The organism is Curtobacterium sp. ME26 (genome assembly GCF_903970945.1).
GTDB lineage: Bacteria > Actinomycetota > Actinomycetes > Actinomycetales > Microbacteriaceae > Curtobacterium > Curtobacterium citri.
Window position 1 is genome coordinate 1 of sequence record NZ_CAJCKG010000022.1, and the last position, 55,718, is coordinate 55,718.

57 protein-coding genes, 4 tRNA genes and 1 pseudogene (1 of these 62 running past the window's edge) are annotated in these 55,718 nt (G+C 70.6%); 33 read left to right on the forward strand and 29 right to left on the reverse strand.

All coding sequences use genetic code 11. The features are described 5' to 3' along the window. The 4 genes and pseudogenes from H7A69_RS17660 to H7A69_RS10160 all read left to right on the forward strand — a co-directional run. A pseudogene (locus tag H7A69_RS17660) lies at positions 1-116 on the forward strand (IS30 family transposase); the annotation flags it as partial. 102 nt (positions 117-218) lie between these two features. Continuing rightward, complete coding sequence (locus H7A69_RS10150) at positions 219-428, forward strand: hypothetical protein (RefSeq protein WP_182046916.1); 210 nt, start codon at positions 219-221, stop codon at positions 426-428. A 70-nt stretch (positions 429-498) separates the two neighbouring features. Beyond that, complete coding sequence (locus H7A69_RS10155) at positions 499-891, forward strand: hypothetical protein (RefSeq protein WP_182046917.1); 393 nt, start codon at positions 499-501, stop codon at positions 889-891. A 79-nt stretch (positions 892-970) separates the two neighbouring features. Next, positions 971-1,621: a hypothetical protein gene (locus H7A69_RS10160; protein WP_182046918.1), complete on the forward strand. Its 651-nt coding sequence runs from the start codon at positions 971-973 to the stop codon at positions 1,619-1,621. Between the two features lie 245 nt (positions 1,622-1,866). Here the strand turns inward: H7A69_RS10160 and H7A69_RS10165 are convergent, their stop codons facing one another. Next, positions 1,867-2,958, reverse strand: coding sequence for a tyrosine-type recombinase/integrase (locus H7A69_RS10165; RefSeq protein WP_182046919.1), 1,092 nt, complete (start codon positions 2,956-2,958; stop codon positions 1,867-1,869). A 2,083-nt stretch (positions 2,959-5,041) separates the two neighbouring features. Here H7A69_RS10165 and H7A69_RS10170 point away from each other — a divergent pair. The 7 genes from H7A69_RS10170 (at position 5,042) to H7A69_RS10200 (ending at position 9,848) form a co-directional block, all read left to right on the forward strand. Beyond that, positions 5,042-5,293 carry a hypothetical protein gene (locus H7A69_RS10170; RefSeq protein ID WP_182046920.1) on the forward strand — a complete coding sequence of 84 codons (252 nt, stop codon included), beginning with the start codon at positions 5,042-5,044 and terminating at the stop codon, positions 5,291-5,293. A gap of 438 nt (positions 5,294-5,731) precedes the next feature. After that, positions 5,732-6,418, forward strand: coding sequence for a hypothetical protein (locus tag H7A69_RS10175; protein WP_182046921.1), 687 nt, complete (start codon positions 5,732-5,734; stop codon positions 6,416-6,418). Positions 6,419-6,902: 484 nt separating this feature from the next. Beyond that, positions 6,903-7,541, forward strand: coding sequence for a nuclease-related domain-containing protein (locus H7A69_RS10180; RefSeq protein WP_182046922.1), 639 nt, complete (start codon positions 6,903-6,905; stop codon positions 7,539-7,541). 115 nt (positions 7,542-7,656) lie between these two features. After that, positions 7,657-8,115, forward strand: coding sequence for a hypothetical protein (locus H7A69_RS10185; protein ID WP_182046923.1), 459 nt, complete (start codon positions 7,657-7,659; stop codon positions 8,113-8,115). Positions 8,116-8,400: 285 nt separating this feature from the next. After that, entirely contained in the window at positions 8,401-8,922 is a 522-nt protein-coding gene (locus tag H7A69_RS10190; RefSeq protein ID WP_182046924.1) for an HNH endonuclease, read from the forward strand. Next, positions 8,919-9,371 (forward strand): hypothetical protein, encoded by a 453-nt coding sequence (locus tag H7A69_RS10195; protein ID WP_182046925.1) that lies wholly within the window; start codon positions 8,919-8,921, stop codon positions 9,369-9,371. The genes H7A69_RS10190 and H7A69_RS10195 overlap by 4 nt, the downstream gene beginning before the upstream one ends. A gap of 33 nt (positions 9,372-9,404) precedes the next feature. Next, entirely contained in the window at positions 9,405-9,848 is a 444-nt protein-coding gene (locus H7A69_RS10200; RefSeq protein ID WP_182046926.1) for a hypothetical protein, read from the forward strand. A gap of 394 nt (positions 9,849-10,242) precedes the next feature. Here the strand turns inward: H7A69_RS10200 and H7A69_RS10205 are convergent. Then, positions 10,243-10,332 (reverse strand) — tRNA-Ser (locus tag H7A69_RS10205). A 141-nt stretch (positions 10,333-10,473) separates the two neighbouring features. On the opposite strand from H7A69_RS10205, the gene H7A69_RS10210 reads away from it, so the two are divergent. Continuing rightward, entirely contained in the window at positions 10,474-11,622 is a 1,149-nt protein-coding gene (locus H7A69_RS10210; protein ID WP_182046927.1) for an SGNH/GDSL hydrolase family protein, read from the forward strand. Between the two features lie 9 nt (positions 11,623-11,631). Further along, the gene (gene radA, locus H7A69_RS10215) at positions 11,632-12,993 is read left to right on the forward strand and encodes a DNA repair protein RadA (protein WP_182046928.1); all 1,362 of its coding nucleotides are present in this window, start codon (positions 11,632-11,634) and stop codon (positions 12,991-12,993) included. A 92-nt stretch (positions 12,994-13,085) separates the two neighbouring features. Here the strand turns inward: radA and H7A69_RS10220 are convergent, their stop codons facing one another. Next, positions 13,086-13,469, reverse strand: a complete 384-nt coding sequence (locus H7A69_RS10220) for an SseB family protein (protein ID WP_182046929.1) — start codon at positions 13,467-13,469, stop codon at positions 13,086-13,088. A gap of 393 nt (positions 13,470-13,862) precedes the next feature. Between H7A69_RS10220 and H7A69_RS10225 the strand changes: the two genes are divergently transcribed. Together H7A69_RS10225 and H7A69_RS10230 are read left to right on the forward strand one after the other, a co-directional pair. After that, complete coding sequence (locus H7A69_RS10225; RefSeq protein WP_022904520.1) at positions 13,863-14,069, forward strand: cold-shock protein; 207 nt, start codon at positions 13,863-13,865, stop codon at positions 14,067-14,069. A 306-nt stretch (positions 14,070-14,375) separates the two neighbouring features. Further along, positions 14,376-14,588: a hypothetical protein gene (locus H7A69_RS10230; RefSeq protein ID WP_182046930.1), complete on the forward strand. Its 213-nt coding sequence runs from the start codon at positions 14,376-14,378 to the stop codon at positions 14,586-14,588. Here H7A69_RS10230 and H7A69_RS10235 read toward each other — a convergent pair. Further along, complete coding sequence (locus H7A69_RS10235) at positions 14,575-15,273, reverse strand: hypothetical protein (RefSeq protein ID WP_182046931.1); 699 nt, start codon at positions 15,271-15,273, stop codon at positions 14,575-14,577. The genes H7A69_RS10230 and H7A69_RS10235 overlap by 14 nt on opposite strands. Before the next feature lie 64 nt (positions 15,274-15,337). Continuing rightward, the gene (locus H7A69_RS10240) at positions 15,338-15,880 is read right to left on the reverse strand and encodes an amino-acid N-acetyltransferase (RefSeq protein ID WP_069712045.1); all 543 of its coding nucleotides are present in this window, start codon (positions 15,878-15,880) and stop codon (positions 15,338-15,340) included. 161 nt (positions 15,881-16,041) lie between these two features. On the opposite strand from H7A69_RS10240, the gene H7A69_RS10245 reads away from it, so the two are divergent. Next, the gene (locus H7A69_RS10245) at positions 16,042-16,494 is read left to right on the forward strand and encodes an SRPBCC family protein (protein ID WP_069711842.1); all 453 of its coding nucleotides are present in this window, start codon (positions 16,042-16,044) and stop codon (positions 16,492-16,494) included. A 111-nt stretch (positions 16,495-16,605) separates the two neighbouring features. Continuing rightward, a complete protein-coding gene (locus H7A69_RS10250) occupies positions 16,606-17,412 on the forward strand; it encodes a hypothetical protein (RefSeq protein ID WP_182046932.1) in 807 nt (268 codons plus the stop codon). 253 nt (positions 17,413-17,665) lie between these two features. Here H7A69_RS10250 and H7A69_RS10255 read toward each other — a convergent pair whose 3' ends face one another. Next, positions 17,666-20,182 (reverse strand): ATP-dependent Clp protease ATP-binding subunit, encoded by a 2,517-nt coding sequence (locus H7A69_RS10255; RefSeq protein ID WP_069711840.1) that lies wholly within the window; start codon positions 20,180-20,182, stop codon positions 17,666-17,668. Between the two features lie 457 nt (positions 20,183-20,639). Between H7A69_RS10255 and H7A69_RS10260 the strand changes: the two genes are divergently transcribed. Continuing rightward, positions 20,640-21,572: an NAD(+)/NADH kinase gene (locus H7A69_RS10260; RefSeq protein ID WP_069711838.1), complete on the forward strand. Its 933-nt coding sequence runs from the start codon at positions 20,640-20,642 to the stop codon at positions 21,570-21,572. Positions 21,573-21,736: 164 nt separating this feature from the next. Here the strand turns inward: H7A69_RS10260 and H7A69_RS10265 are convergent, their stop codons facing one another. The 15 genes from H7A69_RS10265 to tilS form a co-directional block, all read right to left on the reverse strand. Further along, positions 21,737-22,810: a sigma-70 family RNA polymerase sigma factor gene (locus tag H7A69_RS10265; RefSeq protein WP_069711837.1), complete on the reverse strand. Its 1,074-nt coding sequence runs from the start codon at positions 22,808-22,810 to the stop codon at positions 21,737-21,739. A gap of 347 nt (positions 22,811-23,157) precedes the next feature. Then, on the reverse strand, positions 23,158-23,289 hold the full coding sequence (locus tag H7A69_RS17480) for a hypothetical protein (RefSeq protein ID WP_259346175.1): 132 nt from the start codon (positions 23,287-23,289) through the stop codon (positions 23,158-23,160). A 63-nt stretch (positions 23,290-23,352) separates the two neighbouring features. Beyond that, positions 23,353-23,490, reverse strand: a complete 138-nt coding sequence (locus tag H7A69_RS10270) for a hypothetical protein (protein WP_182046933.1) — start codon at positions 23,488-23,490, stop codon at positions 23,353-23,355. A gap of 66 nt (positions 23,491-23,556) precedes the next feature. After that, on the reverse strand, positions 23,557-23,760 hold the full coding sequence (locus tag H7A69_RS10275) for a hypothetical protein (RefSeq protein WP_069711836.1): 204 nt from the start codon (positions 23,758-23,760) through the stop codon (positions 23,557-23,559). Positions 23,761-23,800: 40 nt separating this feature from the next. Next, positions 23,801-25,336, reverse strand: coding sequence for a lysine--tRNA ligase (lysS, locus tag H7A69_RS10280; RefSeq protein ID WP_182046934.1), 1,536 nt, complete (start codon positions 25,334-25,336; stop codon positions 23,801-23,803). A 206-nt stretch (positions 25,337-25,542) separates the two neighbouring features. Next, entirely contained in the window at positions 25,543-26,235 is a 693-nt protein-coding gene (locus H7A69_RS10285) for a Rossmann-like and DUF2520 domain-containing protein (RefSeq protein ID WP_259346176.1), read from the reverse strand. Continuing rightward, complete coding sequence (locus tag H7A69_RS10290; RefSeq protein WP_182046936.1) at positions 26,232-27,995, reverse strand: PH domain-containing protein; 1,764 nt, start codon at positions 27,993-27,995, stop codon at positions 26,232-26,234. Before H7A69_RS10290 ends, H7A69_RS10285 begins: the two co-directional genes overlap by 4 nt. 9 nt (positions 27,996-28,004) lie before the next feature. Continuing rightward, on the reverse strand, positions 28,005-28,526 hold the full coding sequence (locus H7A69_RS10295) for a PH domain-containing protein (RefSeq protein WP_182046937.1): 522 nt from the start codon (positions 28,524-28,526) through the stop codon (positions 28,005-28,007). Between the two features lie 22 nt (positions 28,527-28,548). Continuing rightward, positions 28,549-29,037: a DUF3180 domain-containing protein gene (locus H7A69_RS10300; protein ID WP_069711831.1), complete on the reverse strand. Its 489-nt coding sequence runs from the start codon at positions 29,035-29,037 to the stop codon at positions 28,549-28,551. Next, positions 29,034-29,606 carry a 2-amino-4-hydroxy-6-hydroxymethyldihydropteridine diphosphokinase gene (folK, locus tag H7A69_RS10305; RefSeq protein ID WP_182046938.1) on the reverse strand — a complete coding sequence of 191 codons (573 nt, stop codon included), beginning with the start codon at positions 29,604-29,606 and terminating at the stop codon, positions 29,034-29,036. The genes H7A69_RS10300 and folK overlap by 4 nt, the downstream gene beginning before the upstream one ends. Then, positions 29,603-29,992, reverse strand: a complete 390-nt coding sequence (gene folB, locus H7A69_RS10310) for a dihydroneopterin aldolase (RefSeq protein WP_182046939.1) — start codon at positions 29,990-29,992, stop codon at positions 29,603-29,605. Before folB ends, folK begins: the two co-directional genes overlap by 4 nt. Further along, on the reverse strand, positions 29,989-30,864 hold the full coding sequence (gene folP / locus H7A69_RS10315; protein WP_182046940.1) for a dihydropteroate synthase: 876 nt from the start codon (positions 30,862-30,864) through the stop codon (positions 29,989-29,991). The genes folB and folP overlap by 4 nt, the downstream gene beginning before the upstream one ends. 6 nt (positions 30,865-30,870) lie before the next feature. Beyond that, entirely contained in the window at positions 30,871-32,859 is a 1,989-nt protein-coding gene (ftsH, locus tag H7A69_RS10320; RefSeq protein ID WP_069711828.1) for an ATP-dependent zinc metalloprotease FtsH, read from the reverse strand. Between the two features lie 122 nt (positions 32,860-32,981). Continuing rightward, positions 32,982-33,533: a hypoxanthine phosphoribosyltransferase gene (gene hpt, locus H7A69_RS10325; protein ID WP_069711827.1), complete on the reverse strand. Its 552-nt coding sequence runs from the start codon at positions 33,531-33,533 to the stop codon at positions 32,982-32,984. 16 nt (positions 33,534-33,549) lie between these two features. Then, entirely contained in the window at positions 33,550-34,572 is a 1,023-nt protein-coding gene (gene tilS, locus H7A69_RS10330; RefSeq protein WP_182046941.1) for a tRNA lysidine(34) synthetase TilS, read from the reverse strand. A 51-nt stretch (positions 34,573-34,623) separates the two neighbouring features. Between tilS and H7A69_RS10335 the strand changes: the two genes are divergently transcribed. Beyond that, positions 34,624-35,115 carry an inorganic diphosphatase gene (locus H7A69_RS10335; protein ID WP_182046942.1) on the forward strand — a complete coding sequence of 164 codons (492 nt, stop codon included), beginning with the start codon at positions 34,624-34,626 and terminating at the stop codon, positions 35,113-35,115. Between the two features lie 87 nt (positions 35,116-35,202). Here the strand turns inward: H7A69_RS10335 and H7A69_RS10340 are convergent, their stop codons facing one another. After that, positions 35,203-36,702, reverse strand: a complete 1,500-nt coding sequence (locus H7A69_RS10340) for an NlpC/P60 family protein (protein WP_182046943.1) — start codon at positions 36,700-36,702, stop codon at positions 35,203-35,205. Positions 36,703-36,735: 33 nt separating this feature from the next. Then, positions 36,736-38,019, reverse strand: a complete 1,284-nt coding sequence (locus tag H7A69_RS10345; RefSeq protein WP_182046944.1) for a M23 family metallopeptidase — start codon at positions 38,017-38,019, stop codon at positions 36,736-36,738. A 255-nt stretch (positions 38,020-38,274) separates the two neighbouring features. On the opposite strand from H7A69_RS10345, the gene H7A69_RS10350 reads away from it, so the two are divergent. The 3 genes from H7A69_RS10350 (at position 38,275) to H7A69_RS10360 (ending at position 38,556) form a co-directional block, all read left to right on the forward strand. Then, a tRNA-Glu gene (locus tag H7A69_RS10350) sits at positions 38,275-38,347 on the forward strand. A 58-nt stretch (positions 38,348-38,405) separates the two neighbouring features. After that, positions 38,406-38,482: transfer RNA gene (locus H7A69_RS10355), tRNA-Asp, on the forward strand. Between the two features lies 1 nt (position 38,483). Then, positions 38,484-38,556 (forward strand) — tRNA-Phe (locus H7A69_RS10360). Between the two features lie 72 nt (positions 38,557-38,628). On the opposite strand, the gene H7A69_RS10365 is transcribed toward H7A69_RS10360, so the two are convergent. Continuing rightward, positions 38,629-39,639, reverse strand: coding sequence for an aldo/keto reductase family protein (locus tag H7A69_RS10365; RefSeq protein ID WP_182046945.1), 1,011 nt, complete (start codon positions 39,637-39,639; stop codon positions 38,629-38,631). A 201-nt stretch (positions 39,640-39,840) separates the two neighbouring features. On the opposite strand from H7A69_RS10365, the gene H7A69_RS10370 reads away from it, so the two are divergent. Then, the gene (locus H7A69_RS10370; RefSeq protein ID WP_182046946.1) at positions 39,841-40,365 is read left to right on the forward strand and encodes a hypothetical protein; all 525 of its coding nucleotides are present in this window, start codon (positions 39,841-39,843) and stop codon (positions 40,363-40,365) included. Between the two features lie 58 nt (positions 40,366-40,423). Then, positions 40,424-41,419, forward strand: a complete 996-nt coding sequence (locus tag H7A69_RS10375; RefSeq protein ID WP_182046947.1) for an SDR family oxidoreductase — start codon at positions 40,424-40,426, stop codon at positions 41,417-41,419. Between the two features lie 70 nt (positions 41,420-41,489). Here the strand turns inward: H7A69_RS10375 and rocD are convergent, their stop codons facing one another. Next, a complete protein-coding gene (gene rocD / locus H7A69_RS10380; RefSeq protein WP_182046948.1) occupies positions 41,490-42,797 on the reverse strand; it encodes an ornithine--oxo-acid transaminase in 1,308 nt (435 codons plus the stop codon). 2 nt (positions 42,798-42,799) lie between these two features. Beyond that, on the reverse strand, positions 42,800-43,687 hold the full coding sequence (gene ddaH, locus H7A69_RS10385; protein ID WP_182046949.1) for a dimethylargininase: 888 nt from the start codon (positions 43,685-43,687) through the stop codon (positions 42,800-42,802). Between the two features lie 239 nt (positions 43,688-43,926). Here ddaH and H7A69_RS10390 point away from each other — a divergent pair, with 239 nt between their 5' ends. From H7A69_RS10390 to H7A69_RS10415, 6 genes are all read left to right on the forward strand, one after another. After that, positions 43,927-44,364, forward strand: a complete 438-nt coding sequence (locus H7A69_RS10390; RefSeq protein ID WP_058741615.1) for an Lrp/AsnC family transcriptional regulator — start codon at positions 43,927-43,929, stop codon at positions 44,362-44,364. Between the two features lie 24 nt (positions 44,365-44,388). Then, positions 44,389-44,772 carry a hypothetical protein gene (locus tag H7A69_RS10395; RefSeq protein ID WP_182046950.1) on the forward strand — a complete coding sequence of 128 codons (384 nt, stop codon included), beginning with the start codon at positions 44,389-44,391 and terminating at the stop codon, positions 44,770-44,772. A 3-nt stretch (positions 44,773-44,775) separates the two neighbouring features. After that, positions 44,776-45,606, forward strand: a complete 831-nt coding sequence (locus tag H7A69_RS10400; RefSeq protein WP_182046951.1) for a nitroreductase family protein — start codon at positions 44,776-44,778, stop codon at positions 45,604-45,606. A 2-nt stretch (positions 45,607-45,608) separates the two neighbouring features. Then, the gene (locus H7A69_RS10405; RefSeq protein ID WP_182046961.1) at positions 45,609-46,364 is read left to right on the forward strand and encodes a YqjF family protein; all 756 of its coding nucleotides are present in this window, start codon (positions 45,609-45,611) and stop codon (positions 46,362-46,364) included. 83 nt (positions 46,365-46,447) lie between these two features. Further along, positions 46,448-48,082 (forward strand): hypothetical protein, encoded by a 1,635-nt coding sequence (locus H7A69_RS10410; RefSeq protein ID WP_182046952.1) that lies wholly within the window; start codon positions 46,448-46,450, stop codon positions 48,080-48,082. 102 nt (positions 48,083-48,184) lie between these two features. Next, entirely contained in the window at positions 48,185-49,456 is a 1,272-nt protein-coding gene (locus tag H7A69_RS10415) for a phosphatidylserine decarboxylase family protein (RefSeq protein ID WP_182046953.1), read from the forward strand. Between the two features lie 18 nt (positions 49,457-49,474). Here H7A69_RS10415 and H7A69_RS10420 read toward each other — a convergent pair whose 3' ends face one another. Further along, on the reverse strand, positions 49,475-50,089 hold the full coding sequence (locus H7A69_RS10420) for a hypothetical protein (protein ID WP_182046954.1): 615 nt from the start codon (positions 50,087-50,089) through the stop codon (positions 49,475-49,477). An 83-nt stretch (positions 50,090-50,172) separates the two neighbouring features. Between H7A69_RS10420 and H7A69_RS10425 the strand changes: the two genes are divergently transcribed. Together H7A69_RS10425 and H7A69_RS10430 are read left to right on the forward strand one after the other, a co-directional pair. Then, positions 50,173-51,168, forward strand: coding sequence for an SDR family oxidoreductase (locus H7A69_RS10425; RefSeq protein WP_182046955.1), 996 nt, complete (start codon positions 50,173-50,175; stop codon positions 51,166-51,168). Next, positions 51,165-51,530 (forward strand): hypothetical protein, encoded by a 366-nt coding sequence (locus H7A69_RS10430; protein WP_182046956.1) that lies wholly within the window; start codon positions 51,165-51,167, stop codon positions 51,528-51,530. Before H7A69_RS10425 ends, H7A69_RS10430 begins: the two co-directional genes overlap by 4 nt. 45 nt (positions 51,531-51,575) lie before the next feature. On the opposite strand, the gene H7A69_RS10435 is transcribed toward H7A69_RS10430, so the two are convergent. Together H7A69_RS10435 and H7A69_RS10440 are read right to left on the reverse strand one after the other, a co-directional pair. Continuing rightward, positions 51,576-51,788, reverse strand: coding sequence for a hypothetical protein (locus H7A69_RS10435; RefSeq protein ID WP_069711812.1), 213 nt, complete (start codon positions 51,786-51,788; stop codon positions 51,576-51,578). A 35-nt stretch (positions 51,789-51,823) separates the two neighbouring features. Next, entirely contained in the window at positions 51,824-55,363 is a 3,540-nt protein-coding gene (locus tag H7A69_RS10440) for a proline dehydrogenase family protein (RefSeq protein ID WP_182046957.1), read from the reverse strand. A 119-nt stretch (positions 55,364-55,482) separates the two neighbouring features. Here H7A69_RS10440 and H7A69_RS10445 point away from each other — a divergent pair, with 119 nt between their 5' ends. Next, a protein-coding gene (locus H7A69_RS10445) for a MarR family winged helix-turn-helix transcriptional regulator (RefSeq protein ID WP_182046958.1) crosses the window boundary here: on the forward strand, positions 55,483-55,718 show its 5' portion. It continues 229 nt past the right edge of the window; the window shows 236 of its 465 coding nt (coding positions 1-236); its start codon is at positions 55,483-55,485; its stop codon lies off the right edge, out of view.

Genomic DNA, 55,718 nt, shown 5'->3' on the forward strand with positions numbered 1-55,718 from the left:
TCGCCGCCGAACTCAACGGACGGCCTCGCAAGACCCTCGACTACCGCACGCCAGCCGAGGCATTTGAACAGCTACTGTCGGACCCGACACAACCACCCGTTGCAACGACCCCTTGAAACCGCCATGGGGTCCCGGACACTTCTGCGGCGTCGCTGTCGGCTAGCCAGTCAGCACAGATCCAGCCCGCCAACGGGGGGGGTGATGTCTACAGTCGAGCCATGAACGGAGCTGACCTGTTCCTGCCGATCCTGATCGCGGGCATGGTGATCGGAACGGCCCTTCTCGTGGTTGCCGTGGTCAAGACCGTACGGCACCACGGGTGGGGGCAGCAGCGGTGGGCTCCCTCCGCCGTCCCGTGGTTCGTGGCTGGGTTTATCGTCCTGGTGGCGGGGCTCGTGGCCGCGTTCACCGTCGCGAACGGTGCGTGAGGCAGTGCGGACACGGCGAGACGTTCCGGTACCCGTCGCGACACGCGCCGCACTCGGAGCAGGCGCAGCCGTGCTCACGGTGCTCGCCGTCGTCGTCCTGGTTGAAGACGCCCGTGATTGGCCCTGCGCTCTCCTGTTCGTGGGCGTTGCTGCACTCATCGCTGTCCGCGGGGTCTCGGCCGGCATCGACCTCCAGGAGGACGAGCTGGTGCTCCGCGACTACCTGCTCACCACTCGGATCCGACGAGCGCAGGTCGTCAGTGTCGAGCGGTTCCCGGCGATCGACTGGCGCAGCGTCGGAGGAGTACCGCGAGAGACGCTGATGTGGGCGTTCGTCCGCCGCGCCGCCATGATCACCGCCCCCACAGACCGTGACCGAGCCCACGCCCGATCGATCATCGAGAACTGGCTCCACGGCGGTGAAGAGCACCAGCACCCATCGAGCGACGAAGCAACGTCGTAGAAGCGCAGCTTTGGTAAGCCGTCGAAGAAGCGTCCGATCGCCGATCCTCTGCCGGACGCCGTCGTACGCTGTCCTGGTGGTGAGCGTGATCATCCTCGTGATGGCTGAGTACATGGTCGACGATTCCCCGCTGTGGTACCGCGGATCGCGGTCGAGTGAACACTCCGGCGCCGCGGAAGCCACGAGCCTCGGACTGAGCACGTCCCTCCGGCGCGACCTGCAGGCGTGGAACGACGTCTTCGAGCAGGCGTGGGACGCCGTCTTTGACGACCGTGACGAGTCCCGCCCTGTCCCGTCGCCTTCGGTGTCCCCTGAGGTGTTGGCCGCCCACAGGGTCGAGGCATTCACCCTCGCGAGCCGCGTCCAGCTCGAGCTCGGTGACGACACGCACGTCTGGTGCGGCGCAGGCGAAGGCATCGACATGTTGACCGAGTCGGGGACGGCCGTGGTACTGCCGAGCAGACGACCAGGGACAGAGGTCGAGTTCTTGCATGACGGGAAGCGCGACGTCAGATCGGCGCGTGCTGCGGGCGCCCGTGAGGGAACAGCCAAAGCACTCGTTCACTGGCGTTCCCTCACCGAACGAGTCGGGACGCCGTTCGGCGACGCTGAGACCCGCGTCCTCGGACTTGAAACTGCCGGGCGCTTGCAGAGCGATGTCGGGCCGCACGCCCAGGTCATCTTCTACGCCGGCGCGTCAGCGCCGTACCACCCCGACCAATTCGACTGAGATCGTCACTGTCCGTAAGCCGGTCGTTCAGCGAGACGGAGCGTCGCCTGTCTCCGTCCGCGTAACTTCGGCGCTCCCCCTGTCTCAGATAGCTGGTCCGAAATAGATTCCGGCAAGGTGCCCTATGCGAGACCGTGTCCTGCAATGAAACTTGAGCTTCAGGGCCGAGGAGGTCACGCCCGTGGGCGCGACCGTCACCACGACCACGACCACGACCACGACCACGACCACGACCACGACCACCGCTATACCTGTTCCGCTCGTTGCCTGCTCAATGCGGAGGTGACGTTGTCCAAGTCGTCAGGGAACAGCGCCGCGTAAGTGTCGAGAGTCACCTTCGCCGACTTGTGGCCCAGCATCCGTTGGATGACTTTAACGTTGGCGCCGGCGCTGATCGCGAGTGATGCAGCGGTGTGCCGGAGGTCATGTGGTGTGACTCGGCGGAAGCTTGCGTCGGCCGCCATCGACCGTTGGACTGCCTTCGCGAACCACCCCTGACGGGAGTGCCCCGGCCGGAGAAAGCCTCCAACCGGTGACGACCAGAGGCGATCGTCGGGGTGCTTGTTCCGACAAGCCGCGGCAACAGCCGAGTCGAGGAAGTCGGGATACGCAACGGACCGTCGCTCATGTGACTTCACGCTGCCCAGTACGTGCTGGCCGTTTACCTCAGTCACGCCCTCTCGGATGTTGAGACGCCGCCGGCCAAGGTCGACATTGCGAACTCGTAGGGCCGTCGCTTCGCCCCATCGCAGGCCGGTGTAAGCGAGTATCCGAACAAGATCGCCGTACCTGGCCTCAGAGGCGAGCGCCTCAACTTGCCGGTGGGTCAGGAACACCTCGTCAGCAATCGGCTTTTTCCTCACAGCGAGTCCGCGCGCAGGGTTCTTCACTACGCGGTTTTCCTCGACCGCCTCATCGAAGATGCCAGCAAGGAGATCGCGGGCCCTAGCTACGGAGGTGTGCGAGAGCGATTCTCCGAGCTCGTTCAACCAGGCCTGAACATCCCGCCTAGTGACGCGCCCAACGGCGTAATCACCCCACTTTGGTTCGACGTGCACGCGCCAGCAGCTCTCAACGGAGTGAAAGCTGCTTTGCGTGAGCTTGAATCGGTGCATATCGAGCCAGCTCGCACCAAGCTCGCCGATCGTTGCTCGCGCATCCGTCGGGTCGACGTAGGAACCCCGCAACTTCGACACTTCAATAGTGTGGAGATAGTTCAGGGCTTCGGTCTTGCGGCGGAAGCCGCGATCGTGACCGCGCGTCCCGTCAGGCTTTGTGTACCAAACCTCGTAGAGCCTGCCTCGGGTCTTTGTCTCGTAAGACTTGACTGTTCCCATGGCTCAGCGCAGCTCGTCGGCGGTGCTGGAGTACTCCTGCTCGAGAAGCCACGCTTCGACGGCTTCCTGCCGGTAAAGCGGAAACCGCCCGACGCGAACGAACCGCGGGCCCGCCCCGGTGAGGCGCCATTGCCGTAAGTTGCGGGTTGTCACGTGAAGCCGAGCGGCAAGGGCGTCCGGCGTGAGCAGTTCACGGGGCTGCGCGAGCGGGGCGGGAGAAGACGGAGACATGGGTGTTCCTCGAAAGTCGATGCTTTCGAGGAGGCCGTGATAGCCGAACCTGTTAACGGTTGCTTGGCGTACCCACTCGTCGAGCCGTCGCTGGCTCTGGTCCCTTTCATGTCATCCGGACCTGCGGCCAGCTTAGGGCACAAAACCAAGAGCAAAGCAACTTTCTTCTACCCTGGCGCTGGAAGTTGGTCAGCCGGGAGCGCAGCCCGGAGGGCTCTCGCCAAGCGCCCCGGGCACGAGTGCGTGCCCTGACACCCCTATTTGGGATCGATTCGTCAATCATTATCCCGGACCTACGCTTGGGTAAGCAGTCCTGTCGGCGACGTTTGGCCTCTCACGCGCCCATAGGGCGCGCTCGTGATGCCACCCCGGCAGGGGTGGATCCCAGCCGGTGTCCGAGGGGGAGCAACGCGGAGGATCGGCACCGGCGCAAGGCACCCGAGAACGCCCCCGATGGGGCGTTGGAGGGCAAGGAGCGCAGCGACGCAGTAAGGGCCCCAAGGAGCGCCGGCGACGAGGGGTGAGGGCCACCGGAGACCGAGCGCAGAGAGAGGCTCAGGGGTCCCGAAGGAGTGTCGGCTGCGCCGACCACCAACCAAGATTCCGACGAGCGCAGCGAGGATGGAAACGCCGGTTTGTGCCACTCCCCCTTATGCCCTTTTCTTCTCTGCGCCGAGATCGGAGCTTCAGCGACGAATCGAGGTCACAACTGTTGTTGTGATCAGGGGAAACGGATGGTGCCACACCATCTGGTACCAGACCGGAATCCGGAGGACGCGAAGCGCGGGCTGGTACCAGGACCATCCGTAGCCCCTGGAAAGTCGGGGATCGACCGGTACCACCACTGAGCGCCTGTTGGCACAGTGGTACCGGTCTGGTCGCGCAGCGGCCGCGGGGGTGGTGGAGCCTGCGGAACCAGCCTCCTTCCTCCCCGACGCCGACGCGGGCACGCGGCGGCCATTGGTCTCGCATCAGCGCAGGTCGCAGCATCGCGGAGACCTCTCCTGCGGGTCTGTTGCAGCGGCGCAGCCGCATCGCGGCGACCGAGGGACGAGCGTCGTCGCAGGCCTTCCGCGCCGTCCCGAAGGGACGCAGTTGCAGGCTCTTCTTTCGCTCCATCAGGGAGCGGATGCGTCTAACCTCGGCTCCATTTGCACGCTCCGGCCGCGACAGGCGGGCGCCCGAGGAACGCACGTCCCTGCGGCTCTTCGTCTCGATCTTCCACTGACCAATAGACGGACTCTTCCGACCAGGAGATGGCCCGATCTGTCCGCCGCTTGGCCCGGAGGTGGCCACGGCCTGGTCAGCGCGGCAGCTTCGCAGCGCGAACGAAGCCCTCGCCCTACGAATTCGACGTGCGACGCGCTGCGTGACCAGCCGGTGGCCCCCCACGGTCAGCCCTGGGCCCGCTTGGCCCCCGCACTGGCCAGAAGGTCCCTGAACGGCGGCTTCGCTCCTCCTTCGACGGGCCGGATGGCCGCGCGGTGGTCCGAGCGTGGTCACACCGAGGCGATCGATGGCCCTGGCGGCTACGCATCCGATGCTCGCGTCTTCGTCTAAGCGAAGCAGCCGTCCCTTTAGCAACACGAGGCGCAGGCAGGCGACATCGGCGCGATCGCCCCTGGGCTAGGTGGCAGCTGAGGAGTCGAGCGACCCCTCGATCACTCGTAGTTCGGCCCGGGGCCGAGTTTGACCGCAAAGCTTCAAGTCCTGGTTGAAGTCTCTTTTTGCTGGTAAACGAGCAGAAGCGACCGAAGGACTCGACTCGGAGGTTGCGCGTGCCTCAACGTCAAGGCAGATTCAATCGCATGGTCAATCCCCACAGGCGAGTCGTGAGCGTCTCAGTTAGCCCATGAAGCCGCAGAACCCCGATTCAGCATCCGAGCCCCTCGCTGCGCCAAATATGTTTGATGCCCTCCTCGCGGAAGAAACCGCGCACCTGATCGCCGATCGCTTTGCAGCAGGCCCCGACAGGGGCCGGCATGGATGGTCCGAGCTAAATCAGCGGGAAAAGGAAAACCTCGTCGGCTGGGTTCTTGTGGTGCGCCGTACACTGCCTGAGGCGTGGGAGAGAGCTCTGGCTCGCCTGGAGGCCAGATCATGACTCGCCTCGTAGCGCGACCGGATTTCTGGTGGCCGGAAATACTGACGCCTCCTCCCGCAACTTGGGCATACCTGATGGAAGAGCTTACGCAGGGGCCTGCGGGCGACGAGTGGGCCATGGCCGCCGCCCAGTTCATTGCCGCGCACCGGAGTCGGGAGGGACGCGGACCAACGTTTCGGGAGGTCTTCGAGCACCTATTGCCGGACTTCGAAGGCTTACCAGGGCCCTTCCCAAACCACCTCACCGAGGATCAGCGAGCATTTTGCACGAACAGCTTCCGCATGTGTGCGATGCACGTATGGCGTCGCACCGGGCTCTTTGCCTGGCGCAAGGGCGAGTACCGGAGCCTTCATGTGCTCTGGAGGTTCAGTGCGGAGCGTCACCTTCGCAAGAGCTTGCAGTGATCGGTCTCCGCCCTCACCCCGAGAGGCGCGTGGCATGACTGCCTGGACTGACGACCCGATCCTGCGCCGCTTGGTCGCAGAACTGGCGACTAATGCCGCTGACGTGTCAGACGCAGTTCGGCGTGTGCTCGAACACATCGATCGCACTCGTCGCTTCGAAGAGAGCGAGGCTCGTTCCCAAGAGGCGATTGCGCTTGCTGATGCTGCGCTCGGCGCGGGAGGCCGTGCCGTCCGAAACACGGTCGTTCGAGAGGTAGGCAAACGGGTCGCGGACGGTCGCATGACCGGCGAGGAGGCTGCCACGATCATCCGCGCGCTCACTACTGCTGATAGCGCCTCAGCGAATCCTTCGGCCGCGATCCTCGACGAACGAGTCGGCCCCTTCTACGACACCGCGGGAGTGCTCGCTCTGCTGGGTATCGACTGCGAAGCTCTCGAGGTGCTGGTCGCAGACCGCGACGTACTGGTCGTCGATTCTGCGGACCACTTCCACCTCTTTCCTTCGTTCCAATTCGATGAGCAAGCTCAGCTCATACCTCGACTTCGGGACATCCTGGCCAGCCTTGATCCGGCAGGTGACGATCTTTGGGGCGACGCCGTCTGGCTCAACTCGCCAGACCAAGATCTCGGTGGCCTCAGTCCAGCAGCATCGCTACGAACCGGTCGACACGACACCGTGCTCCGCCTCGCAGAGCAAGCGAGTGCGTTCCGGTTGGGCTAGTCAGTCAACGTCGAGCTGGACGGTACCTGCATGTGTAACTGCTCGATCGGCCATGTACCTGCGTGCCAGATACACTGAATCCCGCTGCTGATCGGGGATTTCCTCTCGTGTAACTGGTGGACCTGATGCGGGGGATAAATCGCTTACAGGAGGCAAATGGAGCCCTCGGCATCAACTCGGTGAACAATTTTTACCCCACGAACAGTTTTCAAGAAGGGACCAGGTACGAGCAGGTACGCCCTCTCAGTTGCTCGCGACGGCGCCGATCGGGGCGTACCTAATGGTGTACCTGCACTCTGATTCCAGTAGGTACCATCAGTTACACGGCCCGAATCTGGTCCTCAAGCACATTGCCCTCACGCGAACGGATCCGCCGCAAGCAGAATGGCCAGTCCTCGTGGCACTCGCATGCTCGTCCTGGCTGGAGCCTGCAGCCCGCATGGGGGCTCGCCGTAAGCGTCCCCGATTTGACTGGGTAGACATCATGGGGACGGACGACACCGGCGCCGGCGCATCCGCGAAGCGGGAATACGACCGCCGGCGGGCACGCGACGAGGCGAAGATCCGCGAGACCTGGGGCGGCGGCCGCATCGGCACGATCGCCGTCGCGCTCTCCGGTGAACGCCAGAGGACCGTCGCGTGGAAGTACGGCGCCGCCGGCGAGGCCGAGGTCGGCCGAGCACTCGACGCGATCGCCGACGAACACATCGTCGTGCTCCACGACCGTCCCAGCCCACGCTCCCGCGCGAGCATCGACCACATCGTTGTCACCCGCGCCGGCGTCGGGGTCGTCGACGCGAAGCGCTACCGCAACAAGCGGCCGCGCCTGCAGGTCGAGGGTGAGCTGTTCCGTTCCCGCACCGAGAAACTCGTTATCGGCGGCGACCGCACCAAGCTCGTCGACAGCATGCTCCACCAGATGGCGCTCGTCCAGGACGTCGTCGGCCCAGTCTCCGTGCACGGCGCGCTCTGCTTCGTCGACGCCGACTGGCCGCTCTTCGGCGGCTCGTTCACTGTCCGCGGCATCGACGTCCGCTGGCCGAAGCGGCTCTCCACGCTCGAAGGGACGGTCGACGTCACCGCGGTCGCTGAGGCGTTCGCTGCGCACTTCCCGCCGGCCTGAGCTACGCGGTCCGCACGTTCGTCTTGGCGACAACGCTGCGGGTATCGTCGCTTTGCTCGAATAACTGACATCATCGACGCAGATCCTGCGCCGCAGGGGCATCACCCCGCACACGGTGCTGCCGGTCGCCAGCGCCCTCGCCGCCGACACGACGCACTACTTCGCGCTGCTCACGGCCTACCGGACCAGCGACACGGCGCCGATCGTCACCGACTTGGCGCTCTGCGTCGAGACGGCCGCGCGCGAGGCCCGCGGCACCGCGCGCGGGTTCTCCCGGTACGAGGCTGCGTGGCGGCAGCAGGCCGCCCCGCGCGCCGGCAGCGCCGCCGATCGCATCCTGCCGGTCCTGCTGTCGCTGCCCGTGATCACGGTCGAGCAGCTCGTCGACGCGCTCGGCAATGTTCTCGAGCGCAGCGTCTACCGCGGCGTGCAGGTCCTCGAAGAGGCTCGTGTCGTCGAAGCCGTCACCGAGCGGGTCCGCGGCAGCGCCTACGCCGCGATGGACGTCCTTGACGAGTTCGAGGACCTCGACACCCGCATCCGCGAGCGGATCACGAGGCTCCGCGCAGCGTGAGGTGCTGCTCCACGGGCGTCGACTTCTGGCGGTTCAGGGTCACGGACTTCCGGGGCTTCACGCCGCGTTGACGCCCCGGTACGTTCATGGCGAGCTACTGACGAACGGATGCCAATGCCTCGCCCTCTCGCCGCGGACCGACCGCTGGCCGCGTTTCGCTGCGGCGGCTGCGGAATCCAGTACCCGACGCACCTGCGGAACCGGAAGTACTGCACAAACGAGTGCCGTCTGCTCTACCTGGGCGCACGCACCGGGCGCTGCTACGGATGCCACGCCCAGATCGCGATGAACCTCGACGAGCGCTTCGTCGCGCACGTGACGGGCGAATGGGAAGCGCTCTCGACCGCGTTCGCAGCTGAGCACGAGGACTGCCGCCGCAAGGTCATCGATGAGTCCAGACGCCCAGTCGGGTGTGGCCGCTCGCGGTGCAGCCGGGAACGAGGCGATGCCCTGCCACGAATGCGCTCCGCTCCTACGTCGAAGACCCGCGAGCTGTCACCGGAGTTCGCGAGGAACCGGCCGATCGTCCTCGAGCGCGACAACTGGGTATGCCAGATCTGCGAGATCCCCATCGACCGCAACGCGCGACCGTTCGAGGACCTCGCGCCGGCAATCGACCACATCGTCCGCGTGACCGAGGGCGGAGGCGACGAGCTGGACAACCTTCGCGCAACGCATCGCTGGTGCAACGGCCGGCGCGAGCACTACCTTTTCGGTGATGACGACCTCGTCGCTGAGACGGCCCGAGCGCGCTTCGCGAGTGCTCTCGAGAGCCCGCACGCCACCCAACGACGAGACGAGCGATGAGTCCACCAAACGGTTTCGATGGTTCTCGCTGGTTCAGCGACCTCTCGAGAATCGGCGCACGATTCGGCAACATCATGCCGGAATACACCTTCGATCTGCCGCCCGGTATCCTCACGAACCCTCCGTGGCGCACGCCGAAAACGGACTGGGCGACCACGATCACGAGCTCGTCGATCGCGCAGGATCTGATCCGTAACGTCACGACGACCTTCTCCAGCCTCATCGTCCCAGGACTGACGTCAAGCACTCTCGGCTCAATTCTGGCGAATCTGCCGTCGTGGGAGGACATGGCACGGGGCATTCACCCCGTGAACATCCTCGATGCCGAGGCAGAGCTCACCATCGCCGAGATGAAGTCCTGGATGCTCGAAGAAGGGCTGCCGATTGCGTGGGTGCCTCGCGCGACGACGATCGACGCGCTGCACGCCGCCGGCTCGGCCTCCGCTTAGCGCGTCATCTTCGGTCGACGCTGGAAGACGACCTTGAGCGACTGCGAGGCTGTGCTGCAGAAAGTGGCCTCGTCGGAGGTTGCACCGTGCGCCACGCTCGCGCAGAAGGCTATCGCAGGCATCCGTGAAGGTCATCATGAGCTCGCTCAGGCGTTCGTGGCGAACACTCTGGACACGACAACGCGTCGCTGGATGTCGACGAGTCTGCGCGCGGAGGTGACCTCACACTCGCCGAACACACGCAAGGACCCGGACACGTATACGTCGCGTCAGTTCTTCGCGTTCGCGCAACTCCAGGGCATCTACCGGCCGTACTTCCCCGACCGCGGCGACCCGATCCCGGCGACATTCAACCGTCATGCGGCAGCGCACGGGGTCTCCCGCAGGCAGTACTCCCGCATCAATTCGGGGATCGGAGCAGCGCACTTGACCAGTTGGCTCTGGTTCGTCGACACGGGCTTGAGCCGGCGCTCCTAACCGGTCGCATCGGTACCACCTTCAAGATGGAGACCGAAGCTAGCGCCGCGGTCCAACTAAGCTACGTCGCACCCTTGCTTGCACGTATACCTCAGTGCCACGGGCGACAACGGCTGCAAGCCTGTGGTTCTGGGGTCCTCCGCGAGCCGTCACCACACACCTGCGCGCAGATCTAGAGCTTGCGCAGCGCGAAGTCGTCATCTCAATCTCACTCAGGACCGGAGTGAAGGTGCTGAGCGTTGGCCCGGGCTGAACGCGTCGGGCCGACACTGGCGTGAGTTTGGGGGCGATTTCGGCTGTGCAGCACGGGACGTCCCGCGCAAGATCTGCACCAAAGACGCACCACGGGCACGGCTAGAAACAAGAAAACCCCCGCCTGAACGGGGGTTTTCTGTGGCGGTACCGGTGGGATTTGAACCCACGGTGGAGTTGCCCCCACACATGTTTTCGAGACATGATCCTTCGGCCGCTCGGACACGGTACCGGGAAAGATCCTACACGATCCGGGAGGGCCGTTCGACCACCGCACGTCGCCTCCCCTCCACAGGCGGTCCGGTCGAGATCCGCGCTCACCGACCCGGCGCAACAGGGTCACCGACGAGGCAGCCCGCGTACGGTCTCCGGCATGAGAACCCGCACCCTCGTCGCACTGCTCACGTCCGTCATCGGTGGCCTGGCCGTCGTCGGCGGCGGGGCGTTCGGCGCCAGGGCCGGGATCCGCGGGCAACGAGCGGCCTCGCAGCGCGTGGTCGACATGCTGCCCGTGCACGCCGACTGGTGGCGGGAGCGCCTGCAGCACGAGGGGCAGCTGACCTACCTGGCGATCGGCGACTCCGCGGCACAGGGGGTCGGCGCCACCGCCCCCGGTCGCGGGTACGTCGGGCTCCTCGCACGGCGCATCCGCCACCGGTCGCGCATGTCGGTCCGCGTGGTGAACCTCAGCGTCTCGGGATCGACGACGTGGGGCGCGAAGCAGGACCAGCTCCCGAAGCTCCGCAACTACACGCCGGACGTGTGCACGGTGTCGATCGGGGCGAACGACATCGCCGACTTCCACCCGGACAAGTTCGAGCGCAACATCCGCGCGATCTACGGGGCCGTGCCGTCGCACGCGATCGTCGCCGAGCTGCCGTGCATGTTCGTGCCGGACCGGGAGCGCAAGGTCGCGGTCGCCAACGAGATCGTGCACCGCGTCGCGGGTGAGTTCGGGCTGACGGTGGCCCCCCTGCACGTCATCACGAAGCGCGTCGGGCTGCGCCGGACGTTCTTCAACAGCTACGGCGACCTGTTCCACCCGAACGACCGGGGGTACGAGATCTGGGCGAGCGCCTTCGAGCCGGCGGTCGACGCGCGGGTCGACACGGTGGCTGCGATCCGTCACTACCTGTCCGCTCGCGAGGCCGAGGACCTCGGCAGCGAGGCCGGCGCCGTCGCGAGCGCACGGGCGGAGCAGGACAACGAGCACGCGGAGGAGCTCGAGCACGGCGAGCGTCCGGGTCGGGTCGAGCGCCTGCGCCAGCGCGTGACCGGCGCGATCCCGCTGCCCGTGCGGAGCGGCGAGCCCGAGCACGACCACGACCACGACGACGACGACGAGCACGACGACCAGCAGCCGCACGCGAACAAGCACGTGCAGGCGCAGGGCGCTCCAGCACCCGACACCGACGAACCCGGCAACGGCACCGGCACCGGCACCGGACACGACCGACCGCACGCCCCCGCACACCGCGCAGAGCCGGACGGACAGCACGGTGGTGTCGGCGGAGCGGCATAGCCTCGATCTATGGCGCGCACCCAGTCCCTCTACCGCTGCACGGAGTGCGGGTGGACCAGCATCAAGTGGGTCGGCCGCTGCGGCGAGTGCCAGGCGTGGGGCACCGTCGAGGACACGACCGCCGCATCGGCGAGCTCGCGCGGCACCGCTCCGGTCGCCGTCGCTGGCACCCGCGTGGCCCGCCCCATCACCGAGGCACGCGGCACCGCGGTGCAGCGGTGGAACACCGGCATCGGTGAGTTCGACCGCGTGCTCGGCGGCGGGATCGTCCCCGGGGCCGCCGTGCTGCTCTCCGGTGAGCCGGGTGTCGGCAAGTCGACGCTGCTGCTCGAGGTCGCCTCACGCGCCGCGGCGACGGGCAAGCGCGTCCTCTACGTCAGCGCCGAGGAGTCCGTCGACCAGGTCCGGCTCCGTGCCGAGCGCACAAACGCCATGCACGACCAGCTCTACCTGGCGAGCGAGGTCGATCTCGGTGTCATCCTCGGCCAGATCGACCAGGTGCAGCCCGACCTCGTGATCGCCGACTCCGTGCAGACGATCTCGTCGAGCACGATCGACGGCATCGCGGGCGGCACGTCGCAGGTGCGCGAGGTCGCTTCGACCCTGATCCGCGTCGCGAAGGAGCGAGGCCTCCCCGTCCTGATCGTCGGGCACGTCACCAAGGACGGCACGATCGCCGGACCGCGACTGCTCGAACACCTCGTCGACGTGGTCTGCCACTTCGAGGGCGACCGGCAGACGGCCCTGCGCTTCGTCCGCGCGCTGAAGAACCGGTTCGGCCCGACGGACGAGGTCGGTTGCTTCGACATGGCCGGCGACGGCATCCACGAGGTCCCCGACCCCAGCGGGCTCTTCATGTCGCGGAACGGCACGCCCGTGTCCGGGACCTGCGTGACCGTGGCCCTCGAAGGTCGCCGCGCACTGCCGGTCGAGGTGCAGGCGCTCGTCGTGCCGAGCTCGGCGCCGCAGCCGCGACGGGTCGTGAACGGGGTGGACGCGTCGCGCGTGGCGATGCTGCTCGCGGTCCTCGAACGTCGGGCGGGGCTGAAGCTCTCCGACGCCGACGTCTACGTCTCCACGGTCGGCGGCATGAAGCTCACGGAGCCCGGCGCCGACCTCGCGATCGCGCTGGCCTTGGCGAGCGCCGCCCGTGACCGCCCGTACCCGCACACGCTCGCGGCCGTCGGCGAGATCAGCCTCGCGGGCGAGATCCGCCCGGCGACCGGGGCGAAGCAGCGAGCGAGCGAGGCATCCCGGCTGGGCTTCACCACGGTGCTCGGCGCAGACGCGGAGCACCTGCGCGAAGCGCTGCGCGCCGCGTTCTCGCTGACGCAGTCCGTCCGCGAGCGCGAGCTCGACCGCGCGTTCTGACGGACGCGCGGTCGCCGGTCGGAGGTGACCAGCGCCTCCAGGCCGGAACCCGGAAGCGCAGCAAGCCCAGCAGCCCGGAAGGCAGCCGCGGCCTACGCGCGCAGCGCGGCCAGCAGGTCCGCCGGCGCCGCCTGCATCGTGTGCGGCCCGGCGATGTCGAAGAACACGCCCTCGAGCGAGTCGAGGTGCGCAGCGAGGAACTCCTCGAGCCTGGGCCCGTCGTAGACCATGACCTGCCGGACCTTCTCGTCCGGCACCATCGCGGTGTAGGCGTCCGCCGACGAGAAGAGCAGCAGGATGCGCCTGTTCGAGCCCTCGCGCCCGAACACCCGGACCTGCATGTCCTTCTTCCCGGTCACGAGCCGCGGGACGATCACGATGTCGTTGCGCAGGGCGAACGCGACCGCTGCGACGTCCTGCTTCGCGAGGGCCTCCTCGAGCTGTTCGCTCCGGAAGCGCTGTTCCTTGTCTGCCATCGCCCCTAGTCCACCAGATTCTCGCGCGTCGAGCGACCAGGAAGGCGAACCACCGCTGGCTGGGCGCGAACGGCCGTCTTCAGGCATCGCGACCGGCGATGTCCCGGATCCGCCGTCGATTTCTCCCCAGGACTCTTCCATTGCGGCGCTGGCGCGGTAGGTTGGTCACAACCGCTCCGGCGGGAGTCCATCGTTCTTCCGGTGCTCTGCACCTTCGAGCGCCATCGGTCACTGACCCTCTCAGGTCGCCTGGCCCCGAACCCGTGCCGCCGGCCCATGCCCGCGGAACGCAACGATCCGACGACACTCGTCGGCGGATCGGCGGCAGCAAGTGCCGTCCCGCAAGACAGGCAGCGAACGTTCGCCTGGCAAGAAAGTTAAGGAAACGCCATCATGGCAACTGGCACCGTCAAGTGGTTCAACAACGAAAAGGGCTTCGGCTTCATCGCTCCGGACGACGGCAGCGCTGACGTCTTCGCGCACTTCTCCGCGATCGCTGGCAACGGCTACAAGTCGCTCGAGGAGAACCAGAAGGTGGAGTTCGAGATCACCGAGGGCCGCAAGGGCCCGCAGGCCGAGAACATCTCGGTCATCGGCTGACCTCAGCTGCTCGGAACGGGCTCGTCGTCTTCGGACGGCGGGCCCGTTCGCTGTTCCCGGGGGTCGAGCGGGCGCGCCGCGGGCCGTTCGGCGCACATTGCTAGACAACCTAGCGATGTGACGTACCGTTGACGCATGACTTCCTCGCACCCTGGGCCGGAAGACAGCGCGCAGCCCTTCGACCTGCAGACCTTCATCGACGACTTCCTCACCGGCCTCGACCCCGAGACCGTCGACGAGCACCGGCACTAGCCCCGAACCGCGCTCGGGGCGGACCGGCCCGCGCGTTCTGGATACCCTGCTCCCATGACGCAGGACGCCCGCTGCAGCTCGGTGTGGTGGCGGTTCTCCTGCACCCGGTCGCTCGGCCACGGCGGGTTGCACCGGGACACGACGCCGGGCAGCCTCGCGGAGTGGAACGACGTCGGGTCCGGCGATCAGTTCCGGGGGATCGACGACGTCGCCGACCCGCACCACCGGCGCATGAGTGGCACGGGCCGCTCGGTCAGTTCAGGATGAACTGCGCCGACTCCTTCGACTCCCGGTCCCCCACCCCGACCTGCAGGTGGTAGCTGGCACCCCCACCGGTGACCGACGGCCGCGACGAGTCGCACGTCGTCGTCGACGACCGCGTGCGGTCCCACTCGATCGCCGGCGTCGTGAGCTCCTGGCCCGCCTTGATCGTGACGTCCTGGTTGGTGCCCCCGGTCTGGCAGTCCTTCGACGACCAGTACTGCTCCGCGCCGGAGCTGATGGTGAGCACCTGCTGCGCTGAGCCGAGGTCCATGTGGCAGGCGTCGGAGCCGGTGTTCTTGATCGACATCGCGATCTGCGGGTCCTCGGTGGGCCCGTAGGCGGTCTTGTCGAGCACCGGGGTGAGCTCGATCTGGTCGTCGGAGCAGGCGGCCGCATCTCCGGGAGCGGCGGAGGCGGACGGCGCCCCCGCGCTCGACGACGGTGCCGCAGACGGCGAGGACGACGGAGTCTGCGATGAACCCGCCCCGGTACCGGAAGTCGCACCGGACGACTCCCCTGCGGAGGCAGACGCCCCCGGAGCCGAGGCCGACGACGCCCCGCTCCCCCGGCCGACGACGATCAGGACGACCACGACGACGATGAGCAGCAGCACCCCGAGGACGAGCGCCCGACGGCGCCAGTAGACACGGGACGACTCGGGTCCGACGGGGCGGCGGAACGACGACATGCGCACAGGGTAGGGCGAACCGGACGCCCGCCCGCGGCGCGACGCCGGAGCACGCCTGAAAGCGTCAGAGGATCTTCAGCATGCGGGTGTTGCCGAGGGTGTTCGGCTTGACCCGGGCGAGGTCCAGGAACTCCGCGACCCCCTCGTCCGACGAGCGGACCAGCTCGGCGTACACGTCGGGTGCGACGACCTGCTCGCCGATCTCCAGGTACCCGTGCTTCGCGAAGAAGTCGACCTCGAACGTCAGGCAGAAGATCCGGGCGACCGCGAGCTCGCGGGCGTCGTGCTCGAGGGCCTCGAGCAGCCGGTGCCCCACGCGCTTGTGGATCCAGTCTGCGTCGAGTGCGAGCGTGCGGACCTCGGCGATGTCGTCCCAGAAGACGGCGAGGGCGCCGCAGCCGATCGGCACGCCGTCCGGTCCCTCGGCGATCCGGAACTGCTGGATCGAGCCGTAGAGCGCGACGTTCTCCTTGCCGAGGAGGATGCGCCGGTCGACGTACGGGGCGATGAGCCGCTGGATGTGCGGCACGTCGGACGCCAACGCCGGCCGCACCCGGATGCCGTGCTCGTCGCGCTCGTCGAACGTTGGTGTCCCGCTGCCACTCATCCCGTCGAGCATAGGCCAGCCCGACGAGCACAGCGCAGCCCGACGAGCACAGGCCAGCCCGACGAGCACCGGGCAGGGGGACGCCGCCCTGGACCGCGCCCAGCAGCACCGGCCTACCGTTCACCTCGAACCCGAACAGCACGACGAACGAAGGAGCGAGCATGCCCCAGATCATCGAGACCGTCGACGTCAACGTCCCCGTCCGCCAGGCCTACGACCAGTGGACCCGGTTCGAGGAGTTCCCCACCTTCCTCGACGAGGTCGAGAAGATCGTCCAGGTCGACGACAAGACGACCGACTGGACCGTCAAGGTCGCCGGCCAGGAGCGCGACTTCCGCGCCGTCATCACCGAGCAGCACCCGGACGAGCGCGTCGCGTGGACCGTCAAGGACGGCGACGTCGAGCACGCGGGCGTGGTCACCTTCCACAAGCTGTCCGACAACGAGACCCGCGTCACCGCGCAGATCGACTGGGAGCCGACCGGCCTCCTCGAGAAGCTCGGCTCCGCCGTGGGTGTCGGCGGTCACGCCGTCAAGAAGGACCTGCACAACTACAAGGAGCGCGTCGAGAACGCCCCGACCGACTCCGGCTGGCGCGGTGACGTCCAGGCCTAGGACGTCCAGTACCGACTGACGGACGGGAGGCGCGGTGCCAGCTGGCACCGCGCCTCCCGTCCGTCTTCGGTCACCCCGCTGACGCGCACCCCGCGCTGGCAGAGTGGGGCCATGCAGCTGCTCCGCACCGCCCTCACCGGGACCGCGATCGCCACCGCCGGGAGCGTGGCCCTCGGGGCCGCTGCCGCCCGCCGGCTCCTCCACCCCGCCCCCTTCACCCCTGCGGAGTCGGAGCTGGTCTGGACCCGCGAACAGGACGTCCCGGGCACCGAGCCGGACGGAGTCGCCCGCGTGCACGTCGTCCACGTGCACGGGCAGTCGATCGGCCCGCAGCAGGTCCTCCGCGGCCTGCGGGTGTGGCGTGCCCTCGGCGCCGCGAACCAGGTGGTCGACACGACCGACCTGTCGCTGCGCTCCCTCGACCCGGTCGCCGTCGACCGCATCGCCGCCGCCGCGCACGCCGCTCGTGCCCGCGGCGCCGAGCGGGTCGTGCTGCAGGGCTGGTCCGCCGGTGCCCTCGCGGCGTCGGCTGCGGCTGCTCGGACGCCCGTCGACGGGATCGTCGGGGTGGCACCGCTGCTCGACGTCCGGTCGGCCCTGCGCGGCGCCGTGATCGCGGCTCGCTTCCCGGCGGCCGTCGGCGTCGTCGCCGGCCGCATCGCCACCACACCCGGGCTGAGCCGCCTGGCGGGGGTGCCGTACCCGCTCACCGTCACACGGTGGCAGGACGAGGGCACGCCGACGCTGCTCCTGCACTCCGCAACCGATCCGCTGGTCGCCGCGGACGACGTCGCCGCGCAGCGTGCCCGCGGGGCCACGACGGTCGCCTTCGACGAGGCCCGCCACACGCTCGAGTGGAACGAGGACCCGGAGCGCTGGGAGACGGCCGTCCGCGACTTCGCGACTGCGCTGGACTGAGGCCGCGGGAACGGAAGTGGCCCCGGTCGGGGGAGACCGGGGCCACTGACGTCCGACCCGTTGGGGGGAACCGGTCGGACATCGGGTGCGAGGCGTTGGGGGGAACCCCTCGCTCCGCCAACGGTACCCCCGGTCGAGGGCCACGTCCGCGTGCCGCCGGGAACACGCGCCGAGCGGATCGACACCCCCCACGACGGACGGGAGGCGCGGTGCCAGCTGGCACCGCGCCTCCCGTCCGTCGGCTGGTCGCGTCCTAGGACTCGATCTCGCCCTGCGGGGTCTCCGCGGACTCGACCGCGGCCGCCCCGGCGAGGACCTCTTCGCGACCCGGCTGACGCCCGGTCTCGAACTGGAACTTGCCCTCGGCGAAGTCGACCTTCACGTGGTCGCCGGCGTTGAGCTCACCCTGCAGGATGTGCTCGGACAGCTGGTCCTCGACCTCGTGCTGCATCGCGCGGCGCAGCGGTCGGGCACCGAGGGCCGGGTCGAAGCCGACCTTGATGAGCTGCTCCTTGGCGGGGAGCGTGAGCTCCACCGTCATGTCGCGGTCGAGCAGGCGGTCCGCCAGGCGCTTCACGAACAGGTCCACGATCTGCAGCAGCTCGGACTGCGAGAGCTGCGGGAACACGATCGTGTCGTCGACGCGGTTCAGGAACTCCGGCTTGAAGTGCTTCTTGAGCTCCTCGTTCACCTTCGAGCGCATGCGGTCGTAGCCGACGGCCGAGTCACCCTCGACCTGGAAGCCCACCGGGCCACCGGCGATGCCCTGCGAACCGAGGTTCGTGGTCATGATGATGACGGTGTTCTTGAAGTCGACCACGCGGCCCTGACCGTCGGTCAGGCGACCCTCTTCGAGGACCTGCAGCAGCGAGTTGAAGATGTCCGGGTGGGCCTTCTCGATCTCGTCGAACAGGACCACGGAGAACGGCTTGCGGCGCACCTTCTCGGTGAGCTGGCCGCCCTCCTCGAACCCGACGAACCCGGGAGGGGCACCGAAGAGTCGCGAGACGGTGTGCTTCTCGCCGAACTCCGACATGTCGAGGGAGATCAGCGCGCCCTCGTCGTCGAACAGGAACTCGGCGAGCGCCTTGGCGAGCTCGGTCTTGCCGACGCCCGTGGGGCCGGCGAAGATGAACGAGCCCGAGGGGCGGTTCGGGTCCTTCAGACCGGCGCGGGTGCGGCGGATGGTCTTCGAGAGGGCCGAGATGGCTTCCTCCTGACCGATGACGCGCTCGTGCAGGGCCTTCTCCATGAAGACGAGACGCGAGGTCTCCTCCTCGGTGAGCTTGAAGACCGGGATGCCCGTGGCCTGCGCCAGGACCTCGGCGATGATGCCCTCGTCGACGGTGCCGGACGCGGCGACGTCACCCGCACGCCACTGCTTCTCGAGGCGGAGACGCTCGCCGAGGAGCTTCTTCTCCTCGTCGCGCAGGCTCGCGGCCTTCTCGAAGTCCTGCTCCTCGATGGCGGCTTCCTTCTGCCCGCGGACCGTCGAGATCTTCTCGTCGAACTCGCGGAGCTCCGGCGGCGCCGACAGGATCGACAGGCGGAGGCGTGCGCCGGCCTCGTCGATCAGGTCGATGGCCTTGTCCGGCAGGAAGCGGTCCTGCACGTAGCGGTCCGCCAGGTTCGCCGCGGCGACGATCGCGCCGTCGGTGATGGACACCTTGTGGAACGCCTCGTACTTGTCGCGGAGGCCCTTGAGGATGTTGATCGCGTGGGGCAGCGACGGCTCGTTGACCTGCACCGGCTGGAAGCGACGCTCGAGTGCGGCGTCCTTCTCGAAGTGCTTGCGGTACTCGTCGAGCGTGGTCGCACCGACCGTCTGCAGCTCACCGCGGGCGAGGAGCGGCTTGAGGATCGACGCGGCGTCGATCGCGCCCTCGGCAGCACCGGCACCGACGAGCGTGTGGATCTCGTCGATGAAGACGATGATGTCGCCGCGGGTGCGGATCTCCTTCGTGACCTTCTTGAGGCGCTCCTCGAAGTCACCGCGGTAGCGGGACCCGGCGATGAGCGACCCGAGGTCGAGCGAGTAGAGCTGCTTGTCCTTCAGCGTCTCCGGGACGTCGCCCTTGACGATCGCCTGGGCGAGGCCCTCGACGACCGCGGTCTTGCCGACGCCCGGCTCACCGATCAGGACGGGGTTGTTCTTGGAGCGGCGGGAGAGGATCTGCATGACCCGCTCCATCTCCTTCTCGCGCCCGATGACCGGGTCGAGCTTGCCGTCGCGCGCGGCCTGGGTGAGGTTCCGACCGAACTGGTCGAGGACCTGCGAACCCTGCTGGGCGTTCTGCTGCTGCTCGCCGCCGACGGCGACCGCTTCCTTGCCCTGGTAGCCGGACAGGAGCTGGATGACCTGCTGGCGGACACGGTTGAGGTCCGCGCCGAGCTTCACGAGGACCTGGGCGGCGACGCCCTCGCCCTCGCGGATGAGGCCGAGCAGGATGTGCTCGGTCCCGATGTAGTTGTGACCGAGCTGCAGCGCCTCGCGCAGGGACAGCTCGAGCACCTTCTTGGCGCGCGGCGTGAACGGGATGTGCCCGGTCGGCTGCTGCTGGCCCTGCCCGATGATGTCCTGGACCTGCTCGCGGACGGCATCGAGCGAGATGCCGAGCGACTCCAGCGCCTTGGCGGCGACGCCCTCGCCCTCGTGGATGAGGCCGAGGAGGATGTGCTCGGTGCCGATGTAGTTGTGGTTGAGCATCTTCGCTTCTTCTTGAGCGAGGACGACAACACGACGGGCTCGGTCGGTGAATCTCTCGAACATGTGCTCTCCCTTGCCGGGCTCGTGGGAGCTCGGTGACGTACATCGAGACTAACCAGCGGACCCCCGCAGGGCTGCCCCTGTTCGCCGTGGGCGTGACCTCTCTTCGCCGCGCGGGCAGCGGTCGGTCACGGACGCCGAGCTGCGCGCCCGACGGCCCGTCGGAAGCGGCGGGGTTCGACCCCGATGCGCTCCAGCACGTCGTGCGCTGCTCCCCAGGACGGATCGTCGACACCGTCGCAGAGTGCGAGCAGCACGTGGTGCGGGCGCACCCGTTCGAGCGGGCCGGCGAGTTGCGCTGCCCGCACGGAGCGATCTCGTGCCGGACCGCCGCGATCGTCACGCCGTGCGCGTCCAGGACGGCTCGGAGACGCGGCATGCCGGTGCACAGTGTGACGGCCGCGACGAGGAGGTGTCCGACGTCGAGGGAGTCGGTGGAGTGGGCGGGTACGCTGCGGCCATGGAGCAGCCCGTCGTCGGCCTCGTCGTCCACCCCACCAAGAACGTGCAGGAGTCGATCGCGACCCTGCAGCGGTGGAACGCCTCCGGTCGCGGCCAGCTCGTCGCCCGTCGAGCCGACGCGCAGCGCATCGGTGGGGGCGTCGACGTCATCGGCGACGACGACTTCACCGACCAGGTCGACCTGGTCGTCGCGCTCGGCGGGGACGGCACGATGCTCGGCGCCATGCGGCTCGTCGCCAAGCGTCCGGTCCCGGTGCTCGGCGTGAACTACGGCAACGTCGGCTTCCTCGTCGAGATCGAGCCGCCCGAACTCGAGCACGCGCTCGACCGGCTGTCCGCCGGCGACTACCAGCTCGAACCGCACCACGCGCTCGAGGCCCGGCTGTCCTGGAGCGGCGCCCGCACCGACTACCTGGCCTTCAACGACCTGACCGTGGTGCGACGACCCGGTGCCGGGCAGGTGTCCGCCGACCTCAGCGTCGGCGGGCTCGGCTACGGCTACTACCGTGCGGACGCCATCGTCGCCGCGACGCCCGCCGGCTCCACCGCGTACAACTACGCCGCGGGCGGACCGGTGCTCTCCCCCGCGCTGTCCGGCTCCGTCGTCACGCCGGTCGCACCGATGGCGGGCATCGACCGGTCCGTGGTCCTCGCCGCCCGCGAGCGCTACCGGTTCGACATCGCCGAGGGCACACGGAGCGCCGCGCTCGAGGTCGACGGGCTCGTCGTGGGCGAGGTGGCGACCGGTGCGCAGATCGACGTCCGACTGCGGAAGGACGCCGGGAGCGTGGTGCGGCTCGACGCCGAGCGGCACGGACGCACCGGCCGGGTGAAGCTCAGCCTGCTCGACCTGCCGGTGCGGCCGGACCAGCTCATCGAGCTCATCCCGCACGACCTGCGCCAGAAGCTCGGCCGCGAGCTCGAGGACTAGCGGGGCCCACCGGGCAGCCTCCGGGCAGCTCGGCCCCGGACAGACGAGTGGCCCGTCCAGGCAGTGCCTGGACGGGCCGTCCCATCACCCCACCGGGCAGCCTTCCCACAGGACGACCCGGTTCCCCCAGCCGACGCGCTCGCGTCGGCCGAAGCCTGCTGACCTCAGTCGGTCAGGTACAGCTGCATGTCCTGGCTCACGGCCTTCGCGAACAGGCGCAGCTTCGCACGCGACTCGACACGGCTGACCGCCTGACGGGTCGTGTGGACGATCTTCGAGATCTCGTCGAGCGTCATCGGCTTGTCGTCGTCCAGGCCGTAGCGCATGCGGATGACGTTGGCCTCGTCGCTCGGCAGCTCGGCGACGATGGAGCGGATGTCGCGGTGCAGGAGCGTCGTCTCGGTGAGCTCGTTCGGGCTCGCGGCGTCCTCGTCCTCGATGAAGTCACCGAGCTCGCTGTCGTCCGAGTCGCCGACCACGGTGTGGATCGACACCGGCTCGTGCGAGCGGCCCTTGAGGTCCAGGAGTTCCTCGGTGCTCATGCTGAGCTCGGCGGCGACCTCGTCGGGCATCGGCGCGCGGCCGAGGTCCACGGTCAGGTCGCGCTCGGTGCGCGAGATCTTGTTGATGAGCTCCACGGTGTGGACCGGGATGCGGATGGTGCGCGCCTTGTCGGCCAGACCACGCGAGATCGCCTGGCGGATCCACCAGGTGGCGTAGGTCGAGAACTTGTAGCCCTGCGTGAAGTCGAACTTCTCGACGGCGCGGACGAGACCGAGGTTGCCCTCCTGGATGACGTCCATGAAGGGGAGGCCGCGCTGCGAGTAGCGCTTCGCGATGCTGACGACGAGGCGGAGGTTCGAGGTGATCATGCGCTCCTTGGCGCGCTCACCGTCGCGGACGAGCCAGCGCAGCTCGCGCTGCAGCTTCTTGTCGATGCCGGCCTCGGTGTTGAGCTTCTCCTCGGCGAACAGCCCGACCTCGATGCGGCGGGCGATGTCGGCCTCTTCCTCGGCGGTGAGGAGCGAGAGGCGGCCGATGTGGCGGAGGTAGTCGCCGACCTGGTCGACCGACGCGCCGCGGACACCCGCGAGCTGCTCGTCGGCCTCGACCTCGACGGCCTCGAGCGTGGTGGTCTCCACCGCGGCGACGGCGGTCTTCGCGGCTGCTGCCTTCTTGCTGCGGCGCGCGGTGGTGGCGGTGGTCGTCGTCTTCGGTGCTGCGGTCGCGGTCGTCATGGTGACTCTCCCTGCGGTTCGACGGTGATGGCCTCGGTGGGGGGTGGTCATGAGTAAAGCGGTCGCAAGGTGTACCCCACAAACCGATCGGATCGATTCCCAGGGAACGCCGTGCTTCACCTCCCGAACTGTCCCCCGCGGGGTACAGGCCCGACGACAGCATGCCCCCGCTGCAGGCCCGTGCACAAGGCGATCGGGCCGGATCTCCGGTGTTACAGCGGTGTTTCATCGGTCCCGCAGAGGGTGTACCCCGACCCGCTGCGCGGAGCGGACACGAAAACGGGGTACGGCGTTCCGGATCGTTGCGATCCGGACTCCGTACCCCGAAGACCGAGCGGCGGTCGGCGTCACCAGGAGGGTTCGAGCCACCCGTCCCGTCGCTCGGCGGTCTGGAGGTCGGCGTCGCGGTCGAACTCGTCGTACTCGCTCTCGAAGTCGCCGACGAGGCTGCGGCCGGTGAATGCGTGCGTGCTGGACATGCGGACGATGCTCACCCCGGAGGGCGACGACGCGGTGAACGGCCGGTGACCGGTCGCGGTCGCTCAGACGTCGATGTCGTCGTCGCCGTCCGACCAGACGGCGTCGCTCGCGGGATCGGGCAGCACGGAGTGACCGAAGGCGTCCTCGGGGTCGAGGTCCGCCGGTTCGGTCGGCTGTGCGTCCGTCCGTGCTGCGTCCACACGGACGAGTCGACCACCCGCCGGTGAACGGCGGGTGACGCGACCGGCACCCCGGGAGGTGCGGCGCTACTCCGCGGAGGTCGGTGCGGGGGCCGGGCGACCGTGCTCACGCTCGAAGCGTGCACGCTCCTCGGCCTCGACCTTGGCGTAGGCGGACCGCTCGGTGCGGTCCGCTCGCATGATCGCGCGCATGACGAACCAGAAGATCAGGCCGACGACGACGGTCGGCGTCACGGCGAAGATGATCCCGGTCACGACTCCATCTGGCACCGGAGCATCGTACCTCGCTCCGCTGTGCCGGACGACGGCGCTACTTGACCAGCGGGAACAGGATCGTCTCGCGGATCCCGAGGCCGGTGATCGCCATGAGCAGGCGGTCGACGCCCATGCCCATGCCACCCGAAGGCGGCATCGCGTGCTCGAGGGCCCGCAGGAACTCCTCGTCGACACGCATCGCCTCGGGGTCACCGCCTGCGGCGAGCTTCGCCTGCTCGACGAAGCGCTCGCGCTGCACGACGGGGTCGACGAGCTCGGAGTACGCGGTCGCGAGCTCGAAGCCACGCACGTACAGGTCCCACTTCTCGACGACGCCCGGGCGGGTGCGGTGCTGCCGGGTGAGCGGCGAGGTGTCGACCGGGAAGTTCATCACGAACGTCGGGGCGTGCAGCTTGTCCGAGTTGAAGTGCTCCCAGAGCTCCTCGACGTACTTGCCGTGCGTGGCGTGCGCGACCTCGACGCCCTCAGCCTCGGCGAGCGCCACGAGTTCGGACAGCGGGGTCTCCGGGGTGACCTCGTGGCCGGACGCCTCGGACAGGGACTCGTACATGTCCATGCGGGCCCAGTCGCCACCGAGGTCGTACTCGGTGGCGTCCGGCAGCGTGACGACGAGCGAACCGCCGGTCACCGCCTTCGTGGCGTTCTGCACGAGCTCCTGCGTGAGGTCCGCCATCTGCTCGTAGTTGCCGTACGCCTGGTACGCCTCGACCATCGCGAACTCGGGCGAGTGCGACGAGTCGGCACCCTCGTTGCGGAAGTTGCGGTTGATCTCGAACACGCGGTCGATGCCGCCGACGACCGCCCGCTTGAGGAACAGCTCCGGCGCGATGCGCAGGTACAGCTCGGTGTCGAAGGCGTTCGAGTGCGTCACGAACGGACGCGCCGAGGCGCCACCGTGCTGCGTCTGCAGCATCGGGGTCTCGACCTCGAGGTACTCGTGCCCGGTGAACGTCTGCCGTAGCGACGCCATGACGGCAGCGCGGGCGCGGACGGTCTCGCGTGCCTGGTCGCGGACGATGAGGTCGAGGTACCGCTGGCGGACCCGGGTCTCCTCGTTCAGCTCGTTGTGCAGGTTCGGCAGCGGCAGGATCGCCTTCGCCGCGATCTGCCACTCGTCGACCATGATGCTCAGCTCGCCGCGACGCGAGGAGATGACGCGACCGTGCACGAACACGTGGTCGCCCAGGTCGACGTACTCCTTCCACCGGGCCAGCGACTCCTCGCCCACCTCCGCCAGGGAGACCATCGCCTGGATGCGGGAGCCGTCACCGGACTGCAGCGACGCGAAGCAGAGCTTGCCGGTGTTGCGGGAGAACACGATGCGGCCGGCGACACCGACGACGTCCTGGGTCTCCTCGCCGGTCTCGAGGTGCGCGTACTGCTCGCGGACCGCCGGGATCGTCGTGGTGATCGGCAGTTCGGCCGGGTACGCCTCGATGCCCGCGTCGAGCAGCTTCGCCCGCTTGTCGAGCCGCACCTGTCGCTGCTCGCTGGTCTCGGCGGCGGCGAGCTCCTCGGCGGAGGGGCCGTCGCCCGAGGGCTCGGTGGCGGGTGCGGTCTCGTCGGTCATGCTGGTGCGGCTCCGATGGGTCGTGGGGATGCACCGATGGTACCGGCCGGTCGGACACGGTCCGGTCGACCGGCAGCACGCGACCGGATCGGGCCGGACCACGCAGACGGTCCGGTCGGAGGGACGAGCCCGCGGACGCTCCGATGGTCATATGATCGGAGCGCCCGTGGGGAGGGCCACCGACGGACCGTGCAGGCCCGGGTGCGCTACAGCGTCGCCTGGCCGTCGGCCGCGGCGAGGGCGTTGTCGACCGCCGAGCGGACGAGGGTGCCGAGGACCCGGCCGGGGTGCTCGACGCCGATCCCGGAGAGCGTGCCCGCGGACTGGTCGACGATCGCGGTCGAGAACGACACCGCGGCGCGCACGGCGTCGGCGTACGCGGGGCGGTCCTGCTCGGCGACGACGAACGGCTCCGCGCCCATCTCGACGACGAGCGCCTGGGCGATCGGGAGCACGGGCGCGGGAGCGGTCACGGCGCAGTACGCGTCACGGAGTCGGACGAGGTCGACGCTCGTGCCGGTGAAGGCAATCGCGGGGTGGATCGCGAGCGGGATGGCGCCGGCGGACATCGCCGGGCGCAGGACCTCGACGCCGTGGTCGGGGCTCGTGTGCACGACGAGCTGTCCCGGCTGCCAGATGCCCGCGTCCGCCAGGCCCTGCACGAGCGAGGCGAGCTGGTCGTCCGGCACCGCGAGCAGCACGAGCTCGCTGCGCTCCACCAGTTCCGGTGTCGCGAGGACCGGCGCGCCGGGCAGCATGGCCTCGGCGCGGTCGCGTCCCGCGTCGGAGACGGCGGTCACCCCGACGACGGCGTGCTCCGCGTTCGCCAGTGCCGCACCCAGGACCGGTCCGACCCGCCCGGCGCCGACGATGCCGACGCCGAGTCGTCCGGCCCTCACCGCGCGGCTCCGGGTGGCGGCACGTCGGTCCACCGGACGGGAGGCGCGGGGGGCGTTCCCCCGTCGGCGCGCGACGTGCCCGCGGGGGCGTCGGGAGCCGTGGTCGCCGCCCACTGCGGGTGCGGAGCGCGCGCGGCGGGGGTGGGCCGGGCCTCCCGTTCGCGCCACCGGTGGGAGGTGTCGGCGGCGGCAGCCTCGACGGCGCGGTGCGCCGTCTCGGACCAGAGGCGCTGCGCGTCGCCCGCGTCGAGCGCGCCGATGCGGGGTGACACCGGTCCGGCGACCGTGTGGACGTGCGCCGAGGCGAGCCGGAGGACGCGCTCGAGCGGCCCCTGCTCGACCTTCACGCTCTGCACGCGCGGCAGCGGGACGATCACGAGCGACCGCCACACGGCGCCGAGGCGCAGGAGGACCGCGCCCTGGACGAACCGGTACCCGTTGCGGCGGGAGGAGAACGGCCGGAGCCAGGCACCGCGTCGGGGCGAGTGCACGAAGCCGCCGCGGTCCCCGGTCGTGGTGAGGCTGTCGTCGACCACACCGACCGCCTCGGACGATCCCTCGCGGAGTGCCTCGCGGGAGGCGGTGGGGCCGACGACCGCGGCACCGACCAGTCCGGGGAGGATGATGTCGAGGACCTGCCGGACGTCCTCGGCCCGACCGACGGGCAGCACGATCGACGACGCCTGCTGGTTCGTCGACGCCCCGTTGCCGGCGTTCGTCGCGCGGTTGATGCGGACGTCCCACCACCCGAACGGCCGCCACAGCAGCGGCTGCGCGACGCTCACGGCGTGGATGCGACCGGGCGGCAGTGTCTCGTTCGAGGTCGAGACGAGGCCGAAGCCGATGCGGATGCCGTCGCGGGTCTCGGCGATCGTGTACTGCAGCGAGCGCGAGAACTTGCGGACGGTGTAGCCGCCGGCACCGATGACCACGGGGAACAGGGCGAACAGGATGCCGTACTCACCGGTGACCGCGATGCTGACGACGATCGCCGCGACGACCACGACGAAGAACACGGTCGTGAACGAGAGCAGCATCGAGGCGATGAGCCGGCCCGGGTGGACCTTCACGACGCGGGTGGCCCGGACGGCGGCGGGGTCGAGCTCCGGCGAGAAGAGCTCGTCGACGCGGTCCTGCAGCACGCCGTTCGAACCCCGCACCGCGGTCTGCTCGTCGTCCTGCGCGCCCGAGGCCAGGACGAGGATGCGCGACCGCAGGTCGTCCGCCGCGCGGGCGCCGAGGTAGGCGAGCTGCACGTTCGCGTCGTTGCCGGCCTGCGCGATCTCGAGCTTCGCGGTGCCGAAGATCCGCGGGACGACGGGTCGCGAGATGTTGATGCCCTGGATGCGGTCGAGCCGCGCCTTCCGGTGGTTCCGGAACAGCACGCCGGACCGGACCTCGACGACGTCGCCGGTCACGCGGAACTCGTGCATCCGCCAGGACACGTAGAAGAGCCCGATCAGCACGACGAGCAGCACCACGATCGCGAGCGCCACCCAGCCGACGGCCCCGTGCTCCCACACGTAGCGGACGGGGTCGCCGTCGTCCTGCGGCCCCTCGCCCGGCACGAAGAACTCGAGCACCTGGTCGCGGAGGTTGTTCAGGACGTACCCGAGGACGACGATCAGGAAGATGCCGCCCTTCAGCAGGGGCGTCAGGGGGTGCAGACGGTGCCACTCGCCGTCGGTCAGGGGTGCTGCCGCGGCCGCGTTGCCCCGTCGTGGTGGCGCGGGTGGGGGCGGTCCGGGTCGGAAGGTCATCGTCGTCCCCTAGAGCCCGGCGCGGCGGGACTCGGCGAGCTCGACGAGTCGGTCGCGCAGCTCGTCGGCGTCCGCGGCGGGGATGCCCGGGATGCGGACGTTGGTCGACGCGGCGGCGGTCACGAACTTCAGCTCGCTGAGCCCGAGGATCCGGTCGAGCGGCCCGCGGTTCACGTCGACGAGCTGCATGCGCCCGTACGGCACGGCGGTGAAGCGCTGCCACATCAGGCCGCGGCGGAGCACGAGGTCGTCGTCGCGCAGGGCGTACCCGATCGCACGGACGCGGCGGGGCGTGAGGACGGCGGTGACCAGGGCGACGAGGGCCACCGCGATCGCGACCAGGGTCCAGACCGTGCCCGCCGGCCCGCCGAAGCCGCCGAACAGCACCGCGAAGAGCACGCAGCCGGCGGTGACGACGACCCCGACCACCACGGTGCTGACGAGTTCGGTCCAGACGAGCTTCGTCGAGACACGCGTCCACTCGGTACCGGTCAGGCCGAGCCCCGCCTCGTCGAGTCGTTCGAGCGGCATCGCGGCCTCCTGCGGTCGTCGGTCAGTTCGCCGCCGTCCCGCCCCTCGGCAGGTCGTCATCGTCGTCGCCCGGTGGCGGCGCCATGCACATGCGCTCGGCGACGAGCGCGCACACCACGAGCACGAGACCGCCCCCGACCGCGACGGCGTTCGGCAGGACCGAGCCTAGCGGCGGCAGGGCCGAGCGGGTCAGGAGGTACACGAGCAGTCCGGCGGCGAAGGCACCGAAGAGCGCGCCCGCGATGCTCGAGGCCTTCGCGAGCACGACCACGCGGGTGGCGTACAGCGGGTCGACGGCGTGCTGGCGGGTCGCACCGTCACGGGCGTGCCGGCGGACGGGCCGGGCCATCGCGACGACGGCGACACCGATCAGGGCGAGCGTCACGCCGAGCGGCGTCGAGAGCAGGAGCGTCGGAGACTGGCGCGACGCGAGCACGGCGTCGAGGGCGAACCCGGCGACGGCGGCCACGACCGCGACGCTGACGAGGGTGGAGGCGCGGGTCGGCTTCACCGCGTGTGCTCCGGCCCCTGCTCGGTCCCCTGCCCGCTCGCCTGCCCGTCGAAGGGACGCGGCCCGTCGAACAGGCGCGGCTCGTCGATGCGCTCCGTGTCGTCGCCGAGAGCGGCGAGCAGGTCGGCGACGGGCCCGGCACCGGGCAGCTCGGCGTCCGGGTCGGCGTCGAGCCACGGGGCGAGCACGAACGCCCGCTCCCCCGCGCGCGGGTGCGGCACGGTCAGGGTCGCGGTGTCGATCCGGAGGTCGTCGATCGCCACGACGTCGAGGTCGAGCGTGCGGTCGCCCCAGCGGACCTCGCGGGTGCGCCCGTGATCGTCCTCGATGCCGTGCAGGGCGTCGAGCAACGCGTCGGGCGTCAGGTCGGTGTCGACCACGACGACGGCGTTCCGGTACCGCGGCTTCGTCGTGTCGAGCCCGTCCACCGTCAGTGCGACGGACTCGACCTCGCGGCTCGAGGCCACCGGTCGGACGCCCGGCACCGCGGCGATCGCCTGCGCGGCCGCCCGCAGGGTGCTGCCGCGGTCGCCGAGGTTGGCGCCGAGGGCGATGACGGCGCGGGTCACTCTTCCTCCTCGGACACCGAGGAGCCGCCGCGACTGCGCCGGATCGTGATCGACACGTCCGTGAACGGCACGGTGATCGGCGCCTGCGGCTTGTGCACGGTGACCTCGGTCGCCAGTGCCGCGCGGTGCGTCAGGACCGCGGCGGCGATGCGCTCGGCGACGGTCTCGATGAGGTCGACCGGGTCGCGCTCGATCTCGGCGACGACCTGCTCGGCGAGCACCCCGTAGTGCACCGTGTCGTCGAGGTCGTCGCTGCCCGAGGCCGTGCGGGCGTCGACCTCGACTGCGACGTCGACGACGAAGTCCTGGCCGTCCTGTCGCTCGTGGTCGAAGACGCCGTGGTGTCCGCGTGCGCGGACCCCGGTGAGTCGGATGGTGTCCCTCATGTTCGTGCTGCCCTCCAGGCATCCCAGACGTCGAGCACGGCACGGGTCGGTGCCGGGTCGTGCACGCGGACCCCCCACGCGCCGCGCTCTGCGGCGAGCAGGCTGATCGCGGCGGTGGCGAGGTCCCGGTCGGCGGGCGGGGCTCCCGCGGGGCTGCCGACGCCGTCGAGGAAGCGCTTGCGCGACGCCGCGACGAGGACCGGCAGCCCGATCGACGCGAACCGCTCGTAGCCGGCCAGGATCTCCCAGTTCTGCGCACCCCGCTTGGCGAAGCCGAGGCCCGGGTCGATGACGACCTGCTCCTCGCGCACCCCGAGGACGATGAGCTCCGCGACCCGGAACTCCACCTCGCGCCGGACCTCCTCGACCGCGTGCGTGTACTCGGCGTTCCGGTACATGCGGTCGCTGTGCCCGCGCCAGTGCATCACGACGAAGCCCGTGCCCGTGTCGCGGACGACGCGGACCATGTCGGGGTCGGCCAGCCCGCCGGAGACGTCGTTCACCACGACCGCACCGGCCGCCACGGACAGCTCCGCCGTGGAGGCGTTCATCGTGTCGACGCTCACCGCGATGCCCTCGGAGACGAGCTGCCGGACGACGGGCAGCACGCGCTCCTGCTCCACCGTCGGCAGGACCCGCTCGGCGCCGGGCCGGGTGGACTCACCGCCGACGTCGACCAGGTCGGCGCCGTTCGCCACGAGGTCACGGGCGTGGGCGACGGCGGCGTCCACCGCGAGGTGGAGGCCGCCGTCACTGAACGAGTCGGGCGTGACGTTGAGGATGCCCATGACACGCGTGCCCGACTGTGCGGGGTGGGCGGCGCGGCGCACCTCGGCGAGCCGGCGCGCGCGCCTCGTCGGCAGGTCGGTCATGCCGGGCTAGGCGGGGGCGATACCCGGGTTGCCGAACGGACGACGACGGGGCTTCGACGACGACTCGGGGTCGCCCTGCTCCGCCGCGGTCGAGGCGGCCTTGCCCGGGAACTCGATCGCCGGCAGGTTCGAGACCGGCCGCTTGTCGCTCGAGAGCCACTGCGGGCGCTCGGGCAGCTTGCGGACGTCCTTGAAGATCTCGACGAGCTCCGGCGCGTCCAGCGTCTCCTTGTCGAGGAGCTCCCCGGCCAGGCGGTCGAGGATGTCGCGGTTCGCGTTGAGCACCTCGTAGGCCTCGTCGTGCGCGGCCTCGAGCAGGGCGCGGGTCTCGGCGTCGACGGTCTCGGCGATGTTCTCCGAGTAGTCGCGGCCGCTGCCACCGCTCATGTCACGACCGACGAACGGCTCGCTCGAACCGGACCCGAGCTTGACGGAACCGACGGCACGGCTCATGCCGTACTCGGTGACCATCTTGCGCGCGGTCGACGTGGCCTTCTCGATGTCGTTCGACGCACCCGTGGTCGGGTCGTGGAAGACGATCTCCTCGGCCACGCGACCGCCCATGGCGTAGGTCAGCTGGTCGAGCAACTCGTTGCGGGTCACCGAGTACTTGTCCTCGAGCGGGAGCACCATCGTGTAGCCGAGGGCACGGCCTCGCGGCAGGATCGTGATCTTCGTGACCGGGTCGGTGTGCCGCATCGCCGCCGCCGCCAGGGCGTGGCCGCCCTCGTGGTACGCGGTGATGAGCTTCTCCTGGTCGGACATGATCCGCGTGCGGCGCTGCGGACCGGCCATCACGCGGTCGACCGCCTCGTCGAGGGCACGGTTGTCGATGAGCTGCGCGTTCGAGCGCGCGGTCAGCAGGGCGGCCTCGTTGAGGACGTTCGCCAGGTCGGCGCCGGTGAAGCCCGGCGTCTTGCGGGCGAGGAGCTCGAGGTCGACGCTCGCTGCGAGCGGCTTGCCCTTCGCGTGCACCTCGAGGATCTGCTTGCGGCCCTGCAGGCTCGGCGCGTCCACGCCGATCTGGCGGTCGAAGCGGCCCGGGCGGAGGAGCGCGGGGTCGAGCACGTCGGGACGGTTCGTCGCGGCGATCAGGATGACGTTCGTCTTGCCGTCGAAGCCGTCCATCTCGACGAGCAGCTGGTTGAGCGTCTGCTCGCGCTCGTCGTTGCCGCCGCCGATGCCGGCGCCACGGTGACGACCGACGGCGTCGATCTCGTCGATGAAGACGATGGCGGGGGCGTTCTGCTTGGCCTGGTCGAACAGGTCGCGGACGCGGCTCGCACCGACACCGACGAACATCTCGACGAAGTCCGAACCGGAGATCGAGTAGAACGGCACGCCCGCCTCACCCGCGACGGCGCGGGCGAGCAGGGTCTTGCCGGTGCCGGGAGGGCCGTACAGCAGCACGCCCTTCGGGATCTTCGCGCCGACGGCCTGGAACTTGGCCGGCTCCTGCAGGAACTCCTTGATCTCGTGGAGCTCCTCGATGGCCTCGTCGGAACCGGCGACGTCGGCGAAGGTGACCTGCGGGTTCTCCTTGTTGTTCATCTTCGCGCGCGACTTGCCGAACTGCATCACCTTCGAGCCGCCGCCCTGGGCGCTCGACAGGAGGAACCAGAACAGGGCGCCGATGATGAGGAACGGCAGGATGATGCCGAGCAGGGACAGGAACCAGTTGCCCTGCTGCACGGTGTCGTTGTAGCCGTCGGGGAGGTTCGCGTCGTTGACCGCGCTGATGACCTCTTCGCCACGCGGCGTGGAGTAGTAGAACTGCTCCTTCGCGTTGCCGTCCTTGAGGGTGAGGTCGACGCGCTGCTCGGTCGAGTTCACGACCACGGACGAGACCTTGCCGTCGGCGAGCTGCTCGAGACCCTTCTGGGTGTCGATCTGCTGCGTGCCGGACTGCGCGATGACGCTCCAGCCGATGAAGATGCCGACCAGCGCGATGAGCACGTAGAGGTACGGGCCGCGGAAGATGCGCTTGAAGTTCATGTGATCCGGGCGCGATGGCCCGACACCTTTCTCTGCCGGAGTTGCGTGGTGGTCAGCATACGGCCGTCACTCTGTGGCGAGAATGGGTGTCCTCTGCGGGCGAACTGCACGCCCGCCCCCCGTCAGGAGTACACGTGCGGTGCGAGGACGCCGATGCCGCGCAGGTTCCGGTAGCGCTCGTCGTAGTCGAGGCCGTAGCCGACCACGAACGCGTCCGGGATCTCGAAGCCGGCGTACTTCACGTCGACCTCGACCTTCGCGGCCTCGGGCTTGCGGAGCAGCGCGACGATCTCGACGCTCGCGGCACCACGGGACGCCAGGTTCTGCTTGAGCCACGACAGCGTCAGGCCGGAGTCGATGATGTCCTCGACGATGATGACGTCGCGGCCGTGCAGGTCCGTGTCGAGGTCCTTGAGGATCCGCACGACGCCCGACGACTTCGTGCCGGAGCCGTACGAGGACACCGCCATCCAGTCCATCCGCGCCTGCATCTTGAGGTGCCGCGAGAAGTCCGCCATCACCATGACGGCGCCCTTCAGCACACCGACGAGCAGCGGGTCCTTGCCCGCGTAGTCGCGGTCGACCACCGCGGCGAGCTCGGCGAGCTTCGCGTCGATCTGCTCGGGGGTGAAGAGCACTTCGGACAGGTCTGCCTGGACGTCGGAGAGTTCCACCGGTCCAGGGTAACGGTCAGGACGCGGCGGTGAAGGCCACCCGCTCGCCCTCCCGTGTCGCCCGGACGCCCGGCAGGTCGATCGGTCCCTGCCCGCTCCAGTCGGTCACGAGCCGGCACACCTCGAGCGTCTGCACCCGGGAGAGCGTCACGCCGAACTCGCTCTCGACCGCGAGCCGGACGAGCCGCTGCCGGAGGGCCGGCGGGTTCGCGAGCAGCTCGGGCACGGACAGCGAGATGCCGGCCTCGGAGTGCTCGGCGAGGTCCTCGGCCATCTCCTCGGCGAAGTGGTCGAGGGCGGCGGCGTCCTCGCGGAGCTGCTCGGCCGTGCGCGCGAGGGCCTCGGGCACGCCGGGACCGAGCTCACGCTCGAGGGTCGGCAGCAGGCTGCTCCGGACCCGCACCCGGGCGTACGCGGGGTCGTCGTTCTGCGGGTCGTCCCACGGCACGAGCCCCGCGGCGGCGCACGCCTGACGGGTCACGTGCCGCCGGAGCCCGAGCAGCGGGCGGCCGTAGGCCGGCCCCGCGGTCCGCCGCGCGAGCGGCGGCATGCCGGACAGTGCGTCCGGCCCGCTGCCGCGCAGCAGGCCCAGCAGCACCGTCTCGGCCTGGTCGTCGAGGGTGTGCCCGAAGAGCACGAGCGGTGACCCGGTGGCGGACGCGACGTCCGTGACGGCGGCGTGCCGTGCCTCCCGTGCGGCGCCCTCCGGACCGCCGTCCGGACCGACGGCCACCCGCCGGACGGTCACCGGGTCGAGTCCCAGTGCCGCGGCCTGCCGGGAGGCGCGGGTCGCCACCGCCTCGCTGCCCGCCTGGAGCGCGTGGTCGACCACGACCGCGCCGGCACGCAGGTCCTGCTTCGGCGCCTCGAACGCGGTGGCCGCGGCGAGCGCGAGCGAGTCCGGTCCGCCGCTCAGCGCGACCGTCACGAGGTCGCCCGACCGGACGACCCCGTCGACCAGTGCCTGCGCGAGCAGCGTCCGCACCGCGAGGCGGGTCGCTGCGACGGCGGGGTCCAACCGGGGACGCGGAGAGATCACCCGGTAACGTTAGCCGCGCTTTCTTCCCGCACATGAGACCAGGAGCGCACCATGACCGCGTACGACGTCGTCGTCGAGATCCCCAAGGGCAGCCGCAACAAGTACGAGGTCGACCACGAGACCGGTCGCGTGTACCTCGACCGCGTGCTGTTCACCTCGTTCGTCTACCCGACCGACTACGGGTTCTTCGAGGAGACCCTGGCCGACGACGGCGACCCCGTGGACGCGCTGCTGCTGCTCGAGTACCCGACCTTCCCGGGTGTCGGCGTCAAGGTCCGTCCGGTCGGCGTCTTCAAGATGAGCGACGAGGCCGGCAACGACGCGAAGGTCCTCGTGGTCCCCGCGAAGGACCCGCGCTGGCAGCACATCCAGGACATCTCGGACGTCGACGAGCAGACCAAGAAGGAGATCGCCCACTTCTTCGAGCGCTACAAGGACCTCGAGCCGAACAAGTGGGTCAAGGCCGAGGGCTGGGGCGACGCCGCCGAGGCCGAGGCGATCGTGCAGGCCGGCCAGGCCGCGTACGTGCCCGCCGGTCACTGACGCTCCGCGCACGCGAACGGCGCCCGCTCTCCGGTCGGAGGGCGGGCGCCGTTCTTCGTGTCGGTCGTCTCGGTGTCCGTGGCCCGGCTACATCGAGCCGCTCGGACGGGCCACGTAGGGCAGGAGCTGGCTCGGGGTCCAGATCGCCCGCTCGAGCACACCGCGGGTGGGGTTGGCGGCCTCGACCATCATCCCGCCACCGGTGTAGATCGAGTCGTGGTACGCCCCGCTGACCGAGCCGTTGGACGAGTAGAACAGGATGTCGCCGGCCTGCCGCTGCGACAGCGGGACCAAGCGGCCGATCGACGCGAAGTGGTTGTACTGCCAGACGACGTTGTGGCCGCCCGTGGCGATGCCCTGGGAGTTGTAGGCCATCATCACCAGTCCCGAGCAGTCCCACTGGTTCGGGCCGGCCTGGCCGAAGACGTAGGCGTCGCCGATCTGCGCGCGGGCGTACGCGATGGCGCCGGCGGCCTTGCTCGCACTCGGCGCGGGAGCGGGTGCCGGGGCGGGAGCGGGCGCCGGCTTCGGAGCGGGGGCGGGCTTCGGAGCGGGCGCGGGGGCCGGAGCAGGGGCGGGCGCGGGCGCCGGGGCGCTCGGGCTCGACGGCTTCGAGGTCGGCGTGCTGGGTGTGCTCGTGGTCGGCGTGCTCGTGGCCGGTCGCGACGGGACGCTCGGCGACGACGGGTCGGTCCCGGTGCTCGTGCCGCCACCACTCGGCTGCCCGCCGGCGCTCGGCGCGGTCGTCGTGGCGCCGCCACCATCCGCGTTGCCGTTGCTGTTGCCGTTGCTCGTGCTGCCCCCGCCGGCCCGGGCAGCGAGCTGCTGCTCGGCGCGGGCGGCCTGCTGCGCGTCCCAGTACGCCGTCTCGGTGGCGACGCTCGTGCCCTTGAGGAACGCGAGCTGCTCCAGCACCTCGGACTGCTTGGCCTGCTGCTGCTCGACCCGGCCGCTCGCCGCAGCCGCCAGGGCGTTCGCCTCGTCCAGCGCGCGTTCCGACTTCCGCGTCGCCTCGGCCAGGGCGGTGGTCGCGGCCTGCTGCTGCGCGGCGATCGACTCGACCGTGTTCTGGTCGGCCTGCGCCTGGGCGAGGACCCGGGCCGAGCGCTCGGACAGGTGCGAGACCGTGCCGACGCGGTAGAGCAGGTCCTTCGCGTCCGACGCGTCGACGAGCATCGAGGTCGAGAGGTCCCCGCCACCCGTGCGCGAGAGCTCGACGACGAGCCCCGCGACCTGCGCCGCCGACTCGTCCGCTCGTGCACCGGCGCGCTTCGCCTGCGCGGTCAGGTCGTCGAGGGTGTCCTTCGCGTCCTGCTGCTCGGACGCCGCCATCGCGTAGTCCTGGCCCGCCTGGAGCTCCGCCACCTGCGCCGAGTCCGCGGCGTCCTGCAGGGTCTGCAGTCGGGCGCTCAGCTCGTCCGCCGTCTGCTGGGCCTGGGCGGTGTCCGCCTTGGCCTCGCGCACGTCGTCCCAGCTCGGGGCCGACGGCGCGGCCTGCGCGGGACCGGCCAGCACGACCGACAGACCGATGCCGAGGACGGCGACGACCGCGGTGCACGCGGTGCGGTGGCGGGGGGAGGGCTTCATGTCGTGCTCAGGGCCTCTCGACGGCGCTGTTGCTCATACCGAGATCCCCCGCGCTGCCATGAAGGGGACCGGGTCGACGGCGGAGCCGTTCACCCGGGTCTCGAAGTGGAGGTGGCACCCCGTCGACCAACCGGTGGAGCCGATCTTCGCGATCTGCTGCCCGGCCTCGACGTGCTGCCCGACGGACACGAGGATGCCGCCGTCGACGATGTGCCCGTAGGCGGTGGAGATGCCGCCGCCGTTGTCGAGCACGACCTCGTTGCCGTAGCCGCCGCCGTTCGCCGCGAAGGTCACGGTGCCGGAGTGTGCCGCGTAGATCGGGGCGTAGCAGGCCGGCGCGAGGTCGACCCCGGCGTGCAGGGCGCGGTAGTGCGTGTACGGGTCGACGCGGTAGCCGTAGGGGCTCGTCTGGTAGCCGCCGGCGGGACGGACCCACCCGGAGGAGTTCGGCGTCCCACCGCCGGCGCCGCCCTGGCTCGTGGCCGCTGCCTTCGCCGCCGCGGCCGCCTGCCGGGCCGCCGCGGCCTCGGCTGCTGCCCGCCGCGCCTTCTCGGCGGCGACGCCCTTGTCGTACGCCGCTTCGACGTTCTTCGCGTTCGTCGTCAGCAGGGTGAGCTGCGCTTCGAGGCGGGTCTTGTTGTCGGCCTCGGCGTCGACCGCGGTCTGGGCGCGGTCGGCGGCGTCCTGCGCGGCCTGCATCTTCGCCTGGGCGGCCTCGGCGAGGGCCCCGAGGGCCTCCTTCGCCTGTTCGGCACGGTCGGCGAGACCCTGGGCGACCCCGCGGTCCTGCGAGGCCTGGGAGTAGATGCCGTCCGCCTGCTCCGACAGCTTCGACATCGCGCCGAGCTCGTAGAGCAGGTCGCCGGACGCCGAAGGGTGCGTGAGGATGTCGGTCGTCACGTCGTTCGCGCTCGCGCGACCGAGCTGTGCGGCAAGCTGACCCGCCTGCGCCTCCGACTGCTTCGCGGTGCGCTCGGCCTCGTCCGCCTGATCCTGCAGCGTCTGCTGCTCGAGGGTCGCGGCGTCGTACTTCGTCTGTGCGTCCTGGTACGCCTTGCCCGCCGCTGCGGCCGAGGCCTGGGCGGCGGACGCCTTCGACGTGAGGTCGTCGAGGAGCGCCTTGATCTCCGTCACCTTCGCCTGCTGCGCGTCCTTCGACGCCTTGGCCTGCTCGACGTCGGACCAGCTCGGGTACCCGGCGGCCGAGGCGGCGGTCACCGGACCGACGGCCGCGAGGGCCCCGGCGGTGAGCACGACGGCGACCGCGGCGGCGATCACGCGGCGGCGGGGGCGGAGGGAGGTGAGGGATTTCGACATCTGTCTCGTTTTCGTAACGGCACGGCGGGGCTCGCGCACGTGACGCTGTCAACAGACGCAACAGTAACAACAGCAGTCACACGGCGGACACCCCCGAGCGAGGGTGCCAGGACGCCCCGATGGTGGCACCGGGGACGTGCCGGTCCGGGACGGGACGGCGCGACACGCCGGAGATGCACGCTCGGAGGCGTTCGATTTGCACACCTCGCAGGGCATCCGTATGCTTGTCCATCGGTAGCGCACGGCGCAGCTTGCGGCCCTATCGTTTAGTGGCCTAGGACACCGCCCTTTCACGGCGGCAGCACGGGTTCGAATCCCGTTGGGGTCACTCCACGTGAGTGAGCAAGCAACCGAGCAACACCGAAGCAGTAATCACAACACAACATGGCCCTGTAGCGCAGTTGGTTAGCGTGCCGCCCTGTCACGGCGGAGGTCGCGGGTTCAAGTCCCGTCAGGGTCGCCACGGCTGGATAGCTCAGTTGGTAGAGCGTTCGACTGAAAATCGAAAGGTCCACGGATCGATGCCGTGTCCAGCCACGGTGAAGAGCCCCTCACGAGAGTGAGGGGCTCTTTTGCGTTCCCGGGCGGTCCCCGGGGACGCAACCGGGCCTAGGCCTCGCGGGTCTTCGGGCTGCTGTCGTTCGTCTTCGCCGGGTCACGCTCGACGACCGACCCGAGGGCGTCGTCGATGCGGGACATCAGCTCCGCGGGGATCTGCACCCCGGCAGCGCCGGCGTTGTCGTGCACCTGCTCCGGACGCGAGGCACCGATGATCGCCGATGCCACGTTCTGGTTCTGCAGCACCCACGCGACCGCGAGCTGCGCCATCGACAGGCTGAGCTCGTCGGCGACGGGCCCGAGTTCCTGCACGGCGGTGAGCACCTCGTCGTTCATGAAGCGCTCGATCATCTTCGCGCCGCCCTTGTCGTCCGTGGCACGGGAACCCTCGGGCAGCGGCTGACCGGGCTGGTACTTGCCGGTCAGGACGCCCTGGGCGATCGGGGACCAGACGATCTGCGAGATGCCGAGCTCCTCCGAGGTCGGGACGACCTCGCCCTCGATGACCCGCCAGAGCGCCGAGTACTGCGGCTGGTTCGAGATGAGCTGGAAGCCCAACTCCTTCGCCAGGGCCGCACCCGCGCGGAGCTGTTCGGCGGTCCACTCCGAGACGCCGACGTAGAGCACCTTGCCCTGTCGCACGACGTCGGCGAACGCCTGCATCGTCTCCTCGAGCGGGGTCTCGTGGTCGAAGCGGTGCGCCTGGTAGAGGTCGACGTAGTCGGTCTGCAGGCGCTCGAGCGACCCGTCGATCGACTCGAGGATGTGCTTCCGGCTCAGCCCGGTGTCGTTGTGGCCCTTCGGACCGGTCGGACCGAAGACCTTCGTCGCGATCTCCAGCGACTGACGCCGCTCCCCCTTGAGGGCCTCGCCGAGGACGGTCTCGGCGCCGGTGTTCGCGTAGACGTCGGCGGTGTCGAACGTCGAGATGCCGACGTCGAGCGCGGCACGGACGCAGGCGATCGCCGCGTCGTTCTCGACCTGTGAGGCGTGGGTGAGCCAGTTGCCGTAGGTGATCTCGGACACCTTGAGGCCCGAGTTGCCGAGGTAGCGGTACTCCATGTGCGTGTCACTCCTGTCGTGGAGCGCGTCGGTGCGCCCCGACCCGTGACGGTAGTCCGCGAAGTCCGAACCGCTTCCACCGTTCGCCGTGCGGCAGGTACGGTGAAGTATCAGTGGTCCGGGGCAAGACGAAACCCCGGCGATGTGGCCGAGGCCAGTGATCGTTCCGGGGTCTTCGTCACCCATCGTACAAGGGAACCGATGCTTCACCAAGATCTCCCGGCGCTCCTGACGCCGGAGCGCCTGCGGTCCTACACGGCGCGGTGCCCGGATCTGACGTCCGCGATCCGCCTGTACGAGTGGAACATGCGCGCCGCGGCAGCCGTCCTGGAACTGACCGGCATCGTCGAGGTCGTCGCGCGCAACTCCTTGGACCGGGAGCTCGGCGTCTGGGCGGCTCGACGCGGTGCACCGACCTGGTTCGATGCCGTGCATCTCGACCAGCAGGGACGTCTCGACCTGGACAAGGCCCGAGCACGCGCGAGCCGGAACGGACGACGGCCCGAGATCCATGGTCGCGTCAAGCGGGAGGTCCGTGCTCGGATGCAGCAGCTGCACTTCGTCAGGAACCGCGCCGCCCACCACGAACCGATCCACCAGCGCGACCTCCGCCGCGACCTCGACGACGCGCTGGAGCTGCTCGGCTGGATCCACCCCGTCGCTGCGGAGTGGGCGGCCGACACGACGTCGCTCCGCGCCGTCCTCGACGCCCGACCCAGCGACTGAGGGGCAGGATCGCAGGGGCGCGGTGCACAGCGGCACCGCCGGGAGCAAGGGAGCATCCATGTCGGGACCGAGCGTGCTGTTCATCGGCGGCAGCGGCATCATCAGCGCCGCGTGCGTCCGCGAAGCCGTCGAGCAGGGGTTCGACGTCACCGTGCTCAACCGGGGCACGACCGACAAGCGGCCGATCCCGGAGAGCGTCACGCGCCTCCAGGCCGACGTGTCGGACCGCGCCGCGCTCGAGGCGGCGATCGGCGACCAGCGCTGGGACGTCGTCATCGACTTCGTGGCGTTCACGCCCGACCAGGTGCAGCGGGACGTCGAGGTGTTCACGGGGCGGACGAACCAGTACGTCTTCATCTCGTCGGCCTCGGCGTACCAGACGCCCGCGACGCACCTGCCGATCACCGAGTCGACGCCGCTGAAGAACCCGTTCTGGCAGTACTCCCGCGACAAGATCGCGTGCGAGGACCTGCTCACGAAGGCCTACCGGGAGGACGACTTCCCGATGACGATCATCCGTCCGTCCCACACCTACGACGAGACCCTCGTGCCGTTCTCCGGCGGGTGGACGGTGCTCGGTCGCATGCGCGCGGGGAAGCCGGCCGTGGTGACCGGCGACGGGAGCTCGCTGTGGACGATCACGCACGCGCGGGACTTCGCGGTCGGGTTCGTCGGGCTGCTCGACCGTGCCGAGGCGATCGGCGAGGCGTTCCACATCACGGGTGACGAGGCGCCGACCTGGAACCAGATCGCCCACGAGCTCGCGGCCGCCGCCGGCGTGGAGGACCTGCAGCTCGTGCACGTCCCCGCCGACGCGATCGACGCCCTCGACGCCGAGTGGGGTGCGAGCCTGCTCGGGGACAAGGCGAACACCTCGGTGTTCGACAACACGAAGGTGCAGACGCTCGTGCCGGAGTTCGCGCAGTCGACGTCGATCCGGCAGGGTGCGCGGGAGATCGTGGCGTGGTTCGACGCGGATCCGTCCCGCCAGGTGACGGACGAGCACCTCGACGGGCTGATGGACCAGCTCGTGGAGCGGTGGCAGGTGCGCTGACGCGCGGCAGGACGGACGGGAGGCGCGGTGCCGGCTGGCACCGCGCCTCCCGTCCGTCGGGCGGTCGCGTCTAGCGCGCGGCCAGCACCTCGCCGAGGGTCCCGATCGCGAGACGGACCTCGTCGTCGGTGACGACGAGCGGCGGGGCGAAACGGATCGTCGAGCCGTGCGTGTCCTTGACGAGCACGCCGCGGTCGGCCAGGTCGTGCGCGATCTCCTTGCCGGTGCCGAGCGCGGGGTCGATGTCGATCCCCGCCCACAGCCCGGCGACCCGGTGCGCCACGACGCCCTTGCCGACGAGCTCGTCGAGCAGCCCGCGCAGGAGCGGTTCGCCCTCGAGCGCGCGCTGCTGGAACGTGCCCTCGTCGAGCATCGCGACGACCTCGGCGCCGACGGCGGCGGCGAGCGGGTTGCCGCCGAAGGTCGAGCCGTGCTCGCCCGGACGGAGGACGCCGAGCACCTCGCGGGAGCCGACGACCGCGGACACCGGGACGATGCCACCGCCGAGGGCCTTGCCGAGCGTGATGAGGTCCGGCCGGACGCCGACGCGTTCGACCGCGAGGGTGTGCCCGGTGCGGCCGAGCCCGGACTGGATCTCGTCGGCGACGAACAGCGCGCCGAACTCGTCGCAGACCTCGCGGACGGCCGGCAGGTAGTCGGCGGGCGGGATGACGACCCCGCCCTCGCCCTGGATCGGCTCGAGCAGCACGGCGACGACGGTCTCGTCCATCGCCGCCCGGAGGGCCTCGGCGTCGCCGTACGGCACCGTGCGGAAGCCCGGCGTGTACGGGCCGAAGTCCTCGCGGGCCGAGGGGTCGTCCGAGAACGACACGATCGTCGTGGTGCGCCCGTGGAAGTTCCCGGATGCGACCACGATGGTGGCCTGCCCCGCCGGGACGCCCTTGACGCGGTAGCCCCAGGCACGCGAGACCTTGATGGCGGACTCGACGGCCTCGGCACCGGTGTTCATCGGCAGCACGAGGTCGGTGCCGGTCAGCGCGGCGAGCGCCGACGCGAACGGGCCGAGCCGGTCGTTCACGAACGCGCGGCTCGTCAGGGTCACCCGGTCGAGCTGGGCGCGTGCGGCGTCGAGCAGGCGGGGGTTGCCGTGGCCGAAGTTCACCGCAGAGTAGGCGGCGAGTCCGTCCAGGTAGCGCCTGCCGTCGACGTCCGTCACCCATGCACCCTCGCCGGACGCGATGACGACCGGCAGCGGGCTGTAGTTGTGGGCGAGGGAGCGGTCCTCGACGGCGAGGGCGGCTGCTGTGGCGTCGCCGAGCGAGCTGGCGTCACCGAGCGAGCTGGCGTCACCGAGTGCGCTGGCGTCGCCGAACGCGCCGGCACCCTGGTGGGTGCCGGCTCCGGTCGTGGTGCCCATGGCTACCGCGCGACCGAGGTGCCGGTGCCGACGGGGTGCAGGTCGAGCGTGCAGCACTTCACGCCGCCGCCGCCGAGCAGGAGCTCGGACAGGTCGACGCCGATCGGGTTGTAGCCCTTCTCGCGCAGCTGCTCGGCGAAGGTCGTCGCACGCGAGGCAATCACGACGTTGTAGCCGTCGGAGTACGAGTTGAGGCCGAGGATCGCGGCGTCCTCCTCGGTCGCGATGATCGCGTCCGGGAAGCGCTCGCGCAGGATCGCCAGCGCGGGCTCGTCGAACGCGCTCTCCAGGTAGGCGATGTTCGACCGGCCGGACGCGTCGGGCTCCGGGTCGAGCACGGCGATGGCGGTGTCGAGGTGGTAGAAGCTCGGGTTGATCAGCTTGAGGGTGACGACCTCGCGGCCGTAGATGCGGGCGAGCTCCTCGTGCGAGGTGCTGTCGGAGCGGAACCCGGTGCCGGCGAAGATCGTGTCGCCGATGAGCAGGAAGTCGCCCTCGCCCTCGTTGGTCTCCTCGGGCTCGGCGACGGTGAGGCCGGCGCTGCGGAACCAGTCCATGTAGGCGGGACCCTCGGGCTGGCGCTCGGGGTACTGGAACTTCGCGCCGTACGCGACGCCGTCGAGCACGAAGCCGCCGTTGGCCGCGTAGACCATGTCCGGCAGACCCTCGATCGGCTCGATGTACGAGATGTCGAAGCCGAGCTGCTCGTAGACGTCGACGAGCGACTGCCACTGCTCGACGGCCTTCGACGTGTCGGTCGGCTCCTCGGGGTGCATCCACGGGTTGATCCGGTAGCTCACCGTGTAGTGCGTCGGCTTGCACATCAGGATCGTGCGCTTCGTGGCGACACGGGCCGGTGCTGCCTGCGGTTCGGTTGCGGTGTTCGACATCAGTTCCTCCTGGAAGGGACCGGGGCCCGAGCCTGCCAGGAACCACCACTCGTGAAGAGCTCCGGCGAGATGCAGGCTCACTCACCGCAGCGGACCAGGTCGACGCCGTTGCGATCCTCGCACGGATGGGCGCCCGCGTCGGGTCACGACTGGATCTCGGCTGGCACCCGTTCGGGTGACGCACGATTCATGCGTCGGACCCGGCTGCCTCGCAAGAAGCCCGCGTACGATGTTCGGCGATGGACACCCTCGACCACCGCATCCTGGACCAGCTCCGGGAGAACGCCCGCGCCGGGTACGGCGACATCGGGTCGGTGGTCGGACTCTCGGCCTCCGCCGTCAAGCGCCGCGTCGACCGGCTCGTCGCCGACGGCGTGATCCAGGGCTTCACGATCAAGGTCGACCCCGCCGTCGAGGACCGCGGCACCGAGGCCTGGGTCGAGCTGTACTGCCGCGGCACCGTCTCCCCCGACGAGCTCCGCACGCTGCTCGACACCGTGCCCGAGGTCGTCGACGCCGGCACGGTCACGGGCAGCGCCGACGCCGTCGTGCACATGCGGTCGCGGGACCTGTCGGCACTGGAGCTCGCGCTCGACCGGGTGCGCCTCGCACCGCAGGTGGACCACACGCGCAGCGCGATCGTCCTGTCGAAGCTCGTGAGCCGCGAGTCCGCCTGACGCGGCGCGCGTAGGGTCGCGGTCGTGGGACGCAGGAGGACGGCCGGGAGGCACGGCACGGCTCCCACGCGTCCGCCGGCGGCCCGACGTCTGGTCACCGCGGCGACCGGTGCCTACCTGGCGAACTGCCTCTGGGGCACCGCGGTCGCGGTCCGGGTGATCCGGACGAGGAAGCTCCGTGTCGTGCACCACGGCCTGTTCGTCGTCACCGCCGCCCTGACGGGTGCCGCCGCGACGACCCCGCTCTGGACGCGCGACCGGACCGCCCTGTTCCTGCTGCCCGCGCTCGTCCCCCTCGCGGTCGCTCCACGCACCGACCCCCGTGCCGGAGCACACTGGAAGGTCGCGGTCGCCGCGGCACCGTCCTACCTGGGGGCGCTGCTCGCACGCGGCCGGCGAGGAGGGTGATCCGTGGAGCTGTTCGAGGCGATCCGACGACGACGGACGACCAACGGGGCGTTCCTGCCCGACCCGGTGTCCGAGGAGCACCAGCGGCTCCTCGTGGAGCTCGCCGGGCGGGCACCGTCGCAGCTCAACAGCCAGCCGTGGCGGTTCGTCATCGTCGAGGAGCGCGACACGATCGACCGGATCGCGGACATCAGCGGACGATCGATGACCCGGACCATGGCCGAGGGGTCGTTCTTCAGCCGCTACCGGCCGTACTTCCGGTTCTCGCAGGCCGAGATGGACGAGCGGCGCGACGGCATGCTGTTCGACAAGCTCCCCGGACCGCTCAGGCCCTTCACGAAGCAGGTCTTCACCCGTCGCGGCCAGCTGCTCATGAACACGCTGCGCGTCCCGCAGACCCTCGGCGAGGAGAACCGGAAGCTCGTCGCCGGCTCGCCGCTCCTGCTCGGCGTGATGCTCGACCGCGACGAGTACCGGAAGGAGGCGCGCAACGCCTTCTACTCCGTCTTCAGCATGGGCGCGGCGATGGAGAACGTCTGGCTCGCGACGACCGAGCTCGGCCTCGGGATCCAGTTCGTGTCGTTCCCGATGGAGATCGAGGAGGCGTGGGCCGAGGTCGAGGACCTGCTGGCCGTCCCGCCGGAGCTCGAACTCATGGCCGTGTACCGGATCGGGTACCTGCCGCCGGAGCGCCGACGACCCGCCATCGACTGGGTGTCGAACGAACGGAAGCGCCCGTCGCAGTACGTGTTCCGCGGGACCTGCGCGACCCCGCAGACCGGGTGGGACGACGTGTCGGAGGCGGGCGAGCCCGCGGAGAGGAGTGACCCGTGACCATGAGCCAGCCCGCCGGAGGTGCGCCCGGCCTCCCGTCCGTCGCCCCCGGCCTGCCGGGCCGCCCCTGGATCGAGCAGGCGTGGCGTGACGTCGTCTTCGTGCACTGGCGGGTCGACGCGTCCGCCGTCGCGCCGCTGCTGCCGAAGGGCGTCCGACCGGACACCCTCGGGGCCGACGGCGTCGACGACGGGACGACCACCTGGGTGGGCCTCATCGCGTTCTCGTTCGAGGACACCCGGTTCCCGCCCGTCTCCGTCGGCCGCGTCGGCGACTTCGTCGAGATCAACGTGCGTGTCTACACGGTCGACGACCGTGGACGGCACGGGGTCGTGTTCCTGTCGCTCGACGCGGGGAAGCTCGCGCCGACGGTCGGGGCGCGCGTCGCGACCGGGCTGCCCTACTGGTGGGCGGTCGCGCAGCGGCGTCGCGGAGCCGGGCGCATCGCCTACGCGATGCGGCGGCACGGCACCCGCCTGCGGTCGCGCATCGAGGTCGCGATCGGCGACGAGGTCACGGCGCCGACCCCGCTCGAGACCTTCCTCACGGCACGGTGGGGCATGCACGTGCGACGGCTCGGCGCGACGCGCTTCTGGCCGAACGAGCACGAACCGTGGCCGCTGCACCGGGCCACCGTCCGACGGCTGCAGGACGACCTGCTCGGTGCCGCCGGGCTGCCGTTCGGGCTGTCGGGGCTCGAGCCGGACTCGGTGCTGTACTCGCCGGGGGTGACGACGCGGTTCGGGATCGGGCGGTGACCATCACACGCGGGATGATCACAAGGAGAGGTATTTCAGATACGTAGCCTTTCGGGGACTTCCGTCCTCGTGAAAGGAACAGCATGAACCTCCGTCCCCTCGCCGTCGGATCCGCCGTGGTCCTCGCGAGCTGCCTCGCCGTCGGCGCCACGAGCGCGAGCGCGTTCGCGGCCCCCGGGCAGCCCGCGCGTGCCGCCGCGTCGTCCGCGTCGACCGCCCGCGCCGGCATCACCGACGTCCAGCAGGCCCCGATGCGGGTCGGTGACCTGCAGTGGGTCGACGTGCGCGTCACGGTCGACGCACCCACGGTGGTGCGGCTCATCGACCCGTCGGGCGAGATCGTCGATGCCAAGAGCGGTGACTCGCGGAAGCCGATCGTCTTCCAGGTGAAGCCGAACGGTCAGGACTCGGCGCACTACGCGGTGGACACCGGGCAGTCCTCGACGGAACGCGCCGTCGACGTGGACTTCAGCGGCCTCCCCCTGTCCGCGCCGCTCGACCTCAGCTCGGAGGGGCGCCTGACCGAGATCTCCCGTGCGGTGCAGCACGGTCAACTGATCCACGAGATGCGGTACGAAGCAGTGCCGGGTGCCGAGGTGACCGTCGTCGCGAACGGGCACTCGACGGCCGCGCGGGCATCGGACGACGGGGTCGCCACGGTGTCCGTCGAGTTCCGCGGGGGTGAGAACCAGGTGCGGGCCTCGCAGGTGCTCGGGGAGAAGCGATCGCTCGAGTCCGACGACCACTACACGTTCGGTGGCTCGGACGGGGGTACGGGCGGTGGCTCCGACGGCGGCTCCGGTGGCGGCTCCGGCAGCGGCGGGCAGGTCGACCCCGCGTCGCTGCGCCTCGACCAGCAGCAGGGCGCCGAACTCACCCCGAAGGACGGCAAGGTCACCCTCTCCGGCCGCGCTTCCGGCGGGTGGATCACCGTCCGCGACGCCGACCGGAAGACCCTCGGCACCACCGAGGTCCACGACGGCCACTGGTCCGTCGACGTCCCCGCCACCACCCGCGGCTGGCAGATCACGTCCATCGCCCTCTCCAGCACCGAACAGGGTGCCCCCGTCACCCAGGCCACGTTCCGGTACATCGTCCGCGACGACAGCCAGCAGCTCGGCGACGGCAACGGCGGGCAGGTCGACCCCGCGTCGCTGCGCCTCGACCAGCAGCAGGGCGCCGAGCTCACCCCGAAGGACGGCAAGGTCACCCTCTCCGGCCGCGCCTCCGGCGGGTGGATCACCGTCCGCGACCTCGACAACGGCTCCCAGACCACCACCGAGGTCCGAGGCGGCCACTGGTCGGTCGACGTCCCCGCCACCAAGCCCGGCGGGCGGATCGCGTCCATCGCCCTCTCCGGCACCGAACAGGGCGCACCCGTCGCCCGGACCACGCTCCGGTACGTCGTCCGCGACGACAGCCAGCAGCCCGGCGACGGCAACGAGACGCCGGCCACCGAGCTCTCTGTCGACCAGTCCGGCTCGGTGCAGCTCGACCGGGACGGTTTCGTCACGTACACGGGCACGGCACCCGGCGAGTCCGTGCTGGTCCTCGAGAACGGGAAGCGCGCCGGCGAGTTCGCCGTCAAGGACGGGCACTTCGCCGCGAAGATCTACCAGACGCCCGGCAAGTACAAGCTCACGTTCCTCGCCAAGGAAAAGCCACACGGCAGTCTGTGGAACCGGGTCACGACCACGGAGGTCACCGTCGAAGGGTGACCTGACCACCTCCACGTGGACCCCGCCGATCGCTGCGATCGGCGGGGTCCCGTCGTCGCGGCGCTGGGACGGCCTCCCCCGCGCGTGAGTAACGTGCGTGAGGTGACCGGAGCATCGCACCAGCAGGACGTCCGGCGACGAGCCGGATGGCTCCCGCAGGACCAGTCGGGACTCGAGGCGTGGCTCCGTGGTCGCCGGGACCGCCACCAGCACCGCGATCCTGACCGCGCGCTGCACCCCGCGGTGTCCGCCCTCCGGGACCTCGTCGAGGGTGATCCGGTGCTGCGGATGCACGCGCACCAGATGATCGAGCAGGTCCCCACCGGTCGCGAGTACCAGGACCGGCACCTCGAGTCGTTCGACGAGCTGCTCGAACTCGTCGACGAGGTGATCACGTCCGCACCGGAGTACAGCGACGAGCAGATGGTGATGACGCCGCTCGACGGTGTGCTCGACTGGACGAAGGCCACCCCGGCCGGCTTCGCGTTCTACCGGGACCCCCGGGTGAACGACGCGCTCCGCGCGGTCCTGCAGGGATGGTGCGACTTCCTGTCGAGCGACAAGTCGCTCGGAGTGCTCGTCGACGCGCCGTCGGGGTGGCTGAGCGACGCAGCTCGTCGCGCGGTCGGCCTGGACCAGTTCGCCCACGACCCGGACGACGAGCACGGGGGCTTCCGCTCCTGGAACGACTTCTTCACCCGTCGCCTGCAGGACGGCGAGCGGCCCGTGGCCGCTCCGGACGACGACGCCGTCGTGGTCAGTCCCTGCGAGGCCACGCCGTACCGGATCGCGAGCCGCGTGCACCGGCGCGACGCGTTCTGGGCGAAGGCCGAGCCGTACTCGGTCGAGGAGCTGCTCGCCGGCGACGAGGCCACCGACCTGTTCGTGGACGGGACGGTGTGGCAGGCGTTCCTGAGCGCGCTCGAGTACCACCGCTGGCACAGCCCGGTGGGCGGCACGATCCTCCGCGCCTGGGTCGAGCCGGGCACCTACTACTCCGAGGCGTCGTCGCAGGGAGCCGAGGCCGCCGAACCCCAGCTGTCCCAGGGGTACCTGGCGCACGTCGCGACTCGGGCGATCGTGCTCGTCGACGCGGACGACCCGACCATCGGCACCGTCGCGGTCGTGTTCATCGGGATGTCGGACGTGTCGTCCTGCGTGATCGGCGACGGCATCGAGCCGGGCGCCCGGGTCGGCAAGGGCGACGAGCTGGGGTACTTCCAGTTCGGCGGGTCCTCGGTGTGCGTGCTGTTCGGGCCGGACGTCGTGGAGTCGTTCTCGCTCGGAGCGCTGCCGCAGGCACCGGACGAGGAGCCGGTGCTGCTGCACGTGCGGTCGCACCTGGCGACGGCGAGGCGGGCGGCGGCCGACTGATCGCCCGCCCTCCTGCGGTCAATCCGACGGCGTGCGGGCGAGGGCGCGGAACTGCACGAACGCGAACACCGCCGTGATGACGGCGACGAGCGGCGCGACCCCGGCCCAGACCGTCGCGCGCCCGTGCGGGACGACGTCGACCGTCAGCCCGACGACGACCAGGACCAGGGACACCACCGCGACGACGGTGCACGCCACCGACACCGCCGTACGATCGAAACGGGTGATCGAACGCGCGGACCACATGATCGTCGGCAGCCCACCGAGGGCGCCCGTCGCGACACCGATCGCGCCACCGGCGACCAGGCTCGCGACCATCACCACGGCGCCGCTCGCGACACCCGCCAGGACCGCCGTCCGGTGCAGGTCCCACGAGGCGCCGCGGGTCTGGTCCCGGTACGCTCGCCAGCCCGCGACCGCCAGCGCGACCGCGCCGGCCGACATCACGACCGCGGCCGTCACCCAGGGCACCCGCGCGAGCACGTCCGCGGAGGCGGACCCGGCGACGATCATCAGCGCGGCGACGCCGAGTGCCAGCAGTGGCAGGACCCAGACCTCTCGCCACCGCGTGGGCGTGCGCAGCACCCAGCCGGGCGGTGCCTCCTCGACCGGGTCCTCGTCGCGCGTCTCCACTGCGCCATCATGCTCCCCGCGGTGCTGTGCCGGGGGACGCCCGCTGAGTCGGCGGTGACCGTGCTCCGCGTACAACGGACAGCATGACGCGCGTGGCAGTGGTGACCGGTGGTTCGGCTGGACTGGGACGGGCGACCGTTCGCGAGCTCGCCGCGCGGGGGTGGGATGTCGCCGTCCTCGCCCGCGGGGAGGACGGGGTCGCGGCCGCCGTCGCCGAGGTCGAGGCCGCCGGACGTCGCGGGCTCGCGCTGGTCGCGGACGTCGCCGACCGCCAGGCGGTAGAGGCCGCTGCCGACCGCGCCGAGCAGGAACTCGGCCCGATCGACCTGTGGGTCAACTGCGTGATGGTCGGGGTCTTCGGACGGTTCCTCGACACCGAGGCCGACGACTTCGAGCGGGCCCTCGACGTGAACTTCCTCGGCTTCGTGCACGGCACCCGCGCGGCACTGTCGCGGATGGTCCCTCGCGACCGCGGTCACGTCATCCAGGTCGGGTCGGCGCTGGGCTTCCGCGGCATCCCGCTGCAGTCCGCCTACTGCAGCTCGAAGCACGCGATCGTGGGCTTCACCGAGTCGGTCGTGTCGGAGCTCTCCGCGCAGGGGAGCAAGGTCGCCGTGAGCCGGGTGGACATGCCCGCGCTCAACACGGTCCAGTTCAACTGGGTGAAGTCGCTGCTGCCGCACCACCCGCAGCCGGTCGCCCCGATCTACCAGCCCGAGGTCGGCGCACGCGCGATCGCTGCCACCGCCGAGCGGCCCCGACGCCGCACCTGGGTCGGTGAATCGACCGTCTACACGATCCTCGGCAACCGGATCAGCGGTCGCTTCGCCGACTGGTACGCCGCGAAGACCCTGGTCAGCGGGCAGCAGGCCGAGCAGAAGGACGGCGAGTCCCTGCCGACCAACCTCTACGAGCCGGTGGCGGGCGATCACGGCGCGCACGGTGTCTTCGACGACTCGGCGCACGCGTGGTCACCGCAGACCTGGTGGGTGGAGCACCGCCGACTCGGCAACGGCATCATCGGCGCGGCACTCGGTGCCGCCGGAGCGCTCGCGATCGCCGCGGGGAAGCGCCGATGAGCCGCCGCAGCCGCCGGGCACGCACCGAGCGTGCGCGCTGGGTCGAGGGACTCCGCGCGGGCATCGGGATCGCTCACCTGATCGCGTCGCGCGGTTCTACGGGGCGGGTCGCCGTCTTCGGTCGGGTCCTCGGCGTGCGGCAGCTCGGCCAGGCGGCACTGCTCGTCCGCGCGGGCTCCCCCGAGGCACACGTGCTCGGCGCTGCCGTGGACGCCACGCACGGTGTCTCGATGGTGCCGCTCATCGCGCTCGACCGGCAGACCCGCGGGTTCGCCGTCCGGCAGCTCGTGGTCGCGATCGTCCTGACGGCGCTCGAGGTCGGGCTCGTCGGCACGGGACGGCGTCGCCCCGGCCGACGGTGACCCTCGGTCGCCGCGGCCGGCGGACAGCCGGCCGCGGCCCGACCGCTACTCGACCTCGGTGACCGGTCCCTCGTCCTCGACACCGGTCTCGTCCATGCGGTCCCGCAGGTGGTCGGCCATGGCCCCGGCACCCTCGTCGCCGTGGTCGTGCTCGACCTGTTCCACCAGGCCGGAGAGCTTCTCCTCGTTGGTGGCCTCGGTGGCGCCGTCCATCACGGGGGCGGTCTGGACCTCGTCGTCGTTCGCTCGTGCGTTCATGCCCCGGACGGTACGCCGCCCACCGCGGCGACCGCTCAGAGCCGCAGCCGGCTGAACGCCGTCGAGACGTCGCCGTGCCGGTGCGCCGCGACGGACACGGTCTGCTCGCGCAGGAAGTGCAGCATCTCGACCAGGCCGGACTCGACCACCGGGTCGTCGTGGATCGTCGTGTCCGTCCCGGCTCCGAGCGCAGCCTCGAGCGCACGCGGGTCGCCGCCGAGCAGCCGCACACGGGAACCGGGGCCGCCGAACGCCGTGTGGCGTCGCCGCTCGACACCCTGGGCGAGGACGAGGTCGAGCGGGTCGAGGTCCTGCTCCGCCCCGTCCGACCAGTCGTCCTGCAGCAGGGCGCCGGACGCGGCACGGGCCAGGAACGCTGCGTCGTCCTCGACCAGCTGGTCGACGACGTGGAGCGGGGACCGCGCGGCGGAGAACAGCGGCAGCAGCTCGGCCGGCAGCGGGCGGGCGGTGCTGAGGAGCACGTGCGCCCGTGCCGCGGTCGCCGCGACGAGCACGCGGACGAGGTCACCGGCACCGACGCCCGTCGACTGACGGACGACCACGGACTGCGGCCGGAACCGGATGACGTTCCGCTCGACGACGAGGTCGGCCGTGTCCCGTGAGCGACCGTAGAGGGCCGCACGCGCTGCCGCGTCGCTCTCGGCACCCGCACGGACCCGGTCGAACTCCTCGAACGACAGCCCGGCGCGCGCGGCTTCGATGACCGCCGTCACGCGGTTCCCGAGTCCCTGCAGCTGGATGCTGCGCTGGGCGGTGCGCGCCGTCGGCCGCCAGCGGTCCGCACCGAGCACGGCGAGCGGACCACCGCGGTGCACGGTGGGTCCGACCGCGGTCCGCCGCCACCCGCCGACCGGCTGTCGCCCGGGTCGGGCGCCGGTGGTCGGGCGGTTGACGACGAGCAAGCCGGCCCGGGTGCGGTCCGACCAGGTGGCGACCTCGTCCGGGTCGAGCGTGTGCAGGGCCGCGACGGAGCCGCCGTCGACGGCTTCTTGCAGGGCGAGCGCGTCCTCGAGCGTGTCGACGCGGACGACGTCCAGCACGGGAGCGGGGACGGCGGCCCGGGAGTGGTCGGCAGTGGGGCGCACGCCCTCCCGGACGCCCGGGGACCACAGTCGCCCGGAGTCGTCGAGGGCGGCGGGTTCGACGAGCCACGACTCCCCCGGCCGCAGCTCGGTCAACGCCGTGCGGACCGGACCGGACGGCTCGGCGACGAGCGGCCCGACCTGCGCGGAGGGGTCCGTGGGCCACGCCGTGCGCAACCCACGGACCGCATCGGCGAGCTGGTCGCGGAAGTGGTCGCTCTCGCCGACGGACCCGACGAGCACGAGCAACGACACGGCGGCCGCCGACTGCCCGGCACGGTCGAACGCCGACGCCACGACGTCGCGCGCCGCCTGGTCGAGGTCGGCCGACGGGGTCACCACCGCCGTCACGACCCCGGTCAGCTCGGCAACGAGGGGCAGGTCGGCCCGCCACCACCGGTAGGACCGCGCCGTCTCCGGTGCCCCGGTGAGCACGACCCGGTCGACGGCGGGGTGGGCGATGAGGTCCCGTGCGAGGTCGCTGCCGTCGAGGTCGACGAGCTGGAGCAGGGAGTGGGGCACCCCGGCGTCCCAGAGCACCTCGGCGAACACGGCACCGGCCCGGCGCGCGGCGGTCGCGGGCTGCAGCACCACACCGCTCCCGGCGGCGAGTGCCGTCAGGACGCCGTCGGCGGCGTCGACGAGCGGGGCACTCCACGACGGCACGACCACGGTGAGCCGCGGTGGTGCAGGCTGCGCTCCCGTGACGTCGACCAGGTGCCGGGTGCGGTCGGCGGCGTGCACGGCTGCGTCGACGGCGCGGCTGACCTCGCCGTCGGCCTCGGCCAGCGTGAACCCGAGCTCGGAGACGACCACTTCGACCAGGTCGGCACGGTGGCGTTCGACGGCGTGGGCGATCAGGTCGAAGAGCTCCGCCCGGTCCTCCGGTTCCTGCCGGCCCCAGTTCGCCCCGGCCGAGGCCGTGCGGGCGATCATCCGCTCGAGCCGCCCGCGGTCTGTGGTGCGCGCGGCGCGGATGGTGGCGGCACCGCGCTGGGACCCCGGCACGCGGGCGAGGACCTCGGCTGCCCACTCGCGGTTCCCCGGGACCGAGGGATCGGTGTCGGGCGTGCTGCCGGACCGGTCGAGCAGCACCGGGTCGCCGGGAGGCCGGCGACGGTCCTGGATGCGACGGGAGGTCGGTGCCGGACGGACGAGTGCGGCGACGGCATCGACGTGCGCGGCCAGCCCGCGGTCGTCAGCGGCTGCGTCGTCACCGTCGGACGTGCTGGCGACGCCGTCCGCGACCTCGCGCAGGCGCCGGGCGAGGAACGGCACGGCAGCGTCGTACTCGTCGGGGCGGACGAGCGGGACGCGGACGACGACCCGGCCGAAGGAACCGCGGAGGGCGTCCGCGAGGCGGGTCGTGCCGAGGAGGACCTCGGGCTCCACCGCGTCGAGCACACCGCGGCGTTCGGCGAGGACGGACGCGGCCGCCAGCGCGAACGGGTCGGAGGTGGCGACCCCGACGTGCACGGCGTCGGTGCGCTCGGGGTCGATCGCCCGGTCGAGCAGTCGCAGGAACGCGGTGTCCGTCGCCAGGCGGTCGGCGGTGACCGCGAGCGGGCGGCTCTGCAGGACGGCGTCCACCCGTTCGGTCGCGAGGAGCGTGCCCGTGCCGAGGCGGACCCGGACGGGCGCTCCCCCGGCGGCACGGCGGTCCTGCGCCCGGGCCGTCACCTCGTCGAGCGCGTCGAGCGACTCGGGCAGCTCGGCCGGCAGGGTCACGCCGAGGGTGACCCCAGCGGTGCCGTCGAGCCGGAGCAGGGCGCAGAACACCCCGACGGTCCGCTCGAGGTCGTCCGCCCGTCCGCTCTGCAGCGTGACCACCGGTGGGGTCGGACGACCCGCGGCGGTGCGCACGAGCGGTGCGAGGTGCTCGACGGCGTCGGCGACAGCCGCGTCGAGGTCCCACGGCGAGGTCGACGGCAGCACCGCGTCGAGGTCGACCGAGACGGCGTCGACGTCCTGCTGCACGAGTTCGGTGATCGCCGCGAGCCGCCGATCGCGCCCGACGGGTCCGAGGACGGCCGGGCCGAGCAGGGCGACGTCGACCCGGGTATCGGGTCCGCCCACCCGCGCCAGGGCCGCCGGGGTCCTGGCGCCGGTCGCGTCGACGACGAGGTGTCCGGCGAGTCGACGGAGGACGCGGCGCGCCGAGGGCACGACGGCCCACGGCGCCATCGTCGCGAAGCCGCCGCCGACCGTCACCGCCCCACGGAGCCACCACGCGAGGTCCTCCGGCACCGAGCGGCTCGCCCGTTCCAGGTTGCGCGCGACGACCCGCGGGTCCTCCGGCCGGACGACGACGTCGACGAACTCCCGCGCGAAGTCGCGCCCGCGCGGGTCGGCGAGCAGCTCGGCCAGGCGGGCAGCAGCGGGGTCCGTCCGGACACCGCGGCCGGCGTCGATCCACCCCTGAGCCCGTGCCACCACGTCGTCGGTGCAGTCACGGAGGTGCGGGGAGGGCATGGAGCGATCGTATTCCGGCCCCCCGACGTGACCTCTGAGTACGCCGGGTGCCGACTCGGAGCGAGCCGGACGGATCGACCGTGTGCTCGGGACGTCCGCTGCTGGCTACGCTGGCGGTCATGGCGGACGACGGTGGCGCAGGGCACGACTGGGCGACGTGGGACGCGTTCCACGACGTCTGGCGGCGACTCGACCGCGCGCTCGACCACGCGGTGCAGGAGGGAGCCGGGATCTCGATCCCCGAGTTCGAGATCCTCATCGGTCTCCAGCGCGCTCCGGACCGCCGACTCCGGGTACGTGACGTCGCCGCCGGCATCGGCTGGGAGAAGTCCCGGGTCAGCCACCAGGTCACCCG

Bases quoted from the DNA above. Each gene is read 5' to 3' on its own strand.
- H7A69_RS10150 (WP_182046916.1), top strand. From the start codon at position 219: ATGAACGGAGCTGACCTGTTCCTGCCGATCCTGATCGCGGGCATGGTG.
- H7A69_RS10165 (WP_182046919.1), bottom strand. From the start codon at position 2,958: ATGGGAACAGTCAAGTCTTACGAGACAAAGACCCGAGGCAGGCTCTAC.
- H7A69_RS10170 (WP_182046920.1), top strand. From the start codon at position 5,042: ATGAAGCCGCAGAACCCCGATTCAGCATCCGAGCCCCTCGCTGCGCCA.
- H7A69_RS10175 (WP_182046921.1), top strand. From the start codon at position 5,732: ATGACTGCCTGGACTGACGACCCGATCCTGCGCCGCTTGGTCGCAGAA.
- H7A69_RS10180 (WP_182046922.1), top strand. From the start codon at position 6,903: ATGGGGACGGACGACACCGGCGCCGGCGCATCCGCGAAGCGGGAATAC.
- H7A69_RS10190 (WP_182046924.1), top strand. From the start codon at position 8,401: ATGAACCTCGACGAGCGCTTCGTCGCGCACGTGACGGGCGAATGGGAA.
- H7A69_RS10195 (WP_182046925.1), top strand. From the start codon at position 8,919: ATGAGTCCACCAAACGGTTTCGATGGTTCTCGCTGGTTCAGCGACCTC.
- H7A69_RS10210 (WP_182046927.1), top strand. From the start codon at position 10,474: ATGAGAACCCGCACCCTCGTCGCACTGCTCACGTCCGTCATCGGTGGC.
- radA (WP_182046928.1), top strand. From the start codon at position 11,632: ATGGCGCGCACCCAGTCCCTCTACCGCTGCACGGAGTGCGGGTGGACC.
- H7A69_RS10220 (WP_182046929.1), bottom strand. From the start codon at position 13,469: ATGGCAGACAAGGAACAGCGCTTCCGGAGCGAACAGCTCGAGGAGGCC.
- H7A69_RS10225 (WP_022904520.1), top strand. From the start codon at position 13,863: ATGGCAACTGGCACCGTCAAGTGGTTCAACAACGAAAAGGGCTTCGGC.
- H7A69_RS10230 (WP_182046930.1), top strand. From the start codon at position 14,376: ATGACGCAGGACGCCCGCTGCAGCTCGGTGTGGTGGCGGTTCTCCTGC.
- H7A69_RS10235 (WP_182046931.1), bottom strand. From the start codon at position 15,273: ATGTCGTCGTTCCGCCGCCCCGTCGGACCCGAGTCGTCCCGTGTCTAC.
- H7A69_RS10240 (WP_069712045.1), bottom strand. From the start codon at position 15,880: ATGAGTGGCAGCGGGACACCAACGTTCGACGAGCGCGACGAGCACGGC.
- H7A69_RS10245 (WP_069711842.1), top strand. From the start codon at position 16,042: ATGCCCCAGATCATCGAGACCGTCGACGTCAACGTCCCCGTCCGCCAG.
- H7A69_RS10250 (WP_182046932.1), top strand. From the start codon at position 16,606: ATGCAGCTGCTCCGCACCGCCCTCACCGGGACCGCGATCGCCACCGCC.
- H7A69_RS10255 (WP_069711840.1), bottom strand. From the start codon at position 20,182: ATGTTCGAGAGATTCACCGACCGAGCCCGTCGTGTTGTCGTCCTCGCT.
- H7A69_RS10260 (WP_069711838.1), top strand. From the start codon at position 20,640: ATGGAGCAGCCCGTCGTCGGCCTCGTCGTCCACCCCACCAAGAACGTG.
- H7A69_RS10265 (WP_069711837.1), bottom strand. From the start codon at position 22,810: ATGACGACCGCGACCGCAGCACCGAAGACGACGACCACCGCCACCACC.
- H7A69_RS17480 (WP_259346175.1), bottom strand. From the start codon at position 23,289: ATGTCCAGCACGCACGCATTCACCGGCCGCAGCCTCGTCGGCGACTTC.
- lysS (WP_182046934.1), bottom strand. From the start codon at position 25,336: ATGACCGACGAGACCGCACCCGCCACCGAGCCCTCGGGCGACGGCCCC.
- H7A69_RS10290 (WP_182046936.1), bottom strand. From the start codon at position 27,995: ATGACCTTCCGACCCGGACCGCCCCCACCCGCGCCACCACGACGGGGC.
- H7A69_RS10295 (WP_182046937.1), bottom strand. From the start codon at position 28,526: ATGCCGCTCGAACGACTCGACGAGGCGGGGCTCGGCCTGACCGGTACC.
- folB (WP_182046939.1), bottom strand. From the start codon at position 29,992: ATGAGGGACACCATCCGACTCACCGGGGTCCGCGCACGCGGACACCAC.
- folP (WP_182046940.1), bottom strand. From the start codon at position 30,864: ATGACCGACCTGCCGACGAGGCGCGCGCGCCGGCTCGCCGAGGTGCGC.
- ftsH (WP_069711828.1), bottom strand. From the start codon at position 32,859: ATGAACTTCAAGCGCATCTTCCGCGGCCCGTACCTCTACGTGCTCATC.
- H7A69_RS10335 (WP_182046942.1), top strand. From the start codon at position 34,624: ATGACCGCGTACGACGTCGTCGTCGAGATCCCCAAGGGCAGCCGCAAC.
- H7A69_RS10340 (WP_182046943.1), bottom strand. From the start codon at position 36,702: ATGAAGCCCTCCCCCCGCCACCGCACCGCGTGCACCGCGGTCGTCGCC.
- H7A69_RS10345 (WP_182046944.1), bottom strand. From the start codon at position 38,019: ATGTCGAAATCCCTCACCTCCCTCCGCCCCCGCCGCCGCGTGATCGCC.
- H7A69_RS10365 (WP_182046945.1), bottom strand. From the start codon at position 39,639: ATGGAGTACCGCTACCTCGGCAACTCGGGCCTCAAGGTGTCCGAGATC.
- H7A69_RS10370 (WP_182046946.1), top strand. From the start codon at position 39,841: ATGCTTCACCAAGATCTCCCGGCGCTCCTGACGCCGGAGCGCCTGCGG.
- H7A69_RS10375 (WP_182046947.1), top strand. From the start codon at position 40,424: ATGTCGGGACCGAGCGTGCTGTTCATCGGCGGCAGCGGCATCATCAGC.
- rocD (WP_182046948.1), bottom strand. From the start codon at position 42,797: ATGGGCACCACGACCGGAGCCGGCACCCACCAGGGTGCCGGCGCGTTC.
- ddaH (WP_182046949.1), bottom strand. From the start codon at position 43,687: ATGTCGAACACCGCAACCGAACCGCAGGCAGCACCGGCCCGTGTCGCC.
- H7A69_RS10390 (WP_058741615.1), top strand. From the start codon at position 43,927: ATGGACACCCTCGACCACCGCATCCTGGACCAGCTCCGGGAGAACGCC.
- H7A69_RS10405 (WP_182046961.1), top strand. From the start codon at position 45,609: ATGAGCCAGCCCGCCGGAGGTGCGCCCGGCCTCCCGTCCGTCGCCCCC.
- H7A69_RS10410 (WP_182046952.1), top strand. From the start codon at position 46,448: ATGAACCTCCGTCCCCTCGCCGTCGGATCCGCCGTGGTCCTCGCGAGC.
- H7A69_RS10425 (WP_182046955.1), top strand. From the start codon at position 50,173: ATGACGCGCGTGGCAGTGGTGACCGGTGGTTCGGCTGGACTGGGACGG.
- H7A69_RS10430 (WP_182046956.1), top strand. From the start codon at position 51,165: ATGAGCCGCCGCAGCCGCCGGGCACGCACCGAGCGTGCGCGCTGGGTC.
- H7A69_RS10435 (WP_069711812.1), bottom strand. From the start codon at position 51,788: ATGAACGCACGAGCGAACGACGACGAGGTCCAGACCGCCCCCGTGATG.
- H7A69_RS10440 (WP_182046957.1), bottom strand. From the start codon at position 55,363: ATGCCCTCCCCGCACCTCCGTGACTGCACCGACGACGTGGTGGCACGG.